General features: G+C 61.3%; 55 protein-coding genes, 2 tRNA genes, 3 pseudogenes and 1 riboswitch (1 of these 61 cut by a window edge). Of the genes and pseudogenes, 25 read left to right on the forward strand and 35 right to left on the reverse strand.

Annotated features, from left to right (window positions below):
- Window positions 1–523, forward strand: partial view of a phosphoribosylaminoimidazolesuccinocarboxamide synthase gene (locus AC1RUK_RS31280; RefSeq protein WP_481837538.1) — the 3' portion only. 419 nt of this gene lie to the left of the window's left edge; 523 of the gene's 942 nt are visible here — the last part of the coding sequence; its start codon lies off the left edge, out of view; it ends in the stop codon at window positions 521–523.
- A 266-nt stretch (window positions 524–789) separates the two neighbouring features.
- Window positions 790–1191 (forward strand): hypothetical protein, encoded by a 402-nt coding sequence (locus AC1RUK_RS31285; protein WP_481837537.1) that lies wholly within the window; start codon window positions 790–792, stop codon window positions 1189–1191.
- A 19-nt stretch (window positions 1192–1210) separates the two neighbouring features.
- Here the strand turns inward: AC1RUK_RS31285 and AC1RUK_RS31290 are convergent, their stop codons facing one another.
- The 3 genes from AC1RUK_RS31290 to AC1RUK_RS31300 all read right to left on the reverse strand — a co-directional run bounded on the left by AC1RUK_RS31290 (window position 1211) and on the right by AC1RUK_RS31300 (window position 2668).
- Window positions 1211–1642: a GlcG/HbpS family heme-binding protein gene (locus AC1RUK_RS31290; RefSeq protein WP_481837536.1), complete on the reverse strand. Its 432-nt coding sequence runs from the start codon at window positions 1640–1642 to the stop codon at window positions 1211–1213.
- A gap of 191 nt (window positions 1643–1833) precedes the next feature.
- Window positions 1834–2067, reverse strand: a complete 234-nt coding sequence (locus AC1RUK_RS31295) for a hypothetical protein (RefSeq protein ID WP_436169538.1) — start codon at window positions 2065–2067, stop codon at window positions 1834–1836.
- A 79-nt stretch (window positions 2068–2146) separates the two neighbouring features.
- Window positions 2147–2668, reverse strand: a complete 522-nt coding sequence (locus tag AC1RUK_RS31300; protein ID WP_481837535.1) for a winged helix-turn-helix transcriptional regulator — start codon at window positions 2666–2668, stop codon at window positions 2147–2149.
- Window positions 2669–2766: 98 nt separating this feature from the next.
- On the opposite strand from AC1RUK_RS31300, the pseudogene AC1RUK_RS31305 reads away from it, so the two are divergent.
- Both AC1RUK_RS31305 and AC1RUK_RS31310 read left to right on the forward strand, forming a co-directional pair.
- Window positions 2767–3527 (forward strand): annotated as a pseudogene (locus AC1RUK_RS31305) (alpha/beta fold hydrolase).
- 51 nt (window positions 3528–3578) lie between these two features.
- On the forward strand, window positions 3579–4235 hold the full coding sequence (locus AC1RUK_RS31310; protein ID WP_481837534.1) for a glutathione S-transferase family protein: 657 nt from the start codon (window positions 3579–3581) through the stop codon (window positions 4233–4235).
- A gap of 39 nt (window positions 4236–4274) precedes the next feature.
- Here the strand turns inward: AC1RUK_RS31310 and AC1RUK_RS31315 are convergent, their stop codons facing one another.
- From AC1RUK_RS31315 to AC1RUK_RS31325, 3 genes are all read right to left on the reverse strand, one after another.
- Window positions 4275–4562, reverse strand: a complete 288-nt coding sequence (locus tag AC1RUK_RS31315) for an ArsR/SmtB family transcription factor (protein WP_436169534.1) — start codon at window positions 4560–4562, stop codon at window positions 4275–4277.
- A gap of 31 nt (window positions 4563–4593) precedes the next feature.
- The gene (locus tag AC1RUK_RS31320) at window positions 4594–5841 is read right to left on the reverse strand and encodes an MFS transporter (protein ID WP_481837533.1); all 1248 of its coding nucleotides are present in this window, start codon (window positions 5839–5841) and stop codon (window positions 4594–4596) included.
- Between the two features lie 99 nt (window positions 5842–5940).
- On the reverse strand, window positions 5941–6135 hold the full coding sequence (locus tag AC1RUK_RS31325) for a DUF1192 domain-containing protein (protein ID WP_436169532.1): 195 nt from the start codon (window positions 6133–6135) through the stop codon (window positions 5941–5943).
- A gap of 113 nt (window positions 6136–6248) precedes the next feature.
- Between AC1RUK_RS31325 and AC1RUK_RS31330 the strand changes: the two genes are divergently transcribed.
- From AC1RUK_RS31330 to AC1RUK_RS31340, 3 genes are all read left to right on the forward strand, one after another.
- Entirely contained in the window at window positions 6249–7259 is a 1011-nt protein-coding gene (locus AC1RUK_RS31330; RefSeq protein WP_481837532.1) for an NAD(P)H-quinone oxidoreductase, read from the forward strand.
- 294 nt (window positions 7260–7553) lie between these two features.
- Entirely contained in the window at window positions 7554–7694 is a 141-nt protein-coding gene (locus tag AC1RUK_RS31335; protein ID WP_404283076.1) for a DUF1127 domain-containing protein, read from the forward strand.
- A 318-nt stretch (window positions 7695–8012) separates the two neighbouring features.
- On the forward strand, window positions 8013–8711 hold the full coding sequence (locus AC1RUK_RS31340; RefSeq protein WP_006203788.1) for a DUF1013 domain-containing protein: 699 nt from the start codon (window positions 8013–8015) through the stop codon (window positions 8709–8711).
- A gap of 83 nt (window positions 8712–8794) precedes the next feature.
- Here AC1RUK_RS31340 and AC1RUK_RS31345 read toward each other — a convergent pair whose 3' ends face one another.
- The 4 genes from AC1RUK_RS31345 to AC1RUK_RS31360 form a co-directional block, all read right to left on the reverse strand.
- Window positions 8795–9514: a helix-turn-helix transcriptional regulator gene (locus AC1RUK_RS31345; RefSeq protein ID WP_065518138.1), complete on the reverse strand. Its 720-nt coding sequence runs from the start codon at window positions 9512–9514 to the stop codon at window positions 8795–8797.
- 73 nt (window positions 9515–9587) lie between these two features.
- A complete protein-coding gene (locus tag AC1RUK_RS31350; RefSeq protein WP_481837531.1) occupies window positions 9588–9998 on the reverse strand; it encodes a hypothetical protein in 411 nt (136 codons plus the stop codon).
- Between the two features lie 8 nt (window positions 9999–10006).
- The gene (locus AC1RUK_RS31355; RefSeq protein WP_481837530.1) at window positions 10007–10372 is read right to left on the reverse strand and encodes a VOC family protein; all 366 of its coding nucleotides are present in this window, start codon (window positions 10370–10372) and stop codon (window positions 10007–10009) included.
- A 130-nt stretch (window positions 10373–10502) separates the two neighbouring features.
- Complete coding sequence (locus AC1RUK_RS31360; RefSeq protein ID WP_481837529.1) at window positions 10503–10670, reverse strand: hypothetical protein; 168 nt, start codon at window positions 10668–10670, stop codon at window positions 10503–10505.
- A gap of 185 nt (window positions 10671–10855) precedes the next feature.
- Between AC1RUK_RS31360 and AC1RUK_RS31365 the strand changes: the two genes are divergently transcribed.
- On the forward strand, window positions 10856–11035 hold the full coding sequence (locus AC1RUK_RS31365) for a hypothetical protein (protein WP_436171918.1): 180 nt from the start codon (window positions 10856–10858) through the stop codon (window positions 11033–11035).
- A gap of 10 nt (window positions 11036–11045) precedes the next feature.
- Here AC1RUK_RS31365 and AC1RUK_RS31370 read toward each other — a convergent pair whose 3' ends face one another.
- The 7 genes from AC1RUK_RS31370 to tkt form a co-directional block, all read right to left on the reverse strand.
- Complete coding sequence (locus AC1RUK_RS31370) at window positions 11046–11777, reverse strand: SGNH/GDSL hydrolase family protein (protein ID WP_481837528.1); 732 nt, start codon at window positions 11775–11777, stop codon at window positions 11046–11048.
- Between the two features lie 84 nt (window positions 11778–11861).
- Entirely contained in the window at window positions 11862–12602 is a 741-nt protein-coding gene (locus AC1RUK_RS31375) for a DUF899 domain-containing protein (protein WP_481837527.1), read from the reverse strand.
- 167 nt (window positions 12603–12769) lie between these two features.
- Entirely contained in the window at window positions 12770–13795 is a 1026-nt protein-coding gene (locus tag AC1RUK_RS31380; protein ID WP_481837526.1) for a class I fructose-bisphosphate aldolase, read from the reverse strand.
- 125 nt (window positions 13796–13920) lie between these two features.
- The gene (locus AC1RUK_RS31385; protein WP_481837525.1) at window positions 13921–15117 is read right to left on the reverse strand and encodes a phosphoglycerate kinase; all 1197 of its coding nucleotides are present in this window, start codon (window positions 15115–15117) and stop codon (window positions 13921–13923) included.
- A gap of 104 nt (window positions 15118–15221) precedes the next feature.
- Window positions 15222–17105 (reverse strand): potassium/proton antiporter, encoded by a 1884-nt coding sequence (locus AC1RUK_RS31390; protein ID WP_481837524.1) that lies wholly within the window; start codon window positions 17103–17105, stop codon window positions 15222–15224.
- 261 nt (window positions 17106–17366) lie between these two features.
- On the reverse strand, window positions 17367–18377 hold the full coding sequence (gene gap, locus AC1RUK_RS31395; RefSeq protein ID WP_481837523.1) for a type I glyceraldehyde-3-phosphate dehydrogenase: 1011 nt from the start codon (window positions 18375–18377) through the stop codon (window positions 17367–17369).
- 149 nt (window positions 18378–18526) lie between these two features.
- Window positions 18527–20518, reverse strand: coding sequence for a transketolase (gene tkt, locus AC1RUK_RS31400; protein ID WP_481837522.1), 1992 nt, complete (start codon window positions 20516–20518; stop codon window positions 18527–18529).
- Between the two features lie 258 nt (window positions 20519–20776).
- On the opposite strand from tkt, the gene AC1RUK_RS31405 reads away from it, so the two are divergent.
- From AC1RUK_RS31405 to AC1RUK_RS31415, 3 genes are all read left to right on the forward strand, one after another.
- Window positions 20777–21049 carry a DUF4164 domain-containing protein gene (locus tag AC1RUK_RS31405; RefSeq protein ID WP_006200774.1) on the forward strand — a complete coding sequence of 91 codons (273 nt, stop codon included), beginning with the start codon at window positions 20777–20779 and terminating at the stop codon, window positions 21047–21049.
- Between the two features lie 4 nt (window positions 21050–21053).
- A complete protein-coding gene (locus AC1RUK_RS31410) occupies window positions 21054–21419 on the forward strand; it encodes a cell division protein ZapA (RefSeq protein ID WP_120013473.1) in 366 nt (121 codons plus the stop codon).
- Between the two features lie 188 nt (window positions 21420–21607).
- Window positions 21608–22267: a peroxiredoxin gene (locus tag AC1RUK_RS31415; RefSeq protein ID WP_120013472.1), complete on the forward strand. Its 660-nt coding sequence runs from the start codon at window positions 21608–21610 to the stop codon at window positions 22265–22267.
- Window positions 22268–22358: 91 nt separating this feature from the next.
- On the opposite strand, the gene rpoH is transcribed toward AC1RUK_RS31415, so the two are convergent.
- The gene (gene rpoH / locus AC1RUK_RS31420) at window positions 22359–23270 is read right to left on the reverse strand and encodes an RNA polymerase sigma factor RpoH (RefSeq protein ID WP_436169518.1); all 912 of its coding nucleotides are present in this window, start codon (window positions 23268–23270) and stop codon (window positions 22359–22361) included.
- Window positions 23271–23481: 211 nt separating this feature from the next.
- Window positions 23482–24522 carry an RluA family pseudouridine synthase gene (locus AC1RUK_RS31425; RefSeq protein WP_481840163.1) on the reverse strand — a complete coding sequence of 347 codons (1041 nt, stop codon included), beginning with the start codon at window positions 24520–24522 and terminating at the stop codon, window positions 23482–23484.
- A gap of 26 nt (window positions 24523–24548) precedes the next feature.
- Between AC1RUK_RS31425 and AC1RUK_RS31430 the strand changes: the two genes are divergently transcribed.
- The 5 genes from AC1RUK_RS31430 to AC1RUK_RS31450 all read left to right on the forward strand — a co-directional run bounded on the left by AC1RUK_RS31430 (window position 24549) and on the right by AC1RUK_RS31450 (window position 26432).
- A complete protein-coding gene (locus AC1RUK_RS31430; protein ID WP_481837520.1) occupies window positions 24549–24932 on the forward strand; it encodes a fimbrial protein in 384 nt (127 codons plus the stop codon).
- Between the two features lie 31 nt (window positions 24933–24963).
- Window positions 24964–25371, forward strand: a complete 408-nt coding sequence (locus AC1RUK_RS31435; protein WP_481837519.1) for a VOC family protein — start codon at window positions 24964–24966, stop codon at window positions 25369–25371.
- Window positions 25372–25461: 90 nt separating this feature from the next.
- Window positions 25462–25536 (forward strand) — tRNA-Glu (locus AC1RUK_RS31440).
- A gap of 212 nt (window positions 25537–25748) precedes the next feature.
- On the forward strand, window positions 25749–26273 hold the full coding sequence (locus AC1RUK_RS31445; protein WP_481837518.1) for a hypothetical protein: 525 nt from the start codon (window positions 25749–25751) through the stop codon (window positions 26271–26273).
- Between the two features lie 71 nt (window positions 26274–26344).
- A tRNA-Ser gene (locus AC1RUK_RS31450) sits at window positions 26345–26432 on the forward strand.
- 247 nt (window positions 26433–26679) lie between these two features.
- Here AC1RUK_RS31450 and AC1RUK_RS31455 read toward each other — a convergent pair.
- On the reverse strand, window positions 26680–26943 hold the full coding sequence (locus AC1RUK_RS31455) for a hypothetical protein (protein WP_481837517.1): 264 nt from the start codon (window positions 26941–26943) through the stop codon (window positions 26680–26682).
- Between the two features lie 152 nt (window positions 26944–27095).
- A complete protein-coding gene (locus tag AC1RUK_RS31460) occupies window positions 27096–27485 on the reverse strand; it encodes a sodium/glutamate symporter (RefSeq protein WP_481837516.1) in 390 nt (129 codons plus the stop codon).
- A gap of 493 nt (window positions 27486–27978) precedes the next feature.
- On the opposite strand from AC1RUK_RS31460, the gene AC1RUK_RS31465 reads away from it, so the two are divergent.
- Together AC1RUK_RS31465 and AC1RUK_RS31470 are read left to right on the forward strand one after the other, a co-directional pair.
- Window positions 27979–28911: an L-lactate dehydrogenase gene (locus AC1RUK_RS31465; protein ID WP_419696773.1), complete on the forward strand. Its 933-nt coding sequence runs from the start codon at window positions 27979–27981 to the stop codon at window positions 28909–28911.
- A 376-nt stretch (window positions 28912–29287) separates the two neighbouring features.
- The gene (locus AC1RUK_RS31470; RefSeq protein ID WP_481837515.1) at window positions 29288–29638 is read left to right on the forward strand and encodes a hypothetical protein; all 351 of its coding nucleotides are present in this window, start codon (window positions 29288–29290) and stop codon (window positions 29636–29638) included.
- Here the strand turns inward: AC1RUK_RS31470 and AC1RUK_RS31475 are convergent.
- The 8 genes and pseudogenes from AC1RUK_RS31475 to AC1RUK_RS31510 form a co-directional block, all read right to left on the reverse strand.
- Window positions 29622–33515 carry a GH36-type glycosyl hydrolase domain-containing protein gene (locus tag AC1RUK_RS31475; RefSeq protein ID WP_481837514.1) on the reverse strand — a complete coding sequence of 1298 codons (3894 nt, stop codon included), beginning with the start codon at window positions 33513–33515 and terminating at the stop codon, window positions 29622–29624. The genes AC1RUK_RS31470 and AC1RUK_RS31475 overlap by 17 nt on opposite strands.
- Before the next feature lie 61 nt (window positions 33516–33576).
- Entirely contained in the window at window positions 33577–34248 is a 672-nt protein-coding gene (locus tag AC1RUK_RS31480; protein ID WP_481837513.1) for a CBS domain-containing protein, read from the reverse strand.
- A gap of 38 nt (window positions 34249–34286) precedes the next feature.
- The gene (locus AC1RUK_RS31485; protein WP_481837512.1) at window positions 34287–35636 is read right to left on the reverse strand and encodes a glucoamylase family protein; all 1350 of its coding nucleotides are present in this window, start codon (window positions 35634–35636) and stop codon (window positions 34287–34289) included.
- 76 nt (window positions 35637–35712) lie between these two features.
- Window positions 35713–38187, reverse strand: a complete 2475-nt coding sequence (locus AC1RUK_RS31490) for a phosphoketolase family protein (RefSeq protein WP_436169389.1) — start codon at window positions 38185–38187, stop codon at window positions 35713–35715.
- Window positions 38188–38618: 431 nt separating this feature from the next.
- Window positions 38619–39397: pseudogene (gene fabI / locus AC1RUK_RS31495) on the reverse strand (enoyl-ACP reductase FabI).
- Window positions 39398–39413: 16 nt separating this feature from the next.
- Window positions 39414–40595 carry an acetate/propionate family kinase gene (locus AC1RUK_RS31500; RefSeq protein ID WP_436169390.1) on the reverse strand — a complete coding sequence of 394 codons (1182 nt, stop codon included), beginning with the start codon at window positions 40593–40595 and terminating at the stop codon, window positions 39414–39416.
- 5 nt (window positions 40596–40600) lie between these two features.
- Window positions 40601–40952 (reverse strand): annotated as a pseudogene (locus tag AC1RUK_RS31505) (phosphate acyltransferase); the annotation flags it as partial.
- A 32-nt stretch (window positions 40953–40984) separates the two neighbouring features.
- Window positions 40985–41221 carry a hypothetical protein gene (locus AC1RUK_RS31510; RefSeq protein WP_481837511.1) on the reverse strand — a complete coding sequence of 79 codons (237 nt, stop codon included), beginning with the start codon at window positions 41219–41221 and terminating at the stop codon, window positions 40985–40987.
- A gap of 319 nt (window positions 41222–41540) precedes the next feature.
- Between AC1RUK_RS31510 and AC1RUK_RS31515 the strand changes: the two genes are divergently transcribed.
- Window positions 41541–41879, forward strand: coding sequence for a hypothetical protein (locus AC1RUK_RS31515; RefSeq protein ID WP_481837510.1), 339 nt, complete (start codon window positions 41541–41543; stop codon window positions 41877–41879).
- Window positions 41880–42005: 126 nt separating this feature from the next.
- Here AC1RUK_RS31515 and AC1RUK_RS31520 read toward each other — a convergent pair whose 3' ends face one another.
- Both AC1RUK_RS31520 and AC1RUK_RS31525 read right to left on the reverse strand, forming a co-directional pair.
- On the reverse strand, window positions 42006–42233 hold the full coding sequence (locus AC1RUK_RS31520; RefSeq protein WP_481837509.1) for a hypothetical protein: 228 nt from the start codon (window positions 42231–42233) through the stop codon (window positions 42006–42008).
- Complete coding sequence (locus AC1RUK_RS31525; protein ID WP_481837508.1) at window positions 42223–42579, reverse strand: hypothetical protein; 357 nt, start codon at window positions 42577–42579, stop codon at window positions 42223–42225. Before AC1RUK_RS31525 ends, AC1RUK_RS31520 begins: the two co-directional genes overlap by 11 nt.
- 54 nt (window positions 42580–42633) lie before the next feature.
- Window positions 42634–42732: riboswitch (SAM-I-IV-variant riboswitch) on the reverse strand.
- Window positions 42733–43262: 530 nt separating this feature from the next.
- On the opposite strand from AC1RUK_RS31525, the gene AC1RUK_RS31530 reads away from it, so the two are divergent.
- Both AC1RUK_RS31530 and AC1RUK_RS31535 read left to right on the forward strand, forming a co-directional pair.
- Complete coding sequence (locus AC1RUK_RS31530; protein ID WP_481837507.1) at window positions 43263–44639, forward strand: M20/M25/M40 family metallo-hydrolase; 1377 nt, start codon at window positions 43263–43265, stop codon at window positions 44637–44639.
- Between the two features lie 841 nt (window positions 44640–45480).
- A complete protein-coding gene (locus AC1RUK_RS31535) occupies window positions 45481–46407 on the forward strand; it encodes an adenylate/guanylate cyclase domain-containing protein (protein WP_481837506.1) in 927 nt (308 codons plus the stop codon).
- A 559-nt stretch (window positions 46408–46966) separates the two neighbouring features.
- Here the strand turns inward: AC1RUK_RS31535 and AC1RUK_RS31540 are convergent.
- On the reverse strand, window positions 46967–48013 hold the full coding sequence (locus AC1RUK_RS31540; protein WP_481837505.1) for a MipA/OmpV family protein: 1047 nt from the start codon (window positions 48011–48013) through the stop codon (window positions 46967–46969).
- Between the two features lie 613 nt (window positions 48014–48626).
- The gene (locus AC1RUK_RS31545) at window positions 48627–49742 is read right to left on the reverse strand and encodes a winged helix-turn-helix domain-containing protein (protein WP_481840164.1); all 1116 of its coding nucleotides are present in this window, start codon (window positions 49740–49742) and stop codon (window positions 48627–48629) included.
- A 138-nt stretch (window positions 49743–49880) separates the two neighbouring features.
- Between AC1RUK_RS31545 and AC1RUK_RS31550 the strand changes: the two genes are divergently transcribed.
- From AC1RUK_RS31550 to AC1RUK_RS31560, 3 genes are all read left to right on the forward strand, one after another.
- A complete protein-coding gene (locus tag AC1RUK_RS31550) occupies window positions 49881–50159 on the forward strand; it encodes a hypothetical protein (RefSeq protein ID WP_481837503.1) in 279 nt (92 codons plus the stop codon).
- Window positions 50160–50282: 123 nt separating this feature from the next.
- A complete protein-coding gene (locus tag AC1RUK_RS31555; protein WP_481839342.1) occupies window positions 50283–50951 on the forward strand; it encodes a sulfatase-like hydrolase/transferase in 669 nt (222 codons plus the stop codon).
- Window positions 50952–51507: 556 nt separating this feature from the next.
- Window positions 51508–52431: a hypothetical protein gene (locus AC1RUK_RS31560; RefSeq protein ID WP_481837502.1), complete on the forward strand. Its 924-nt coding sequence runs from the start codon at window positions 51508–51510 to the stop codon at window positions 52429–52431.
- Between the two features lie 92 nt (window positions 52432–52523).
- Here AC1RUK_RS31560 and AC1RUK_RS31565 read toward each other — a convergent pair whose 3' ends face one another.
- Window positions 52524–53318, reverse strand: a complete 795-nt coding sequence (locus AC1RUK_RS31565; protein WP_481837501.1) for a recombinase family protein — start codon at window positions 53316–53318, stop codon at window positions 52524–52526.
- 272 nt (window positions 53319–53590) lie between these two features.
- Between AC1RUK_RS31565 and AC1RUK_RS31570 the strand changes: the two genes are divergently transcribed.
- Window positions 53591–54265, forward strand: coding sequence for a peroxiredoxin-like family protein (locus AC1RUK_RS31570; protein WP_481837500.1), 675 nt, complete (start codon window positions 53591–53593; stop codon window positions 54263–54265).
- A 51-nt stretch (window positions 54266–54316) separates the two neighbouring features.
- On the opposite strand, the gene AC1RUK_RS31575 is transcribed toward AC1RUK_RS31570, so the two are convergent.
- Window positions 54317–54769 carry a terminase small subunit gene (locus AC1RUK_RS31575; RefSeq protein ID WP_481837499.1) on the reverse strand — a complete coding sequence of 151 codons (453 nt, stop codon included), beginning with the start codon at window positions 54767–54769 and terminating at the stop codon, window positions 54317–54319.
- Window positions 54770–54963: the final 194 nt, after the last annotated feature.

Genomic DNA, 54963 nt, shown 5'->3' on the forward strand with positions numbered 1-54963 from the left:
CATCACGCCGACGAGCAAGGCTTTGGACGGTGCTCATGATGAGCCTCTGTCCAAAGCCGAGATCATCGAACAGGGCCTTCTCACAGAGGCGCAGTGGGATACCGTATCGAACTACGCCTTGCAGCTGTTCGCCAGAGGCCAGGCGCGTGCCGCCGAACGCGGCCTGATCCTCGCCGATACGAAATACGAATTCGGCACCGACAAGAACGGCACCATAATCCTTGCCGACGAAATCCATACGCCGGACAGCAGCCGGTACTGGATCGCGGCGAGCTACGAAGAGGCCTTCGAAAGCGGCAGGCGGCCGGAGAGCTTCGACAAGGATTTCATCAGGTCGTGGGTCTCGGCGCGGTGCGATCCTTACAGGGATCCGATACCGACGATACCGGACGAGGTGGTCGACCAGGCTTCGCGCGTCTATGCGCAGGCCTATGAGGCAATCACGGGCAAGAAATTCCTTCCCGACACTTCCGGCCACACCGTGTTGGATCGCATCCGCTCGAACCTTGAGCGTTATTTCTAACGACCAAGTGAGCCCCCTTCAGGTCCCGCTCCTCGAACCGCAACGTGGTAGCCCAGTTGCTGCTGACGCCGTTGTTTCGAACGGTCTTTGTCCGTGTTCGCTGCGCGCGCGAAAAATCTTGACGACAATGGCCCGGGCGCTGCTAGTGAGAGACTAGAGCGCGTCGTATCTGAGCGGCACTGTGCGGCGCACCTCGACTGTTGTTTCCGTGCGTATCGTTGTCCGAAGCCCGCCTTTGGGCGACACGCACCAACCGGAGACCCGTAATGTTCGGTGCCATTCCGCTGCTGATCGTGCCCTTCGTGCTCTACAATCTCGGGCTTCTCGGGATCTTCGGCAGCGGCGACGACCCGTGGGCAACCGAGATGTTCTCGATCGGCATGATGTCGGGCGGGGTATTCTCGATGACGCTTGGCGACCTGATGGTGATGATCGCGCTGGTCTTCCTGTTCGCCGAAATGGTGAAATCGGTTCGCACGACGAATGCCTCGATCCTGGATCATCTCTTGTCCACGCTGGTCTTCGTGGCGTTCCTGGTCGAGTTCCTGCTGGTGAAGGGCGCGGCGCACTCCGTCTTCTTCACGCTGATGGTGATTGCGCTGTTCGACGTGCTGGCCGGCTTCTCTGTGTCGATGCGCTCGGCAAGCCGGGACATCAATCTCAACTAGAAGCAGGCTCCGGCGCGCCTCAGCCCGGATCGGCGGTGAAGCCGGCCGCTTCGATGCCGGCGATTGCGGTTGCCTCATCGTTGTCCGACGTGTCGCCGGAAATGCCGACCGCGCCGATGACGGTGCCTGAATTGTCGCGGATCAGCACGCCGCCGACGACAGGCAGCACGCGACCGCCCGATACGTCGGAGATGCCGGCGACGAGATGCGGCCGTTCCTTGGCGAAGGCCTCGACGCGGCGCGAGCCCATGCCGATCGCCAGTGCGCCATAGGCCTTGCCCGCCGACATTTGCGGACGCAGGAACGAGGCGCCGTCCTGGCGCTGGAAGGCGACTAGATGGGCACCGGCATCGAGGACCGACACACCCAGCGGCTTGAGCTTGAGCTCGGCACCCTTGGCGAAGGCGGCGTCGATGATCTCAATGGCTTTGGCGAGCGGCAGTGCGGTCATGGCAGTCTCCTGTTGAAACGCGTCAATCATCGACCGGCCGCAGGAGATGCGAAATCCCGATTGCGGTTGAAATTGCTTCGCGTGAAAAGGCGAAATGGAAGGCGAGGGCCACTATAGAACGAGCCAGCGACCCGGCACCGGCGCGATATGGCGTTGCCGTGCGGTCGCTTCCAGACTGCTGATGAAAAGGGCTATTTTTTCTTTGCCCGCGCCGGCTTCTTCGCGGGAGCAGCGGCCGCATTAGCAAGGTCTTCGGCCTCCTTGGCGAGACGCAGCGCCCTCAGCTTGTTGGTCTTGGCCTGGCGGGCGTCGCTTTCTGCGACATACTCAGCCATCGCCTTCTGGCGCACCGAGGCTGCCTCTTCCTGCTTCTTGAAACGCAAATCTGCCCGCGCGCGGGCAGTATCCTTAGAGTTCTCGACCAAGAGCGCTGTCCAATCCCATAAATTATTGTTTTCAGGCCCTTGATAGCAGAGCCGGCCCGTAATTGGGAAAATAAGTTGGTCAGGCCGGGTTGCGCACGGCACCGAGCGCCTTGCGCGCGACCACCGCCTCGTAGCCGGCCTGCAGGATTGCGCGGACGGTGGGGCCCGATGCGCGGGCGCGCGCGCCCAGATGCTCGTGGCGCAAATCGTCCATGAACTGCTCCCACATTGGCGGACCGCCCTTTTCCAGAAGTTCGGCGCGAATCGAGAGTTCCTCGCTGACCGGCAGCCAGACACGACCCCAGGCGCCGAGATGCGCCAGGATCGGCACCAGCGAGATCGCCATTTCGGTCAGGCTGTAGATCGCCTTCTGCTTGTGAGACGGATCGTCGGCCTTGGTCAGCATGCCCAATTCCATCAGCCGCTTCAGCCTATCGGCAAGGATGTTGGAGGCGATGCCCTCGATCGACCCGTTGAGCAGTTCGCGAAAATGGCGCCTGCCACCGAAGATCATGTCGCGCAGGACGATCAGGCTCCAGCGGTCACCGAACACTTCGAGCGACAGGTTGATCGGGCATCCGGACCGATGATTGGTGTTCATGCGATTCTCCAGATAAAACTGGTTGCATTATCTTATCAGTTTTATTATCGTGCAACTGATTGCAAAATGCAATCAGATTTGAATGCGAGGAGGAGAACATGAGCAGGAACGAGCAACCCGAAATCGTCTCCCAGACATTTGGCGATCCCGCGCATCCTGCGGTGCTGTTGATCATGGGCGCCATGGCCTCGATGTTATGGTGGCCGGAGGCGTTCTGCCGGAAGCTGGCCGGCGAGGGCCGCTTCGTGATCCGCTTCGATAATCGCGACACCGGCCGGTCGACCAAATATGCGCAGGGCGAGCCGCCCTACACATTCGACGACATGGCCGACGACGCCATCCGCGTGCTCGACGATCATGGTGTCGAGAGAGCGCATGTAGTCGGCATGTCGATGGGCGGCATGATCGCGCAGCTTGTGGCGCTGAGGCACCCATCGCGCGTCGCGACGCTCACGATCATCAGCAGTTCGCCGATGGGAGTGGACACGTCCCATCTGCCGGGGATGACCGATGCCTATCGGGAGCACTCGGCCGAAGGCGCGAAGGTCGATTGGGCCGACCGCGACCAGGTGGTCGGCTTCGTGGTCAGCGATGCGCGCGCCATCGCCGGCATTGCGCATCCGTTCGACGAGAAGTGGACAAGGGCGTTCGTCGAGCAGGACTACGACCGCTCCGGCGGCCTTTTGAGCGCGACCAATCACTTCATGCTCAAAGGTGCGCAAAGCTGCTGCGGATCGAAGGCGGTGGCCACGAGTTGCATCCCGACGACTGGCCGGAGATCGTCGCCGCCATCGCAGCGCATAGCCAGGCAGGCAGGCTGAGTGCGGCCCTGTCAGGTTGGACTTGCGGCAATAGATAAGCACGTGGCTCACTGTTGAAATCGATGACCGAAGAAAGAAGCGAGCAGTCAATGTCCTTGACCATGCACCTCCACCCGCTGGCGTCCTTCTGCTGGAAGCCGCTCATCGCGCTTTACGAGAACGGCACGCCGTTCGGCTCCGTCATCGTCGATCTCGGCAACGAGCAGTCGCGTGCCGCCTTCCTGAAGCTGTCGCCGGCCGGCAAGATGCCGGTGCTGCTCGACGCGGCGCTTGGCCATACGGTGCCGGAATCGACCATCGTCATCGAATATCTCGATGCATATTACCCTGGGCCGGTCGAGCTGATCCCGGCCGACATCGATCTTGCCCGTCAGGTTCGCTTGGCCGACCGCTTCTACGATTTCTACGTGCAGGAGCCGATGCAGAAGATCGTCGGCGACCGCCTGCGGCCGGAAGGCAAGACCGATCCGTTCGGCGTCGAGCAGGCACGTGCCCAGCTGCGCGGCTCCTACGCCATCATCGAAGGGGAGATGCAATCGCGGACCTGGGCGGTGGGCGAAGCCTTCACCATGGCCGACTGCGCCGCGGCGCCGGCCTTGTTCTACGCCAACAAGGTCGAGCCGCTCGGCGACAACTACCCGGCGGTGAGGCGCTACCACGACCGCCTGCTGGCGCGCCCGTCGGTCGCCCGCGTGATTGAGGAAGCGCAGCCCTATTTCAAGCTGTTTCCCTACAACAACGGCTAGCGCCGATCGCCGGCCGCCGAAACCTGGCCGGCGATGCAATCAGCTTCCAGGCGACCCAAGCTCCCCGGCTTCCCAGAACTGGTCGAGCCAGACGTTCAATTTGAGGAAGCCGGCACTGCTCACCGCATAGACGCGTCTGGTGCCTTCGGCCTTGGCATTGACCAGGCCGGCGTCGAGCAGCACCTTCAAATGCTGGGAAACCGCCGGGCGCGACACTGGCAGCCCGGCAGCGAGTTCGTTGACGGTCTTCGGGCCGCGCCGGAGCTCTTCGAGAAGGTAGCGCCGGTTCGGATCGGCGATCGCCATGAAGGCATCGGAAAAGATCATGCCTCATTTGTGGGGCAAAGTTGCCGGAATCTCAACCGTTGGTTTCATTCTTTCTGCGTGGATCGAGCCGCAGGGCTTCCGGCGTGACCGAGCGGTCGGCCGGCTGCGTCGTGAACGCGTCGCGATCTTCGATCGGCACCGGGGCGCGGCGGCTGATGCGCAGCAGGGTGTAGGCGGCCAGGCAAAGATGCGCGAATGCGGTTGCAAGAAACAATCCCTCGGGACGCATCCAGCCCATCAGGCCGGCCGCCAGCAATGGTCCGATCATTGTGCCGAAGCCATAGAGCAACAGCAGACCGCCGGAGACCTTGACGAAATCCTCGGCGCGCGCGTGGTCGTTGGCATGCGCCACGGCGATCGAATAGAGCGTGTAGGCGAATGCGCCATAGGCGGCGGTGAAGACAATGACGAACACGCTGGAGCGCGGTTCGAACAGGAAGATCAGGATGGCGAACAATGCCGCCCCGAAGGCGGCACCGGCCAGCACGAAACGGCGGTCGGTCTTGTCGGACAGACGCCCGGCCGGAAGCTGCATGGCGGCGCCGGCAACGACCACGAGACTCATCATCAGCGCGATCTCGGCCGTGGAAATGCCGATGCGGGCGCCGTAGACGGCGCCGAGCGTGCCCCAGGCGCCATTGGCGATGCCGATCAAAAGGCAAGCGATCGCCGATACCGGCGAATTGGCATAGAGCCCCTTGACGTCGAGCTTGACGTCCTGCAGCGGCTTGGGGTGCGAAGCCGACGAGACGGCGGTCGGGATCAGCGACAGGCAGAACAATATGCCGGTGATCATGAACAGCGAGGCCGACTTCACGTCGCCGCCTGCAACGATCATCTGGCCGCCCATGATCGAGGCATAGGTGACCATCATATAGAGACCGAAAACGGTGCCGCGGTTCTCGTTGGTGGCCTTCTCGTTCAGCCAGCTTTCGATGACCATGAAGGCGCCGGCCATGGTAAAGCCGGTGAAGGCGCGCAGCAGGATCCAGATATATTCGTCGATGACGAGGCCGGTGAGCAGGGCGACGATGGCGCCCGACGCGGCAAAGGCGCCGAAGGCCCTGACATGGCCGGCGCGGCGCACGATGCGCGGCGCAAAGAAACAGCCGGTGACGAAGCCACCTGCCCAGGCCGTTCCCATCAGGCCGAGCGATGCCGTTGAAAACCCTTCCACCTGGCCGCGCAGCGGCAGAAGCAGCCCGTGCAGTCCGGAGGCCGCGAGCAGGAAGGCGGTGCCGCGAAGCAGCGAAAGGATCGGCCTGTAGGTTGCGAACATGTTTTGATCCGGCTGGAATTGCGGGGCGCAGCTCTGAAGACAGTGGCATTCGGGCTTTTCAGCGGCGCGCGCGGCGCCCCGAAGGCCTATCGGTGGAAATCATCCACGACGAAACAGCGCCTCGGCGGCGGATTTGGTCGTGCCCTTGCTCTTGAGCTCGGCTTCCAGCCGGGCGATCTCGTCGCGCAGGATGCCGATCCGCTCGGTGAGTTCGCCGACCGAAAGCAGCACCAGATCCTGTCCGATCTCGTGCGGACGGGCTTTCTTTTTGGGTTCGTCGTCGAAGATCGCCATCGTCGCTCCTCCCTGATTCAGCATTTGCCTGATTTGGCAATCAGCATACATAGGGCAGGGGTGCTGATGCAAACAGCCGGCGACAGAGCGGCATAGACAAGATGGGACAGTTCATGGCGAGCGGACAGAAAATTCCGGCGAAGATGACGGCCATCGCAATTTCCGAACCCGGCGGCCCACGGGTGCTGAAGCCGGAAACGCGCGACGTACCCATGCCCGCTCCGGGCGAGATCCTGATCCGGGTTCGCGCCGCCGGCGTCAACCGGCCCGATGTGCAGCAGCGCAAGGGCGCCTATCCGCCGCCGCCCGGCGCGTCCGACCTGCCAGGCCTCGAAGCGTCGGGCGAAGTGGCGGCCCTTGGCGACGAGATATCGCGCTGGCGCATCGGCGACCGGGTCTGCGCGCTGACGCCCGGCGGCGGCTATGCCGAATATGTCAAAGTGCATGCCGGCAGCGTGCTGCCGCTGCCGGCCGGCTTCACCCACACCGAGGCGGCAGCGGTGCCGGAGAACTATTTCACCGTCTGGCACAATGTCTTCGAGCGCGGTGGCCTGAAAAGCGGCGAGACGTTGCTCGTCCATGGTGGCTCGTCAGGCATCGGCACCACGGCGATCCAACTGGCATCCGCCTTCGGCGCCTATGTCATCACCACCGCCGGAGCCAAGGAAAAATGTGACGCCTGTCTGAAGCTCGGAGCCGACCGGGCGATCAATTACCGCGAGGAGGATTTCGTCGCTGCGGTCAAGGACGCGACCGCCGGCAAGGGCGCCAATGTCATTCTCGACATGGTCGGCGGCGACTACATTGCGCGCAATTACGAGGCGGCGGCGATAGAAGGCCGTATCGTGCAGATCGCCCTGCAAAGCGGCGCCGTGGCGAGCGCCGATTTCTCCAAGATCATGGTCAAGCGGCTCACCCATACCGGCTCGACTCTGCGGCCACGCACCGTCGAATTCAAGGCGGCAATTGCGGCCGCACTCGAAGCGCAGGTGTGGCCGCTGCTTGGCACCCGCAAGGTCGCACCCGTCATGGATATGATCTACCCGCTCACGGATGCCTGGCGGGCGCATGAGCGGATGGAGGAGGGCGAGCATATCGGCAAGATCGTGCTCGACGTAGCCTAGGATGCATCGATATTCAGGTGATGCCGGCCTGCGAATGGCGGCTTCCTGCGCTTCCGGTGCTCACGTACCTAAGTACGCTCCGCTCCGGTTCTCGCAAGCCACCATTCTCGGCTCGGCCTGACCTGATCTCGACACATCCTGGGTGCGCGCGTCGCCTGCTGCATCCTGAACAAAGGCTTAATGCTGCAATGCACAATTGCATTGCGGCCATGCAAAAGCGTCCGTTCATTTCTTGGGCAACGATGCCTATCTAAGCGGCATCGAAACAATTGATCCAACAAATGGAGGACTACTATGAACCCGATCCGCGCTTACCGTAACTGGCGCATGTACAACGAGACCGTGCGCGAGCTGAACAAGCTCAACGCCCGTCAGCTGCACGACCTCGGCATCAACCGCGGCGACATCGAGAGGATCGCGCGCCAGGCGATTTGATTTCCGGCAGGTCCGGCCCGAAAGGCCGGACCCCGCCGCAAGAAGCCAGAGCCGCCGCTGACAGTTTTGCGTCGCCGGTTCCGAGCCCGCTGGACCATGTCCGGCGGGTTTTGTCTTTGTGGCCCGTCTGTTGCGGCGGCACCGCCCGCCGATCGCTGATCGGCCGTTCCCATACTCTGTCGCCGCTCTTGCCGCGACTTTCCCAAAAACATTGCGAAATGGCAGCGGAGCGGTTATACAGGCCGCGAATTTCCCATTTTGGTGGCTCTAAAACCACCGCCCGCGCGGGAACGCGGGCGAACGAGAAGGATTTTTGAAATGGCCAATACGCTGCTGATGCCCAAGGCGACCGCCGTCTGGCTGGTCGACAACACCGCGCTCTCCTTCGAGCAGATCGCGCAGTTCTGCGGGCTGCACCCGCTCGAGGTCAAGGCGATTGCCGATGGCGAATCGGCGCAAGGCATCAAGGGCATGGACCCGATCATGACCGGCCAGCTGACCCGCGACGAGATCGCGCGCGCCGAGAAGGATCCGAACCATCGGCTGAAGCTCTCCGACCCCAAGGTGCGGGTGCCGGAATCCAAGCGCAAGGGTCCGCGCTACACGCCGCTGTCGAAACGCCAAGACCGGCCGAATGCCATCCTCTGGCTGGTGCGCAACCATCCGGAGCTGAAGGATGCGCAGATCTCGCGCCTCGTCGGCACCACCAAGTCGACGATCGACCAGATCCGCGAGCGCAAGCATTGGAATTCGGCCAATCTGCAGCCGATGGACCCGGTGACGCTGGGGCTGGCCTCGCAGATCGACCTCGACATGGAAGTCAATCGCGCCTCGCGCGGCCGCGAGCAGGCGCAGCCTGTCGGCGATACGCTGCTGCCGGCGGCGCTGACCGAGCGGCTGGTGCCGGCGCCGGAGAAGCCGAAGGACGAGGATGCCGAGCTCGACGCCAACGCCGTCTTCGCCAAGCTTTCCGCCTTGAAGTCGAAAGACAAGGACGAGGAAGCGGACGAGGAATAAGCCAACGTCCGCCATGGGGCAGCGGCCCGCAACTTTCATCAAAAAAACCCGCTTTCGAGCGGGCTTTTTTGTTTCTTATGGCCTCAGCTTCGCGCCGCCCGGTCCGGGGTCATGCCGTAATCCTCGCTGCGCTCCACGGCGCGGTAGAAATCGGCGAGCTGCTTGCCGCGCTCCGGCTTGAAGATGCGGCCGGCGATCACCACCGAAGCGATACGGTCGATGCGGAAGGCGCGGAAATCGTCGCGCATCTCGCACCAGGCGACCAGCGTCCAGACCTTGCCCCAGAACCACAGGCCGAGCGGCCGGATGTCGCGTGCGGTGCCGCGGCCGGCCTCGTCCGAGTAGTCGATGGTCAGCACCTGGCGTTTCTCGACGGCACGCTCGATCAGGTCGATCGCCTCGCGTGCGGCATCGCTCACCACCCACATCGGCGTGTGGATCTCGGTGCGGGCGATGCGGTCCTTCTCGGCGTCGGGCAGCACGGCGCCGATCTTGACCAGCGCCTCGTCGGCGGCCCTGGCCATGGCGGCGCCGCCAAAGGCGCGCACCATGCGGGCGCCGGCGACCAGCGCCACGATCTCGTCACGGGTGAACATCAGCGGCGGAAGGTCGAAACCCTCCCTCATCATGTAGCCAACGCCCGCCTCGCCGTCGATCGGCACCCCGGTCGACTGCAAATCGGCGATGTCGCGGTAGATGGTTCGCTCGGAAACCTCGAGCCACGTGCCCAACTTCTGGGCGGTGACCAAACGGCCACCGCGCAGATGCTGCACGATCTGGAAGAGCCTGTCGGCACGGCGCATCGTATGGACCCTCGGCGTTGTCTTTATGCATGTCGTGGTCCCAAAACCGGTTCCCACTTTTGGGCGACATGCATTATGGTTTCAGCTCTTCGCGCTTGCGCTGCGCGGCGACGAACTCCGCGCCGACGGACAATTTCCTCACTGTCGGCGTCCTGGCGTCGATCACCCGCCAGAAGGGTGCGACGTCGCTCAGCGACATGCCGCGCTGCAGATCTTCATTGGCGGCCTCGGCCACGGTGCGCAGATGATAGCCGATGGTGACGGGACATGTCACTTCGGCACCGTGCTCGATGGCTAAAGCGGTGCGCAAGGCGCGGACATCCATTTCGACGCCCTTGGGGATGGAGCGGATGAAATCGTCGACCTGGCGCGCCGTCGGTACCAGCATCGACTGGCCTTCGACGACGTCGGCCACAGTGCGCGGCGACGGCTTGATGCCGTTGATGCCCGCTGTGTTCAGCCTATCGTTCCAGCTTTTCACCATGCGCGTACCTAGACGAAAAGACCGAAGCTGTTGCCGTCGGGGTCGAGGCAATAGGCGAATGTGCCAGCCGGAATGGAGATGGCCGGTGAAACCACCTTGCCGCCATTTTGCGTCACCCGCTCCATGGCGTCCTCGATCGGCGCGGCCACCGACAAATGGATGGTCGGGCCGGTTCCCGGTGCTGCTGGTTTTCCCGGATAGACGTGCCCAGACGCCATCCGTTCCTGTGCGCTGAACATGGCGATCGGGTTCGGGCCGCTCTCCTCGAGCACCAGATCGTTCTGCAGCACCGACGCATAGAATGCGCGGGCGCTGTCCATGTTGGTGACGGGAATCTCGAACCAGGCCGAGGCTTTTGCAGGGATGAATGCCATGTCTTTCTCCTGAACTTGCCGCTTTATCGCACGTCGCTCCTGACAACATGCTGTCAGGAGCCTTCAGCAGTCGCGCCACTTACATCTGAGCGCCACAGCCTCGGCATCCAAGCGCGGCGCGTAAAAATATTCAGCTATCGATGTGGCGGCCGTTGGCATACATGTCCGGCCAGCCGATGTCCTTGCGGATGTCCGCCGGCAACCCGTTCATGAAACGCTGGGTGCGGATCTCGTTGCGCAGCGTGCGGATCTTGCCGACATAGCGCTGCATGCTGTGCAAAATCGTAAAACCGTTCATGACGACTCTCCTCTGTTTCGATGAGAGCATCATCGCACACCCCTGCTGACAGCAGTCTGTCAGGAGGATGTCAGGCCGCTGAAGAAGGTCTTGGGTTAGCGTGCGGTTGCCCGGGAAACGGGCCTTTGTCAGGAACGGCTCAGCCGGCTGAGATGACGGGAGAACTGCTTTGACAGCCGAGCGCGATGCTGGTCAAAGGCAGCATGTCGAAACTCCTCGCCCTCGTCATCATTGGCATGATGGTCATCCAGCTGATCAAGCCGCTCGGCTGGCCGGGGCTGAGGCGGCGCAGCGATTTCTGGAAGCTGGCGGTGCTGGCCATGGCGGCGATCTCGATAACGGCGCTGCTCGGCCATTGGGGGTAGGGTGCAGCCGCTACAGCGCCTCGCCTTGCCCATCCGCCAACACCAGGCCGACCAGATGCTCGGCCCAGGCGCGATAACCGGCCTCCGAGGCATGAAATCCGTCGGAGGCAAAGCCGGCCTCAGGGTTTGTGATCGGCAGCCGCGGCGCCGGCACTGCACCGCGCTCGAGACAAAGGCGCTCGCCCATCCGGTTCATCTCGGTGGCGCGGATTTCGAGGATCTTGCCGAGCAGTGGCGGCATGGCCGGCGCGCGGGTGAATTCCAGCACCGGCGACCACACCACGCGCGCCTCCGGCCATTTGGCGCGCAGCGCATAGAGCAGGCCGCCGAATTCTTTCTTGAAGCGCGGCACCGAATGAAAGTTCTTGGTGTCGTTGGTGCCGATGGCCAACACGATATGCGTCCACGAATCGGCCGACAGATTGGGCAGGACATGATCGCGGATCTGGCCTGACGTTGCCGAATTGAAGCCGGCTGCCCGCCAGCGCACGACACGGCCGGTGCCTTGCGAGATCAGAGCGGCCAGTTGCGCGGCAAGCCCGTCCTCGGAATTGCCGATGCCGACCGAAGCGGCCGAGGAATCGCCCAGCACCAGCAGCGAGATCGGAGGCGCCCTGCCTGATATTTCGTGCATGACCGGGCCTTGCGCCGGCAGCATGCGCGTGGTGCGGCGGCGCACGCCGAGCCCCTGCCAGATATAGACCGGGAAGGCGAGCCAGGTGAGGAGGGCTGGAAAACGCATGGCGATACCATTCGAGCGGACGACAACCAGCCTTTATCGCATGCGGCGCCGCAGGTGAACGGGCTTGCGCGGCTGCCGCTCTCGTCAGCGGCAGCAATCGCACTCAGCCTGCGGCCTCTCCTGGTATTCGTCATGCAGCCGCACCCAGTCCATCAGCCCGTTATAGGGGCCAGTCTCGTTGCGGCCCTTGGGCGTCATATCGAGATAGTGGTAGGCGCCGATCAGCGGGTCGCCGCCGCGGGCGCGTGTCATGAAGGTCAGGAAGATGTCGCCGGCCGCATCGCGGTAGAACACGCTGGCGCCGGGAAGATCCTTCGATTTCCGGGGACGCGTCTCGAAATTGTAGGTGGTGTCGCCGGCCGCGATCTGCTTGTCGGTGAAGGAGACCTGCATGTCGAAATTGAAGTCCGAGGCGTAGGACGAAACCCAGTCGAACTTCCAGCCCATGCGCTGCTTGTAGGGCAGCAGCTCGGCCAGCGGCGCCCGCGACACCACGATCAGCGACACGTCGTGATGTTTGAGATGCAGGTTGGCGCCGTCGATGTGGTCGGCGAGGAACGAGCAGCCTTCGCAGCGGTAATCGGCGCCCGGCCCGAACATGAAATGATACACGATCAACTGGCTGTTGCCCGCGAACAGGTCGGCCAGTTTCTTCGGGCCCTGTTCGGTCTCGAAGACGTAGTCCTTCCTGAGCTTCAGCCAAGGCAATTGCCGCCGCTCAGCAACGATGCGGTCGCGAAAGCGCGTCAGTTCCTTTTCGCGCGCCAGATGCGCCTTGTGCGCCTCGAACCAGTCTTCCCGCGAAACGATCTTGTTGTTTGGCATGAACCACTCCCTGTCTTCCCTCCAAGGACGTTCGGCACCGGCGCAAACCGACATGACCGCCAATTTTTTCCAAGAGGACATAGGCGTGCGGGCGGTTCGGCCAAACCATCGGGCAAACAAAACCCGGGCACGCGGCCCGGGTCCGGATCAAGACAGGAGAGGTGTGGTCAGGCGGCCTTTTCCAGCGCGGGCTGCCATTGTCCGAGCGCTGCCAGATGGTTCATGCGCGCGCGATGGGCAAAGGCGGCCTGGCCGGCGGCAACATTTTCCGCCTTGCCGCTCCAGGCCTTCTGCGGGGCGGCCTGCAAGGCGCGGCCGTAGGAGAAGGTCAGTTTCCACGGGTGCGGACCGATGGCGTTTATGGCGTTTAGGTTGGCGGTGGCCTCCTCGTCCGATTGTCCGCCGGAGAGGAAGGCGATGCCCGGCACCGCCGACGGTACCGTCTCGCGGAACAGCTTTATGGTCCGTTCGGCGACTTCCTCGGGGCTGCTTACCTTGCCCGACTTCTTGCCGGCCAGAACCATGTTGGGCTTGAGGATGGTGCCTTCGAGGACGACGCGGGCCGCATAGAGCTCGGTGTAAAGTTTTGTCAGCGTCGCCTTGCTGATCTCGTAGCAGGTGTCGATGTCGTGGGCGCCGTCCATCAGCACCTCCGGCTCAACGATCGGCACGATGCCGGCCTCCTGGCAAAGTGCCGCGTAGCGGGCCAGCGCATGGGCGTTGGAGTCGATCGAGGTGGCGGAAGGCACGCCCTTGCCGACGTCGATGTCGATCACCGCGCGCCATTTGGCGAAGCGCGCGCCCATCTTGTAGTAGTCGGCGAGCCGCTCGCGCAGGCCGTCGAGGCCTTCGGTGATGGTGTCGCCGGGAAAGCCGGCCAGCGGCTTGGCGCCAGCATCGACCTTGATGCCGGGGATGGCGCCCGAGGCCTTGATGATGTCGACCAGCGGCGTGCCGTCGGCCGCCTTCTGGCGGATGGTCTCGTCATAGAGGATGACGCCGGAAATGTAGTTCGTCATCGCGTCCTTGGCGCGGAACATCATCTCGCGGTAATCGCGGCGGCTGTCGGCGGTCGATTCGACGCCGATGACGTCGAAACGCTTCTTGATGGTGCCGGAGCTTTCATCGGCGGCCAAGAGGCCCTTGCCGTCGGCGACGATCGCGGCGGCAATGTCTTCGAGACGTTTGCTCATTCTTGCTTCCTCCTGACGGTGGTTTCCGCGTTCACGGAACACTACCGCCAAAGGAATGATGCCGGAAAGCGCAAAAATCGATTGAAAGTCGCGCTGCCGGACTGGCTCGCCGAGTGTTGATCGGCTTAGCGCTTCAGAACCTCAACGCCGGGCAGCGGCTTGCCTTCCATCCATTCGAGGAAGGCGCCTCCGGCGGTCGAGACATAGGTGAAGTCGTCGGCGACGCCGGCATGGTTCAACGCGGCCACCGTGTCGCCGCCACCGGCGACAGAGACCAGCTTGCCGGCCTTGGTGCGGGCCGCCGCGTGCTTGGCCGCCGCCACCGTCGCATGATCGAAAGGCGCGATCTCGAAGGCGCCGAGCGGACCGTTCCAGACCAGCGTCGCGGCGCGGTCGATCCAGTCGGCGACGGCTTTCACGGTCTTTTCGCCGACATCGAGGATCATGCCGTCGGCCGGCACCTCCGATATGGCGACGGTCTCGCTGGCGGCGCCTGCCTTGAATTCCCGGGCGATAACGCCGTCAACCGGCAGGATGATGGCGCAGCCTGCTTCGGCAGCCTCGATCATGATCTGCTTGGCGGTGGTGGCGAGGTCATGCTCGCACAGCGATTTTCCGACCGCCGTGCCGCGCGCGGCAAGGAAGGTGTTGGCCATGCCGCCGCCGATGACCAGCGCGTCGACCCTCTTCACCAAATTCATCAGAAGGTCGATCTTGGTCGAGACCTTGGCGCCGCCGACGATAGCGACCACCGGGCGGACCGGATTGCCGAGGCCCTTTTCCAGCGCGTCGAGCTCGGCCTGCATGGTGCGGCCGGCATGGGCCGGCAACAGGTGCGCCAGTCCTTCGGTCGATGAATGGGCACGGTGCGCGGCGGAGAAGGCGTCGTTGACGAAGATGTCGCCATTGGCGGCAAGCTTTTCGGTGAATTCCGGGTCGTTCTTCTCCTCGGCCTTGTAGAAGCGGGTGTTTTCCAAGAGCAGCACGTCGCCCTTGTTCATGGCGGCAACGGCGCTTGCCGCGGTGTCGCCGACGCAGTCGGACGCAAAGCCGACCGGCCGGCCGAGCACATCCGCCGTCGCCTTGGCGATCGGCTCCAGCGAAAATTCCGGGGTCGGGCCGTCCTTGGGACGGCCGAAATGGGCAAGCAGGATGACCTTGGCGCCCTTGCCGGACAATTCGGCCAGGGTCGGCGCAATGCGCTCGATGCGGGTGACGTCGGTGACCTTACCGTCGGCGACAGGCACGTTGAGGTCGACGCGCACCAGCACGCGTTTGCCGGAGATGTTGCCGATGTCGTCCAGTGTCTTGAAGCCGGCCATGCTGATCCCTTTTCGCGAAAAATCGCCGGGACCATACCCCGCACCGACGACGATGCAAGGCCCGCGTGAAGGCGCGCGCGCAAAAATGATGTCGCCGCGAAAGATCAGCTTTCGCTCGCTGCTTTCTCATCCGCCGGCCCCGGTGCTTCCTCCGCCTGAAGCTCGGCAGCAGGCACTTCGGCCGGCTTGCGCCATTTGCGGACGATGGCGGCGAGGCGGTCGCGGATTTCGCCGGCGCTCAGGAACACCGGCACGCGCGCCACCGGTGCGGTCGGTTCGAAGGACAGGCCGAGGCCTGTGATCTTGCCCTTGTCGTCGACGTCGCGCACGATCAACTCAATCGGACCGAGCAGGACACGGTCGGCATATTCGGCATGGCTGCCAAGGCGCTCCGTAACCAGGGCGCCGATGGTCAGCTTGCTCTCGGCCTCGGTCAGGCCCGGCGCATAGGCGGCTTCCAGTTCCGCGGCCGAACGCGTCGGGTCGACGGCGAAGGCGCCGAAGAAGTCGGCATCCTCGGGGTCGACCACGGCGCGGCTGGCGAACAGCTTGTCGAGCAGGCGCGGGTAGCGGTCCGGCACGAAGATGTAGACGTGGTCGCCGGCAGCCAGCCGGCCCATGTCCTGAAAGCGCATCGAGCGACCGTCGCGCAGCACCAGCGAGGGCCGCGCCCAGCGTGGGATGCGCTCGCCGCGCGCCACCGGACTGCCCGGCGCGACGCGATAGGCCAGAAGTTCGTGATGGGCCGAGCCCGGCAGTTCGAGTTCGACCTTGTCCAGCGGCCCGAGCCGGGCCGGCACGATCAGGCCGAGGCGGCGCGCCAGCGGTCCGACGGTCCAGCCCTGGATGACAAGCGACACCAGCACGATGATGAAGGCGGTGTTGAAGATGGCGCGGCCGTTTTCCAGGCCGCCGAGCAGCGGGGTGATGGCTAAAAGGATCGACACCGCGCCACGCAGGCCGACCCAGGAGACGAAGGCCACTTCCGGGCGTGGCAGGCGGAACGGGATCAGGCAGAGCCATACGGCGATCGGCCTGGCGACGAACATCAGGAACAGGCCGAGCAGCACCGCCGGAACCATGATCGCCGGAAATTGCGACGGCGTGGCGAACAGGCCGAGGATCAGGAACATGATGATCTGCGCCAGCCACGACATGCCGTCCTGGAAGCGTTTCAGGATGGTGACGGCGCGAATGTCGGAATTGCCGGCGACCAGCCCGGCGAGATAGACCGCCAGGAAGCCGGAGCCGCCGATGGCACCGGCGGCGGCGAACACCATCAGCGACAGGGTCAGCACGAAGATCGGCAACAGGCCATGGTCGAGGTTGAGCCGGTCGACCAGACGCACGATGGCGAGACCGCCGAGCACGCCGACGACGGCGCCAAGGCCCATATTGAGCAGGAAGCCGAGGACCAGGTTGGTGACCAGGACATTGGCCTCCGGATTGGCGTGGGCGGCGATGATCTCGACCAAGGTGATGGTCAGGAAGATGGCGATCGGGTCGTTGGTGCCGGATTCGACTTCGAGCGTTGCACGCACGCGTTCGCGCAGATTGATCTCGCCGGCGCGCAGCAGGAAGAACACCGCAGCCGCATCGGTCGAGGCGACAGCGGCGCCGAGCAGGAAGGATTCCAGCCAGGTGAGGTCGAGCAAATAATGGGCGGCCGCGCCGAACAGGCCGGTGGTCAGGATGACGCCAACCGTCGCCAGCGACAGCGCTGGCCCGGCGGCCTGGCGCAAGGCGTTGAGCGGCGTGCCGAAACCGGAATCGAACAGGATGACGGCGAGCGCCAGTGAGCCGGCAAAATAAGCCAGCCGCGCATTGTCGAATTCGATGCCAAGGCCATCGGTTCCGGTGGCCAGGCCGATGCAGAGGAACAGCAGCAGGAGGGGGGCGCCGAAGCGGAAGGCGATCAGGCTCGAAAACGCGGCGGCAACGACAAGCGCGGTGCCGATCAGCGTCGCGAGATAGATCGCATGCTCCATCCGAATTTGCCCCTCACATTCGCGTCCTTACCGAATTACGGGAGAGTGAGGCGAAGACGTGACCAGTGCAAGGCGGGAGGGTGGCTTTTTGGCCTATGCCGCTGATTTCCGGATGGTTTGGCGCCTCGACCACAATCCAGGGAAAGCCAAACCCTGCCCGATATCCGCCGGCGTCCGGGATGCCGGAGCGATCATGTCGTGCATAACGAAAAACGCCCGGGCAAAGCCGGGCGTTTCGGGTCTCGAAAAGAAAGGCTGCGATTAGGCGATGGTCTTGCCGAAGGCGACGGCGGTGTCGCCCATGCGGTTGGAGAAGCCCCATTCATTGTCGTACCAGGACAGCACCGAAACGAAGTTGCCGTCCATGACCTTGGTCTGGTCGAGCGCCATGACCGAGGAATGCGGGTCGTGGTTGAAGTCGATCGAGACGTTCGGGTGATGGGTGACGCCGAGAATACCCTTCAGCTTGCCGTTGGAGGCGGCGATCACCGCATCGTTGATCTCCTGCACCGTGGTCGAGCGCTTGGCGATGAACTTGAGGTCGACGACCGAGACGTTCGGGGTCGGTACGCGGATCGAGATGCCGTCGAGCTTGCCCTTGAGGTCGGGTAGCACCAGGCCGATCGCCTTGGCGGCACCGGTCGAGGTCGGGATCTGCGAGAGGGCCGCGGCGCGGGCGCGGTAGAGATCCTTGTGCATGGTGTCCAGCGTCGGCTGGTCGCCAGTGTAGGAGTGGATCGTCGTCATCATGCCCTTTTCGATGCCGACCGCGTCGTGCAGCACTGCGGCCAGCGGTGCCAGGCAGTTGGTGGTGCAGGAGGCGTTGGAGATGACGATGTGGTCCTTGGTCAGCTTGTCGTGGTTGATGCCGTAAACGACCGTGAGGTCGGCGCCTTCGGCCGGTGCCGAGACGAGGACGCGCTTGGCGCCGGCGGTCAGGTGCGCGGCGGCCTTGTCGCGGGCGGTGAAGATGCCGGTGCATTCGAGCGCGATGTCGATACCGAGTTCCTTCCACGGCAGCTGCGTCGGATCCTTGATCGCCGTGACCTTGAAGGTCTCCTTGCCGACGGTGATCTGGTCGCCGGACACCGACACTTCATGCGGGAAGCGGCCATGCACGCTGTCGTAGCGCAGCAGATGCGCGTTGGTCTCGACCGGGCCGAGGTCGTTGACGGCGACGACGTCGATGTCCTTGCGGCCGGATTCATGGATGGCGCGCAGGATGTTGCGGCCGATGCGGCCAAATCCGTTGATGGCAACTCTGACGGTCATTTTTCTCTCCCTGGGGGGCAATTGGGTCCGCTGCTTCATAGCGGCGGACGGGCGAAGAATCCAGCCATGCAAGGCGTGGATTTAAATCGATTAGGTTGAGCCAGCCCGCGAAATCGCTTGAAGCAATTCGCGGGCCGGCCCTCAAGGCCTTACTTGCTGTGCAGGCGGGCTTCCGCCGCCTTCGCGGCCGCATCGGCGGTGATGCCAAAATGCGGATAGAGCTGCTCGATCGTGCCGGAAGCGCCGAAGCCGGTCATGCCGATGAAGATGCCGTCGGTGCCGATGAGATGATCCCAGCCCTGGCGGATGCCGGCCTCGATGGCGATCTTCACCGGCGCGTTGCCGATCGTCTTGTTGCGGTAGTCCTCGCTCTGCTGGTCGAACAGTTCGAAGCAGGGCACCGAGACGACGCGGGTCGGATGACCGTGCCTTTCCAGCAAGTCACGCGCCCCAAGCGCGATCTCGACCTCGGAACCTGTGGCGAAGATCGTCACCGCCGCTTCGCCGCTGGCTGCGGCCAGTTCGTAGGCGCCCTGGCTGCTGAGGTTCCTGGCGGCGTATTCGGTACGCACCGTCGGCAGGTTCTGGCGGGTCAGCGCCAGCGTCGAAGGCGTCTTATTCGACTCGATCGCCAGCTGCCAGCATTCGGCGGTTTCGACCGCGTCGGCCGGGCGGAACACATTGTGGTTCGGAATGGCGCGCAGTGCCGCCAGATGCTCGACCGGCTGGTGGGTCGGGCCGTCTTCGCCCAGACCAATGGAATCATGGGTCATGACGAAGATCGAGCCGATGCCCATCAGCGAGGCAAGGCGCATCGACGGACGGGCGTAGTCGGAAAAGCACATGAATGTGCCGCCATAGGCGATCAAGCCGCCATGCAGCGTCAGGCCGTTGAGCGCCGCCGCCATGCCATGCTCGCGGATGCCGTAGTGGACATAGCGCTGGCCGTAATCGTCCGGGGTGAGGTTCTTGGTCTGGCTGGTCTTGGTGTTGTTGGAGCCGGTCAGGTCGGCGGAGCCGCCGATGGTCTCCGGCACCGCGCCGTTGATGACTTCGAGCGCCATTTCCGACGATTTACGGGTAGCGACCTTCGGCTTGTCGGCCGAGAGCTTCTTCTTGTAGTCGGCAATGACGGCATCGAAATTCGACGGCAGCTTGCCGGCGATGCGGCGCTCGAACTCGGCCTGCAGCGTGGCGTCGGCCTTGACGAGACGGCCTTCCCAGTCGCTGCGCGCCTTGGCGCCGGCCTTGCCGGCGGCGCGCCATGCGTCGAGGATGTCGGCCGGAATCTCGAAAGGCGCCGCATCCCAGCCGAAGAATTTCCTGGCGCCGGCGATTTCCTCGGCGCCGAGCGGCGAGCCATGCGCCTTGTTGGTGCCGGCCTTGGTCGGGGCGCCGAAGCCGATGGTGGTCTTGCAGGCGATCATCGTCGGCTTGTCGGAATGGCGCGCCGCCTCGATGGCATAGGCGATCGCTTCCGGATCCTGGCCGTCGATGTGGCTGGCGTTCCAGCCGGAGGCCTGGAAGCGCGCGACCTGGTCGGTGTTGTCGGCCAGCGAAACCGGGCCATCGATGGAGATGTTGTTGTTGTCCCAGAACACGATCAGCTTGTTGAGCTTGAGATGGCCTGCCAGCGTGATGGCCTCCTGGGAGACGCCTTCCATCAGGCAGCCGTCACCGGCCAGCACATAGGTGTAGTGGTCGACGAGGTCGTTGCCGAAGGCGGCGTTCATGATGCGCTCGCCGAGCGCGAAGCCCACCGAATTGGCGAGGCCCTGGCCGAGCGGGCCGGTGGTCGTCTCGATGCCGGCGGCGTGGCCGTATTCAGGGTGGCCCGCGGTCTTCGAGCCGAGCTGGCGGAAATTCTTGATCTGGTCGAGGGTCATGTCCTCGTAGCCGGTCAGATGGAGCAGCGAATAGAGCAGCATCGAGCCGTGGCCGGCCGACAGGATGAAGCGGTCGCGGTCGGCCCAATGCGGAGCCTTGGCGTCGAATTTCAGGAAGCGGGTGAACAGCACGGTGGCGATGTCGGCGCAGCCCATCGGCAGGCCGGGGTGGCCGGAATTTGCCTTCTCGACGGCGTCCATGGAGAGAAAACGGATCGCGTTGGCCATCCGATCATGTTGTTCACGCGAGGTCATGCTTCCTCCGGGGTGGGGGTTTGGGGCCTTGGGAGAGGCCTGGAAAGGGTGCGCGACACATAGCAGGCGCGGCCCTTGAGTCAACAAATCGGTGCGTTTTTGCCGGGCTTGTGATGCCGCAACCCCTCTACATTAGCGTTAGCAGGGGACAGTCGCGAGAGCTTTGTTGACGTCGCCTTCACACGGCGCCTAATGTTTCCGACATAACGCGTTCTGAACGCGAACAATTCGGTGATGGGCAGGGTACAGGACAAAGCCATGACCGGGGAAACGACGCTCAAGGAAGTCATAGCCCGGCTGGGTAAAGCCATCGAGGGCCTTGAAAACGCCGTCGCGGCCAAGCTCGAGCACGAGCGCGACTATTCGGAAGCCGAGGCCGAGGTGCAGCGCATGAACGCCGACCGCTCCAGGCTGGCGCAGGAACTCGACAATTCCGAAGCGCGCGCCGAACGGCTGGAAGATGCCAACAAGGAAGTGTCGCGCCGGCTGGTGACCGCGATGGAAACCATCCGCGCGGTACTGGACAGGTAGGCCCATGGCACAGGTTACGGTTTCCATCGACGGCAAGCAGTATCGCATGGCCTGCGACGAGGGCCAGGAAGAGCACCTGATCGACCTTGCCGAGCGCTTCGACCGCTATGTTTCGCATCTGAAGGATTCTTTTGGCGAGATCGGCGACCAGCGGCTGACCGTCATGGCCGGTATCATGGTCATGGACGAGCTTTCGGAACTGCAAAAACGCGTCAAGGGCATGGAGAGTGAAGTGCTGACCCTGCGCAAGACGCGCGACGAGGCGCTGACGAAGGCCGACAAGAGCGATTCCGTGCTGACCAGCGCGCTTGGCGCGCTCGCCCAGCGCATGGAGGATCTGGCCACTACCCTGGCGGTGAAGAAGGCCTGAGAACTGCCCGGCTGCGGGTGTCCCGGAAGAATTGCTGCATTTCCACGAAAAGGGCGAAAATTATTCGCCATAGGTCTCGGCGCCGGTGTCCGCCAGCGTTTTAAGGATGCTCCTACAGTGCTAAGAAGACCAGGCGGCGCCGGCGGGCTGACTGTGCCGGCGGCAAAGTCAAAGGGTAGGGACACGTCATGAGTCTTCGTATCAACGATATCGCGCCGGATTTCACGGCCGAAACCACGCAAGGCACAATCAGCTTCCACGAATGGATCGGCGACGGCTGGGCGGTGCTTTTCAGCCATCCGAAGAATTTCACGCCGGTCTGCACGACCGAGCTCGGCACCATGGCCGGGCTGGAGGGCGAATTCAAAAAACGCAACGTCAAGATCATCGGCATTTCGGTCGACCCGGTCTCGAGCCACGACAAATGGCAGGACGACATCAAGACCGCGACCGGCCAGGTGGTGAAATACCCGCTGATCGGCGACAAGGAACTCAAGGTCGCCAAGCTTTACGAGATGCTGCCGGCGGGCGCCGGCGAAACCTCGGAAGGGCGCACGCCGGCCGACAACGCCACGGTGCGTTCGGTCTACGTCATCGGCCCGGACAAGAAGATCAAGCTGGTGCTCACCTATCCGATGACCACGGGCCGCAACTTCGACGAGATCCTGCGCGTCATCGACTCCATCCAGCTGACGGCCAAGCATCAGGTGGCGACGCCGGCCAACTGGAAGCAGGGCGAGGACGTCATCATCACCGCCGCGGTCTCCAACGAGGACGCGATCAAGCGCTTCGGCGCCTTCGACACCATTTTGCCTTATCTGAGAAAGACCAAGCAGCCCACTGCTTGAGGCGCAGGGCCAATTCGTTCGGCCATCAAAGGCCATAAAAAAGGCGGCGCCGGTTTCCCGGCGCCGCCTTTTGTTCTCGTGCCGGAGGGCTTTACGCCGCCGGCTGTGCCTCGATGGTGCGCAGCGCCTGCATCTGGCGCTTGGCGGCGGCCTTGACCGCGTCCTGCACCTTCTCGAAGGCGCGCACCTCGATCTGGCGCACGCGTTCGCGGCTGATGTCGAACTCGGTCGACAGCTCTTCAAGCGTCAGCGGCTCCTCGGCCAAGCGGCGCGCCTCGAAGATGCGCCGCTCGCGTTCGTTGAGCACGGCAAGAGCGCCCGATAGCATGGTGCGCCGGTTTTCCAGCTCATCCTGCTCGATCAGCATCTCTTCCTGGCTTTCGTGGTCGTCGACCAGCCAGTCCTGCCATTCGCCGGACTCGCCTTCGCTCGCCCGGATGGGCGCATTGAGCGAGGCGTCGCCCGACAGGCGGCGGTTCATCGACACCACTTCCGCTTCGGAGACGTTGAGCCTTGTGGCGATCTCGGCGATCTGGTCGGGCTTCAAGTCGCCATCGTCGAGCGCCTGGATCTTGCCCTTCACCTTGCGCAGGTTGAAGAACAGGCGCTTCTGGTTGGCGGTGGTGCCCATCTTGACCAGGCTCCACGAGCGCAGGATGTACTCCTGGATCGAGGCCTTGATCCACCACATGGCATAGGTGGCGAGCCGGAAGCCGCGCTCCGGTTCGAATTTCTTGACGGCCTGCATCAGGCCGACATTGCCTTCCGAGATCACCTCGCCGATCGGCAGGCCGTAGCCGCGATAGCCCATGGCGATCTTGGCGACGAGCCTCAAATGGCTGGTGACGAGCTTGTGCGCAGCCGTTGTGTCCTCATGCTCGGCGTAGCGCTTGGCGAGCATGTACTCTTCCTGCGGCTGAAGCATCGGAAAGCGGCGGATTTCTTCCAGGTAGCGGCTGAGGCCGCCTTCGCCGGAAACGATACTGGGTAGTGACTGGGCCATGGTAGCGCCCCCTCTCTATTGGAGTGATGCCCCCGAAACGCGGCGGGCATGTGACGCGAGCACCAAAAGGCTCGCTCGCGGCAACTGGTGTATATAGGAACAAAACCAGAAAAGACAGGCATTTGTTCAACACGAAACAGTGTGTCACGCCAAAGTGAACAACGCCAGTCAGGTTTTTTGATGGTTGGTTTGAAGCGCCTTGATGACGGGTTCAGAGCTTGCGGAAGCCGCCGCCGAGTGCCTCCATGTCCCTCGGTATCGGCGCCTCGAACCGCATCGTCAGATGGGTGGCGGGGTGGCGAAATTCAAGTAGGCGCGCGTGCAGTGCCTGTCGCGGAAATGCCTTGACTTCGCTTCGCAGCGGCTCGGGCAGCCGGTTGGCCTTGGTGCGGAAGGCCTGGCCGTAATCGGGGTCGCCAACCACCGGATGACCGGTATGGGCCATGTGGACGCGGATCTGGTGGGTGCGGCCGGTTTCCAGCCGGCACTCGACCAGGCTGGCGGTGGCGAACTCCTGCTGCCGCTCGCCGAAGCGCTCGACCACGGTAAAATGGGTGATCGCGTGGCGGGCATCGTCGCGGCCCACCGGCACCACGGCGCGGCGCACGCGGTCGGCGGCGCGGCCGAGCGGCGCGTCGACCGTGCCGGTCGGCCTTGGCGGAATGCCCCAGACCAAAGCCAGATAGGCGCGCTGGAGGTCGCCGGTCCGCCCATGGTCGGCAAAGGCCTCCGACAGCGCCTTGTGGGCGCGGTCGGTCTTGGCGACGACCATGACGCCGCTGGTCTCCTTGTCGAGGCGGTGGACGATGCCGGGCCGCTTGACGCCGCCAATGCCGGAAAGGCTGTCGCCGCAATGGTGGATCAGCGCATTGACCAGCGTCCCGGTCCAGTTGCCGGCGCCGGGATGGACGACCAGCCCGGCCGGCTTGTTGATGACGATCAGCTCGGCGTCCTCATAGAGGATATCGAGCACAATCGCCTCGCCTTGCGGCGTGGCCGGCTCCGGCTCCGGCATGACGACCGACACCACGTCGCCGGCGGCCAGCTTGCGCTTGGCCTCGTCGACTGGCTTGCCGCCGATGCTGACGGCACCCTGCTTGATCAGCATCTGCACCCGATTGCGCGACATATCCGGCCCGAGCATTCCGGCCAGCCACTGGTCGAGGCGCTGGCCGGCCGCCTCGGTGCCGGCCTCCAGCACGGTCGGCGCGGCCTCTATGAATTGCTGGGTGTCTTCGCTATGAGCGCTCATCGAAAGAAAGTTCCGGAATATTTGTCATGGCCAGGCCAATTGCCGACGAAGACCAAGAAAAGCCGCTCGACCCCGAAGTCGAAGGCGTGCGGAAGAAACTCTTGCGCTTCATGGCCATCAATCTCGGCCTGCTGCTGCTCGCCCTTATGGTGGTGATCGGAGCGCTTGTCTACAAAGCCCGCAAGGCGCCGCCCGCCAGCCCGCCACTGGCCAGCGACATCCAGGTGCCGGCTGGCGAGCCGGTCAGCGGCGACATCGTGCTGCCCGTCGGCGCCAGGGTGGTCAGCCAGTCGCTGTCCGGCAACCGGATTTCGATCGATGCCGAACTCGCCGACGGCAGCCGCACCATCTTCGTCTACGACATCGCCGAGCGCCGCATCATTGGCCGCTTTGCGATCCGGAACAAATGACTTGGTCGCAGCAAATAACCGGGCCGCAACAATGACCGGGTTCGCTGAACATCGTCGCGTGGCGACCGTCGCGCTGGTGATCAAAAGCTACGACGAGGCGATCGCCTGGTATGTCGAGCGTCTCGGTTTTGTGCTGATCGAGGATGTCGATCTCGGCGGCGGCAAGCGCTGGGTCACGGTGACACCGGCTGACGGCCAGGGCGCGCGGCTGCTGCTGGCCGAAGCGTCCGACGAGGAGCAGGAAAGCCGCATCGGCAACCAGACCGGCGGCCGCGTCTTCCTGTTCCTCGAAACGTCCGACTTTGCCAGGGATCATCAGGCAATGCTGGAAAAGGGCGTCGAATTCCGCGAAGCGCCGCGCCATGAGGCTTACGGCACGGTGGCAGTGTTTGCCGATCTCTACGGAAATCTGTGGGACCTGATCGAGCCGAAACGATAGGCTTGCGCCGGACATTTCGAGGCTTTCACCAAACGTCGGAAGCCCAGTTGCTTTTTCCCAACCGTCAGCCTATATCGCCGGTTCTTGAACGCGCCCATCGTCTAGCGGTCAGGACACCGCCCTCTCACGGCGGGAACAGGGGTTCGATTCCCCTTGGGCGTACCAACAAAATCAATAATTTAGCTTTTCCACCCAAACTTCGGTCCCGATAAGAGACCCGAAAAACAGTGCTGCCGCGGCCGATTCAGTGCCGCCCGAGTCCAGCAGCAGTCGCGGGCAAACGGCAACGTGTCGCGAGATCCGAACTATGATGCGAGAGGGTTTGGGATGACTCCTCAAGCCATCATCAATCGATAGATCGTTAGACGGAGGATCTGATGCCCCGCAAGACGAAGCGCCAGAAAGGGCACGAAGACGAACATACGCATCTCGCCATCAGAGTAGAACACTGCGAAGCGAGCGTCGAAGCTGCCGTCAACTACAACGTCTACACGCCGCAGTCCGCTTGGGACTCAGATGATGACGACCCACTGTATCGGTTCACTACGCGACTGACCGTCGCCGGAATATCCACCTACCCGGAGGAACGGGCGGGCGACACCTATGAGGTCACAATCTATGGCGACAATTTGGGCTCAGGCGACATTCGTGCGACGCTCAAGGATGTGCAGGAGCGGGATGAGCACGGCTCGCCCAAATATCGTCAATACCGCGGTAGGCAGATCCCGATTTACAAGCCACCCCCGGGCATGGGGCTCATCGACAAGATCCGCGGCGAGCCCCGCTGGACAGCGTGGCTTCACGTTTCCCCACGCCTTACGAGCGACGCACTCGCCCTGCTGAGCAACGGACGATCACTGTTCCTGGCGATACACGAGCGCAAAACGAACCGTGCGCGCTGAGTTCAGAGTGTGAGCTTGCAAACGATCGGCCCTTCAGAAGAATAGACCCTAGGACGGGAGCCTGCGCTCTGGGAGCGATGGCCGAGTTTTAAGGCAGAAGCCTTGAAAACTTCCGTACCGGGAACGGTACCGTGGGTTCGAATCCCACTCCCTCCGCCATAGGCTATTGATTTACTTGCATAATCTTCCGCTTTACTGTTCTTACGTACAAATAACGAACAAGCATTAGTGGCGCCCCAACAGGGGTGGTGTCGCTTGGACGGCAGTCGATAGCCTTTTAGCTTTTTCGATATCGCCAACTCTCAGCAGGGGCGAGATGAACTTGAAGATGGCAGACACCTTCCTAAGCAACTCCACTGGGTTGTCGAAGTCGCGGGGCTCCGCAAAAGGGTCAAAACCCATTTGCTCAAGCTTCGTCGTAGCGATTTCGATTTCGGAAAAAAAGGGCTGGGAAATGACCGGTGGAGATGTGGGGCGCTCTGGTTGCCGAATCGATCCGATATGCCAAGGTCTCCAGATCGGCCGCGAGCAATTTGGCCTTGGCCGTTCGGCCGACAGGATAGCGTCCATCTAGGCGGCGCATAACCGTGTCCAGCCATACGCCTGCTGCCAAACCGAGCGTGCCGCCCGCAAACCAGGGAAAAGCCGTCACTCCAATCAGCTTTTCCAACCAGTTCAATCACGACGTAGGTGGTGGGCGGCTTGTCGGTCATGCTCCACCTAGATCATTTGGGTATGTTCCGATTATATTAGCAGTAGCGTATATATTAACCGGCCGGTGCCGCCACTGAGCCCCACCGGTCAGGCCCGGTATTTGCTGGCCTACCCCGCTCGCGAGTGCCGGGCCGCGCTTGGTTCAGCGCCGCTGCTCCGGCTACGATGGCGCTTGCCTTGTTCGCTTTGCCGCAAGGCATGGCGCATTTTGCTTACTTCGACGAGGAGACGGTTCTCCAACTCACCACCAATGGCCCGTGGGGCATCAAGTACATCAATCCGGCGGACGATCCTCGAAAGCAATAGCCACGACGGCTTAAATCGAACTGCCACGTCGCGCTCGGCGGCGACAAAGCCGCCAGTGACCGGTTCGGGAATGTTGTAAGTGCGGAGGAACGACACGCGCTGCGTGATCAGTACGCCTACGAAGAAGACGACGATGCCAATTGTAAGGGCCAGGAAGTCTGGCGCGACGAAGTTCGCCGTGGTCTCCGGCATGCCATCCTCTTGCACTCCGCAGTGAAGCCACTGTATCCGATCGCCAACGTCTTGTTAGCGCCCTCGGACAAAACCCCTCAGACAGGCCAGTAAGCTGTAGTTACCGAGGGCTGTCGCAACGAAGCACCATCCGTCTGCCCGACGATGATCTATCCCGCTTGAGAACGGCTAAAGATCCGGATCTCGTTCTGTGGCTGATTGGCACGATCCGCACACGGATCCGGGTTATGGTGAGACATGGCAGACGTACCATGGCCCACTACGGGATTTGGGCTTCGCCCGCGTGGAGGCGATCCTGCGGCTGGCGGACCATCGCGCTTCGGAGGTGGCTATAGCATGAACCCGTCACACAAGAGCCGGCTTGCGTGCCACTGGGCCCTATCTTGGTTCCAAGCCAAGGGAACCTTCCGTACAATGTCACTATCGCTACGACCATTTGGCGTCTTCTAGCGATGGTCTAGAATAGGCCGGGTTCCGCACAGGAGGAAAAAAGATGAAAGTCGGCATTGTCGGAGCTGGGATGGTGGGCAGTGCGGCTGCATATGCTCTTGGCCTTCGCGGGGTGGCTAGTGAGGTTGTGCTGGTTGATTTGGATGCGGCTTTGGCCGAGGCACACGCTCTGGATATCGCCCATGCCCTTCCGTTTGCCTCGGGCATGTCGATTACGAGCGGCGACTACGACCGGCTTCGAAATGCTGGAATAGTCATCATTGCAGCGGGGTCCGCGCAGCGCCCCGGCGAGACAAGGACTGACCTTCTCGGGCGGAACGCGGCAATCTTCCGCGATATCATCGGCGAAATCATGCGCGTTTGTCCCGATGTGATCCTTTTGATCGCATCGAACCCGGTCGACATAATGACCCAGATCGCCCAGGTGATTTCAGGCCTGCCGGCAGGCCGCGTGATTGGATCAGGCACCATCCTTGATTCAGCTCGGTTTCGCAGTTTGCTGGGAGCGCATCTCCACGTCTCGCCTCGCTCCATCCACGCATATGTGCTGGGAGAACATGGCGACAGCCAGGTACTGGCTTGGTCCAGCGCCCGCGCAGGAGCGGTTCCGATTGCGACCTTCGCTACACAGGTCGGAGCCCCGATCACAGACTTAGTCCGAGCGGAGATCGACGACAGGACCAGAAATGCTGCCTATACAATTATCCGGGGAAAGGGATCCACCTACTACGGCATCGCAGCCGGCCTCGCTCGGCTCATCGGCGCGATAAGGCAAGATGAGCAGGCGGTCTTCTCTGTTTCGATCGTTACCGAGTACACGGAGGGGGTTCAGGGTGTTGCGCTGTCAATTCCTCGGGTCGTGGGGCGCGAAGGGGTGACCGCAGATCTTTATCCTGAACTCGATGCACAGGAGCGCGCGGCGCTCCACCGAAGCGCTTCGATTTTGCGGGGACTGTTCGATTCGGTTCCCCTCTAGCCTAGAAATCGGAGGCCGGCCTGATTTGCCATCGGAGCCGATCGAATTTGAGGGTTGACGCCGAAGGCGCTCGGCGCCGAGTTGTAGGCAGGACCGATCTTTCCCGGCTAGTCGGTCCTCAACGATATCGGCTGGAGTTTCTCCGCCCTCCGTATCGATCCCATTTGGGGCCTGCGTGTTAGTTACCGGAGCCACTCACGCGCCGGGCGCGGCGCTGTTCAGAGCGACCGCTGGCATTCCCACACATGACGCCGGACGCATCATTCGTCCTGATGAGGTCATGTTTCTGCCGCAACGGGTCCTATCTGCCATCGGGTACTGCGCGAGATGCTCGTACATTCAGAAGTAAAAGCGGCTGGATGATCGGATTGTCCGAGTGCTCGACGAGCTTGGCCTTGACCAGGTTATCAATCAGGCCGGCGGGCTGGCTGGTGAGCAAAATTGGGAGAAAGTTATGTCGCTCAGCGAGCAGCAGTTCCTGGCACTTGCGAAGTGCTTTTGGAACACCAAGGTTCGTCCTGCTGGATCGGGTCGAGATGACGTTGGGTTCCGAACAGCTCCAGAAAATACTGGGGCTATTGTCCGGGCGTTCGAACACTTGCATCAACATCGGAAAAAGGCGGAAACGAGCGCAATATTTATCAAGCGATTGTTGAATGCGGTAAAGATGGTCGGTGGACCTGGACGGATGACCCACCGATCAATCGTGATCACTGACCGATTGTGACGCGCACATCGTGTGTCAGGTCTTCGTCCCTGAGAGGAACATTTCCGTCTGGCAAAAGGACCCCATCCATCATGACCGAGCGCACCCCTCGGCCAGCGCCGGAAGAATTGTCGAAGCGGATCTCATAAGTCGCACGACGGTGCCGATAGGTGATCTGGTAGCCCGACCAGCTTGCGGGAACGCAGGGCTGAAATAGGAGGAACTGACCTTGGCGGCGGAGACCGAGGATTGCCTCCAGCGCCACTCTGTACATCCACCCGGCTGAACCCGTGTACCAAGTCCACCCACCGCGTCCCGTATGGGGAGGAGCGCCGTAGACGTCGGCGCTGACCACGTAGGGCTCTACCTTGTAACGCACGACCTGATCTTTGGTCGTTCCGTGGCTAATGGGATTAAGCAGGTTCCAAAGCCTCACGGCGCGCTCACCGTCACCCAATAGTGCAGTTGCCCAGACAACCCACGCGGCAGCATGGGTATATTGACCGCCGTTCTCCCGGATACCGGGGACGTAGCCCTTGATGTAGCCCGGCTGCAACGTGCCGGCGTCAAATGGTGGGTCAAAAAGGGCTATCAGCCCTTCAGCCTCGCGCACAAGCCTTTCGTAGACCGCGTCCATCGCCCGCGAGGCCCGTTTGCGATCAGCTTTGCCGGAAATGACGGACCATGCCTGCGGGATGGCATCGATCTGGCATTCGTCGTTCTGAGACGACCCGAGGGGGGTGCCATCGTCGAAATAGGCTCGGCGATACCAAGCGCCGTCCCAGGCGGTAGCTTCGAGAGCTACTCGCAAAGTCTCGGCTCGCTCAAAGCACCATTCGGCAAGGCTTGCGTCATCTCGTGAGGTGCAAATTGGGGCGAATGATCTTAGGACAGTTAGGAAGAACCAGCCGTTCCAGACGCTCTCGCCCATGCCTTCAGCACCAACTTTGTTCATACCGTCGTTCCAGTCGCCCGTTCCCATCAGGGGCAAGCCATGAGAGCCCAGACGCAAACCATGCTCTAGCGCGCGTATGCAATGTTCGTAGACGGTGACTGTCTCCTCGCTGATTTCGGGTTTATTGAAATCCTCCTCCTGATCATCCCTCAGTACGGGCGAATTGATGAACGGAACCTTCTCCTCGAGCAACCCGAAGTCGCCCGTCGCCAAGACATAGTGCTGGACGACATAGGGCAGGAAATACAAGTCGTCGGTCATGCGCGTGCGCACTCCGACACCCGAAGGAGGGTGCCACCAGTGCTGGACATCACCCTCCCTGAATTGACGGCCTGCCGATCGCAGTATGTGTGAGCGGGTCTCGTCAGGAGCGCAGTAAACCAGCGCCATCACGTCCTGAAGCTGATCTCTGAACCCGTACGCCCCGCCAGATTGATAGTTTGAAGTGCGTGCCCAAACGCGGCAAGCCAACACCTGGTACAGCAGCCAGCGGTTCATCATCAAATTCAGGCCGGTATCCGGTGTCGAGATCTGTATCGTGTTCAGGATGTCGTCCCACTGGCTGCAAGTCGCGGCGAGGCTTTCGCGAGCACGCTGGGGATTGGCATATTTCCGAACAAGTTTGCGGAGATCATCCTGTCCATCAGCTTGTCCAAGAACAAAAACAATTTCCGTGCTCTCGCCGGGCGGCAAGGAGATGTCTACCATCAGCGCAGCACAGGGGTCTTGCAGGGAATCGAAACGTCCTGCGAGCTTAGTCCGTTTCAACCCCAATGGGTTGAATACGGACCCGTATTTCCCGAGAAACTCGGTCCGGTCGGAAGTGGCCGAATTCGCCACTGGGCTGGCGGCAACAAAGGCCAGTTTTCCGGCGAAATCGTCGGACCATAGATTCTTTGCCGCAATGGCTCCAGAAACAGCATCGCGTTTGCAGACCACCTGCATTGCAGCATTCTCACGATGGGCCCCCAGCACCCATTCGACGAAATACGTCGCTGATAGGTGGCGCGTTCGTCTCCCGGTATTGTCCAATCTCAGATTTAGAACCTTGATCCCATCGTGCCGCGGAACATGAACAGTGAGCATTTGATGCAATTGTCTGCTCTGGGCTTCGTAGCGGGTGTAACCTTGGCCGTGTTGAACGGAGACGGTCGTAGGATTTCCAAGCGGCAACGGCGTCGGGGTCCAGATCGCGCCGGTTTCTTCGTCTCTCAGGTACACTACTTCGCCGGGCGAATCTGAAACCGGGTCATTCGACCAAGGCGTCAGCCGGTTCATTTGACTGTTGCCCGCCCAGCTGTATCCAAAACCGGCTTCGGTTGCGAGGCAGCCAAAGTTTTCGTTCGCTAGGACGTTGCTCCAGGGTGCCGGAGGTAGGACAGGTCCCTGCGATCCAAACTCAACCGAGATGGTGTATTCCCGTCCGTCTGCCGAGAACCCGCCCATGCCGTTCCAAAAAAGCAAATCATCGACCCGACCGGAAGTCGGCGGCTTGGTTGGCTCGTCCTTTCGAGACACCACCAATTTTGGCGGAAGCGAGGAAGCCACGTTTTGCCGATCAAGCTGAGCTGCGAGTGAACCCCTATTGCTAAGGAGAACGACGCGCGCGGCGGCAGAAATCGTTGCTATATCGTCGTCTGAAGCGGTGGCTGGAGACAGGACAAAGATGCCTCCCGGTTTGTCCACGAACTCCGCTCTGGGACTCGCCTTCAGTTCCTTAACCAGGTGACCGGCGCTACTGGAACCGCGCTCGTCAAACAGGACCAGGTCATATCGCAACCCTCGGCCACGGCTGAATTCATGCCCCAGAAGGATTTCGCGAATAAGAGTTTCGTCTCCAGCTCCGACGCGAGCCAGGAGTATTGGAAGGTCACCCGAAATTCCGCGCGACCAGAGAACTGACCGATTAAACCCCTTGCTCTTGAAATCCACCGCCTGACGGGTATTCGGATTGGTGAATGCAATACTTCCGATCATGCGGTAAAACAGTAGAACGTCGTCCGGATCCAGCTGAATGTCTTGAAGCTCCGCGCGGCACCTTTCCGAAGTTTGGGAGAACGTCGAATCAACCGATTCGATGCTGGAGAATTGCTCCGCGATTGCCTGGACCACCTCTCTATCGTCGCCGGCACCCGTCACGAAGGCAAGGCGAGCGGACTCGCCGGGCTCCAGTTGGATTCTCCTTCGAAGGGAGAAGATTGGATCCAGTACGGGGCCGGTCGTGCCTGAAAGTGCGGCGTCCGTATCAAATATTGAAGGGTTTGCCGGCGTGCGCCCTCGTCCGAGAAACTTCACGCGATCAGTCTCGCATTCGACGTTCCGTATGGATTGCTGACTTGATGCCGAAGCATGGACGCCCCAGATCGGCTTCTCCTTTGCGTCGCGTGGTCTCCGACGCGCGAACAGGGCGCTCGTTTTCCCGTCATATTCCGTTTCGACGAACAGCTTGGCGAACGCTGGATGTGCCATGTCCGCGCGCCGGTTGTTCAGACAAATTTCGGAATAGCTTGTGAATTCGAGAGTGCGTTTCCCCGCGCCGCGGTTTTCAACATTAAGCGCGCGAACCTCCGCATCGGCATGTGGTGCCACACATACGGCCCAAGAAATCTCGATGTCCCCGGCGCGATTAGAGAATTCGGCCCTGTCACTATGAAAACTGTGCTTATGGATGTTCTGCGGTGAGGAAACTGGCTGATTTCCGATGGACCAAAGCGTGTTGCTCGCTAGATCTCGAACATAGCAAAACCCGCCCCAGCAGTCCCGTGTGGCATCCTCGCGCCAGCGAGTAACATCAAAGTCCTGCCAGCTCGACCAACCGGCGCCCGAGGGAGTGAGTAAGACGCTATAGCGACCGTTAGAGAGGATGGCGGCGGCGGCGGAAGTATCTGTCACGTTTGCCGGGCCATCGTCCTTTGACCGCACTCCTCTAACCAGCTTCGCCATTGTGCGACTACCTCATTGTTGCGGCGGGATCACCGATCCCGATCCAGTCAGCCTCCCACGATTAGGCCGATCGACCTCCAGCGTCGGGGAAATGCTCAATCACGCCTTTGACGCCCCTCACGCCCTCGGCAACAACACAGGCTGCCTTCCGGCTCGCTGCAGAGGCGGTTCCCCAGAGATGGACCAGGCCGTCCACTACGGTGACCGTCACGTTGGCGGACTTCAGGCCGATATCCTCGTTGAGGCGCGTCACGATGCTGCGGCGTATTGCTTCGTCGCCGGCGGCCGTATCATCAAACCTGGCGGTAGCGATCGCGTGCAGGAGGTCGGCACGGCTTACAATGCTCACCAGCTTCCCGTTCCGGATCACCGGCAGCCGCTTGACGCCGTTTTCCGCCATCAGCGTCGCCACATGGGACAGATCCGCTTCCTCGTCGACTGTGATCACGTTGCGGCTCATGACATCTCCCACTTTCCAGGCATGGCTCTTCACATAGGCGTTAGCCCTTTCCTCCGAAGATGCGAGGTGTTCGGATGCAGCAATGGTGGGGAGCCCGAGTTCGGATCTTCGGAGGAGATCGCCTTCGCTGATCAGCCCGACCAGCATGCCCTTATCGTCGACCACGGGGAGACCGCTCACATGCTTGTCCAACATGATACCGGCGGCGCGCCTGACGCTGTTGTCCGGCGACACAGTGACGACTGTCGTCGCCATCACATCCTTGACCTTCATCGCTTCTCGTCCTTCTTGAGCCGCGCAACCGCGAGGCTTCATGGCCTCCGATCTGGATCACTGGCCTGATGCAGCCAACCCCCTGAAAAGCCTGCTCGTCGTAAACCGGCCACTATCGGCGTACAGCGACGCATGATGTTCCAGAGCAGGCCCGTTCGATAGTTTTCGATCATTAGCACGACGGGTCCTTGGTCGATGCCGAAGTGACAGGGCGTTACCCACCAACCGGTGGGACCATCGTCCATGGCATACGACTGGTTGAACGATGGTTTGAACCCGTAGAGGCGTGTCATGCCGAGGTTCATCCGGGCAAAGTTACGGATCGTGGGGACGACGATTTCCGGCGCGAATGGCAGCGAGGCTATGACCACCCATGGTGCGACGGTTCCGTCGTCGGGGCCGAACGGAGCGCCGCGCGCCGTATAATCGAAGAACTGCCGCTCTACGCCAGCGACGGTTCGCGTGATCCATCCGGGTCCATCGCACGCGGTGAATCCCCAACAATATTTCCCGTAGCCAGCGAACCCCATCGGGTTTCTAATCGCATACTCTTGCTGGACGAACGTTGCCTGCCGGCTGTTCTGGAAATAGTCGCTGTCACGCTGCCGCATGAAGTCGTCGCGAATGCCTCGGAAGTCCACCCACATGTGTGACAGCTGATGGGTAAAAAGCGGCCCGGAATAGAGCAGCTCGCGGCCGTAGATATTCTTCCATTCGTAGGTTGCGGTGTAGGCGGAATAGCTCTCGCGCTGCAACGGGTGCGTCGGCGAGCCCAGACCGAGGATATAGAGTAGCAAAGCCTCGTCATAGCCGTGCCATCGATGGGGGATGAACCCGGTTTCCGGGCGCCAGCCGTGTGTCAGGGATACATCTCCATTGCAGGCCCATTGCCAATCGGCACGCTCGTAAAGCGTCGTGGCGAGATCACGGATTTCGGCTTCTTCCGGGCTGTCCAGATCGAAATAGGTGGCAACCGTGAGAGCACCTGCGAAGAGAAACGCCGAGTCGATGGTGGACAATTCGCATTGCCAGACCCGGCGACCAGTTTCGATGTCCAGGAAATGGTAGAAGAAGCCTTTGTAGCCGGATGCGTCCGCTTCTGGCCCCTGAGGACATTCCAGCAGGTATCGCAGTCGCTTGCGGGCGATCTTTGCCGCGAATTTGCGTATGACAACGCTCCGCTCCACGATGACGGGAAGCGTGGCCAGGGCCATGCCGATGGCCGCGATGCTCGCCGGGGCGTTGGGCTCCGTCTTGTCGCGGACCAGACCGTTGTCCGGGTTCGTTTCATGCAGGTAGTACAACAGTGTCGTAAGTTGCAGGCGGGCCAGGTCCTGATCGGTCGGCGGCCGGTCCAGGTCTGCGTCGGTTGACGGCAATTCGGGCATAGCGCAAACGTGCCCTGTTAAGCGCGGTTCACTCGGACATCGTGTAAATGCGGCAGGCCTGCGGTTGTACCACAATTCAAATGTTGTCCCCTTCCGTCGAGGTCTTTTGCGACTTAGCGGACTTGGCGGACTTGCCGCTCAGGCCCCATTTCCAGCCGCTGATTGCCGGCATGTCATCGCCGTACCGTTCAATGTGCTGTCGGTGTTCTATCAGCCTTTCGTGAATTGCCTGTTTGAAGTAGGCAGCGCGAGCGCCCAACTGCGGCAGGCGGTCGATCACGTCCTCCGCCAGATGGAACCGGTCGAGGTCATTCAGCACCACCATGTCGAACGGCGTGCTCGTCGTGCCCTCTTCCTTGTAGCCGCGTACGTGCAGGTTATCGTGGTTCGTCCGGCGATAGGTCAAACGATGGATCAGCCACGGGTAGCCGTGGAACGCGAATATGATCGGCTTGTCCTTGGTGAACAGCGCATCGAAATCGCGGTCCGACAAACCGTGCGGATGTTCGCTCTGTGGCTGCAGTTTCATCAGGTTCACCACGTTGACCACACGCACTTTTAGGTCCGGCAGGTGCTTGCGGATAAGCTCGACGGCGGCCAAAGTCTCCAAAGTCGGTACATCGCCGCAACAGGCCATGACTACGTCGGGCTCGTAACCCTCGTCGTTGCTTGCCCACTTCCAGATGCCAAGGCCCTCGGCGCAGTGCTTGATGGCCTCGTCCATGCTAAGCCACTGTGGCGCCGGTTGCTTACCGGCGACCACGACGTTGACGTAGTTGCGGCTGCGCAGGCAGTGGTCGGTCACCGACAGCAGCGTGTTGGCGTCCGGCGGCAGGTAGATCCGGATGACCTCCGCCTTCTTGTTCACGACATGATCGATAAAGCCGGGATCCTGGTGACTGAAGCCATTGTGGTCCTGACGCCAGACATGCGAGCTCAGGAAGTAGTTCAGAGAGGCGATCGGCCGGCGCCAAGGGATATGGTTGCACACCTTCAGCCACTTGGCGTGCTGGTTGAACATCGAATCGATGATGTGGATGAACGCCTCGTAACAGGAGAAGAAACCGTGGCGGCCTGTTAGCAAATATCCTTCCAGCCAACCCTGGCACTGATGTTCGCTGAGCACCTCCATCACACGCCCGTCAGGCGAGAGGTGGTCGTCTTCGGGGTAGATCTCGGCCATGTAGCAGCGGTCAGTGACCTCGAGCACATCCTGCCAGCGATTGGAGTTGTTTTCGTCCGGGCTGAACAAGCGGAAGTTCTTGTTTTCCAAATTCAATTTCATCACGTCGCGGAGAAACTTGCCCATCGCGCGCGCGGACTCGGCCGTGGTTGCGCCAGGGCTGGGAACAGTCACCGCATAGTCGCGGAAATCCGGCATCTTGAGGTCGCGGAGGAGCAGTCCGCCATTAGCGTGCGGATTATCGCTCATTCGGCCATGGCCCGTGGGGGCCAGCGCCGCCAGTTCGGATTTGAGCCGGCCATCGTCGTCGAACAACTCTTCCGGCCTGTAGCTCTTCATCCACCGTTCGAGAATTCGAATGTGTTCCGGCTTGTCCATTTCGCCCATGGGAACCTGGTGTGAACGCCAATAATCTTCACACTTCTTGCCATCGATCTCTTCCGGGCACGTCCACCCCTTCGGAGTGCGAAAGACGATCATCGGCCACGCAGGCCGCTTCAGGTTGCCCTTGTTGCGCGCCTCAGCCCAGATCCGCCTGATCTCGGCCACTGCAGTGTCGAGCACGCCTGCCAACTGCTGATGGACGTCGGCCGGATCGCGCCCCTCGACGAAGTAGGGCGCGTAGCCCATGCCCTCAAAGAACTTCCGCAGTTCCTCTTTGGGGATGCGCGCAAGAAAGCAAGGGTTGGCGATCTTGTAGCCGTTGAGATGGAGGATCGGAAGCACACAACCGTCGCGGGCCGGGTTAAGGAATTTGTTGCCATGCCAACCAGTCGCGAGTGGGCCGGTTTCCGCCTCGCCATCGCCGACGATGCAGGCGACGATCAGATCCGGGTTGTCGAAAGTTGCGCCATATGCATGGCTCAAGGCGTATCCTAGCTCACCGCCTTCGTGAATACTGCCAGGCGTCTCTGGCGCAACGTGGCTCGGAATACCGCCGGGGAAGCTGAACTGCTTGAATAGCCTCTTCATGCCCTCCGCGTCTTGGCTGATGTTTGGATAGAACTCGCTGTAGGTTCCTTCCAGATAGCCGTGCGCAACCAGGGACGGGCCACCGTGCCCGGGCCCTATGACGTAGATCATGTTGAGTTCGTCGCGTTTGATGATCCGGTTGAGGTGAACATAAAGCATGTTCAATCCTGGAGACGTTCCCCAGTGGCCGAGAAGTCGTGGTTTGATGTGCTCGCGCTTCAATGGTTCCCGCAGCAGGGGATTGTCGAGAAGATAGATTTGGCCGACCGAAAGATAGTTTGATGCTCGCCAATACGCATCCAACAGGCGAAGCTCCTCCGCGGTTAGATGTTCTCCTTCCGTCCGTTTATTGTCCGTTCTCTTGTTTTCTTTTTTTGCAGCCAGAACCTCAGACATCGAAACCTCCTATCGAAGTCTACACTGACGCCGCCCGACCAAACTTTAGGCTAGGGCGATAGCCAACAAAATTTGCAGCGATACATGCGCTGCTCGGAACCTGTCGATCCGAAAATTGCTACGGGCAGGGTCAGCAGATCGGGAAGCCATCCCCGCATCTCTAAAGCCTGTCGCAGTGTCGCATAAAAAGCGCTTTAGGCACAGAACAATTCAGGACGAGATTAGCGCGACGGGGTGCCGTTTGAAGTCGGGGCAGCTTGTTCCGACCGACTGGAAGCCGGCCGTCGGCTCTCCAGAAACGCGTTCGCACGCCAGGCCGGCAAGGGGCGCTGTCATCGGCACTGCCTCCGGTCAAAAAGCTGGTGGGGTCATTCCGGACGCCTACTTCACCGAAGGTGCCAACCGGATTGGCCCGTGCGATAGTTCCTGCTTCAGTCGACGATGTGATAGCCACCATCCACATAGATCACCTGCCCGGTCATCGATTGCGCGACATCCAGCGCGAGGAAGGCGCAGGTCGCGCCCACCTCGTCGATTGTCACTAGCTTACGTGCGGGCGACCTGGTGCGGGCCTTGTCCAGCAGCAAGTCGAAGTCGGCGATACCCGAGGCTGCGCGGGTGGCTAATGGGCCTGGCGATACCGCATGGACGCGGATGCCCTTAGGACCCAGTTCCGCCGCCACGTATCGTACTGCACTTTCCAGAGCTGCCTTGGCCACCCCCATGATGTTGTAATTCTCGACCACCATCTGTGCGCCATAATAGGTCATGGTGAAAAGCGTACCGCCATCCTCCATTAGGGGCTCGGCCAGATGGGCCATGCGCAGGAATGACCAGCAGGAGACGTCCATGGTCCTCAGGAACCCGTCGCGCGGGGCATCGGTAACCCGGCCCTGCAGTGTATCCTTCGGCGAAAATGCGATTGAGTGGATTACAAAATCGAGCTTTCCCCAATCCTGCGGTCAAAGACCGTCTCCATCTGCCCGTCCTGCATGACGTCCAGCGGCAGGAACAGCTTGGCCTCGACCTCGCGCGCAAGCGGCTCGACATGAGGCTTAGCCTTGTCGGACAGATAGGTGATCGCTAGCTCGGCCCCAAGAGCACGGAAGGCACGGGCACAGCCCCAGGCGATAGACTGGTCGTTGGCGATACCGACGATCAGGCCGCGCTTGCCTTCGAGCAGCCTTGCCTTGGCGATGGGAAGGGTCATGTGTATCTCCGGTTGATCAAATGCTGGAGGGCAGCAGCGCCAGGGTCTGCCGCGCGATCATCAGTTCCTCATCGGTGGGGACCACCATCAGGCGCAGCGCCGAACCGGGGGCAGATATCACCGTGGCAGCGGCGGCATTGGCCTGCGGATCGAGAGCCGCTCCCAGCCAGCCTAGCCTGGACGCGATACGAGCGCGGATCTCGGGCGCGTTCTCGCCGATGCCCGCAGTAAAAACCAGCGCGTCCACGCCATCCATAGCAGCCGCAAGCCCGCCGATGTTCATCACACAGCGCTGGACGAAGTAGTCAATGGCGAAAGCCGCACGGGGATCGTCGCAGGCCAGAAGCTCGCGCATGTCGTTCGACACGCCCGAGAGTCCCCTCAAGCCAGAGTCCTGGTAGAGAAGGCTCGACACTTCGGCCGCCGTCATTCCCTTCTGATCGATCAGATACAGCACCACTCCGGGGTCGATCTGCCCCGGCCGCGTGCCCATTGGCAGGCCGTCCAGCGCGGTGAAGCCCATGGTGCTGTCCACGCTCCGTCGGGCCTTCAACGCGCACATCGACGCGCCGCTGCCCAAATGTGCCACGATCACGCGGCCATTCGCAATCTCGGGGGCCACCTCGCTCAGACGCTGCGAGACATATTCGTAGGAGAGGCCATGAAAGCCATAGCGCCGCACGCCTTCGTCGTGCAAGGCTCGGGGGATTGCATAGCAATCGGCCACCGCCGGATGGTTGCGGTGAAAGGCGGTGTCGAAACAGGCGACCTGCGGCAAATCGGGGGCAAGCTCGCGCACGAGACGGATCGGGGCCAGGTTGTTGGGCTGGTGCAGCGGCGCCAGCGCCTCGAGGGCTCGCAACCGCTCCAGCACGATGTCGTCGATGCACACGGGCGCGGAATAATCCGGTCCGCCATGTACTACGCGATGGCCGACCGCCTGCAGCGAATAACCTGAAAGCGCACGCAGCCAGTCCTTTAGCGCGCGGGTCGCGGCGGGCAGATCAGGGATTGCCTTCACCTCGGCCCGCTCGTCAATCAGCACCGCGCCTGCGGCATTTGCGGCGCGAAAGCGAGGGTGCACGCCGATGCCGTCGATTTGACCTTTTACCTGCCGCTCGGGCCCTTTGGAGCCCACGGCGAAAATCTGGAACTTCAGGCTCGACGAACCGGCATTTAGAACAAGGATCACATCCATGTGCGTCACACCTTGAGCAGGGGCCCGCTCGCACGCCGCACGGCGGCGAGAATCGTTCCCACTGCAGCCGAGGCCAGCCGCGTCCGTACCGAATCCGCTCGGCTGGTCAGGACGATCGGAACACGCGCTCCCAGAACGATGCCCGCCGCATCGGCCTTGGCCATGAAGATCAGGTTCTTGGCCAGCATGTTCCCTGACTCAAGATCCGGCACCAAAAACCTGTGCTTGGCCCGCAACCGGTCCGCCGATGCCCTTGATCCGCGCGGCCTCTGGGTCGATAGCATTGTCGAAGGCGAGCGGCCCGTCCAGCACGCCGCCGGTGATTTGGCCGCGGTCGGCCATCTTGCATAGCGCCGCCGGCAATCGTTGGACCCAAAAGGGGCGTGACCTCAATGGGCTTTGCTGCCAACGCGCTCGGCTTCGGCGATTGCCTTTAGGTTCTTTGTCCTTCCGTGGTCTTCTTCGGCATTGGCGATGAATGAAAAGAAGGCCGCCCACACGATGTCCTTTTTCGAGGCCTTCGGATGCTCTTTCCTTGCGGCTTTCAGCAGCTGCTTGGGGTTCATACCTGGCGTCACGACACGCATGAGGGTGTCAGCAATCGCCTGCATCTCTTCCGCTTCCATGACTGGAACTCCATACCTATCACGATGAGGCTAGCATACCAGCGAGGCTAGGTGACCGCCATCAGATCATGGTCGGGCCTGTCAAATATATTCGCCGGCAAAAAAACCTGGTGCCAGACGCTTGGGGCCGTGCGAGCGGGAGGCCAAGGCCGCGCTTCAGGCCTGAAAACCGTGAGGACGATGCCACTGCGATGCGGTCGGGCAGACCGGCGCGAGGTGAGATCTGCTCGTTCTGGCAGGTGAGCCCAACGGCAACTTTCCGCCCAACTGAGACGCTCCATCTCGGCCCAGGTATGACCGGTTAGGGTCAGATCGCGTCATGCAACGCTCGCAACTGAAGGACCGCAACCGGTTGAACTCGGTCGTTCAGAGTGATTTGGGTTTTGAGGCGAGAACGGCCGGCCGCGAGGAGGCCCCGAACCTGGACGAGGGTGTCGGCCGCGTGCGCCTGATCGGGGCCCCACAAAGCCAGCCTACCCGCGACTGCCGACAAGGCCGGGCGGGTGGTGCACCGGGGCTTCGCACTTCTCTTCGGTACGCGAGATTTAATCTCGACGGCCTTGTTGCCATGATAGCTTTGGCGGAGCTTGGGATATCTATCCGGGTGCTGACTATGGCGCTCGTCACGCCGAACGGCCGCGACGATGACTTCGGCTAATATACCGCGATAGACGCCTGCATGCAGCTGCGATTCGAGAAGGCGACGACCGGCACGTTTCATCGTCTTGCAAATCCGAAGTCGTCGTGACCTCGCTTCGAGCCGGCTGAATCGATCTCGCCACGGTCATTCATCATAACATGCCAAAATCTGGCGCAGCCACTCATTGCCGCGCTCGGATTTGACGATATCGCGAGATAGGAGAACCGCGCTGGCAATAGTGTTCTCTCCACCAGCTGCCACCTCAGCGATGGCTCGCCGCTGCTCCTCCCGCAAACCCCGCAGTAGGTCGAGATGATAGGCGAGTGCGTCCGTCACCTCTTTGCGCGCCTTCTTCGACCGGTTAATCTTCATCGTCCGGAGCCTCCGAACCAAGCTGGCCCATGATTTTTGCGTTGTGCACCGCAATGCGGGCATTCGTAACGGCAGGGTGCACGTCATCCCTGAAGCGCGCCATCGGATCATCGAATTCCGGCAACAAGCGCCCGATGCGCTTGCTGATGGTGGCATGATCACCGGAGAGCGCCCTTGCTGCCTCTCTCAGCCCCAGCCCAAGCCGTTCGATGCGGTCGTCGCGACGAGCGATGAGATCAAGCACGGCGACCGCCTGGTCGTTTTCATCCGCCATCCGCATCAGCGAGGCGATAAGCCCAGCGTCGTCGATCAGTTCCCAAGTGACGGGTGGATGTTTGTTGGTCATACGTTCTCCATGGGTTTCGGACCTTGCCGGTCGTCAATGCACACATCGTGGAGAGCTCTGACCTACTGTTGCCCCGTTCAGGGCCACATCGTCTTCACCACCGTTGCCGGTCAGGCTGGTTGGCGGGGCCGAAGCCCTCTCTGGATGCACAGATCAGTTTAACAAAACGATTGCACTTCGGCAAGTTTTCTCCTCGTGGTTGAAGTTTGGGGGGGTGTGAAATCGAGCAGATTTGAGGCTCCACAAACCACCCCCACCCCGCTACAGACAAACCCCGGAGGCGGGTGCCGGCGACCGGCCGTCCCGGCGGCGGCGATCTCACCCGCTGGCGTTCTAGTCTAGGGTCAAACTCTACCAACTGGCTGCCGCCGATGGCCGAGGTGAATGGGAAGTTGCCGTTCGGCTCAACTGCCAGAACGGGCACGTTGCGCCAACTACCAAGCCACTACTCGGACGTCGCGTTCGGGCCGAGAACAGACCGGCAGCTTCGGTCTGCGGATCGTCCAGAGCGGACATTTAGGTTGGGCGCGGGCATCGTCGTGACCTGACCCAGAGAGGACGTTCGATTGGGCAAATCGCAACGTCCGGAAAACGGGCATTTCTATATCTCTGCGGATCACCAGAATAAGTTTTGCTATTCACGAGACTGGCGTCATCATCCGGCCACATAGCGGGAGCCGCCAATGAGCGTTGTCGATGCCGATCTCCAGAAGCTGTTTGATCATGTGGAGGCCCACCGCGAGGCATTCATCGCGCGCGTGATGGATTATGTACGCCACCCCAGCATAAGCGCGCACAATGTCGGCATTAGCGAACTCGCGGCCCTGCTTGTGGATATGCTGAAGGCCCTCGGCATGGAGGCAGAAATTGTGCCGACAAGGAACCATCCAATGGTGCTCGGCCGGCGCAACGTATCGCCAGATAAGGCGACCGTCCTGCTCTACGGCCACTACGATGTGCAGCCGCCGGACCCGCTCGAACTTTGGGAGAGTCCGCCCTTCGAACCGACCATCCGCAACGGCCGCATCTATGCGCGAGGAATTGGCGACAATAAGGGTCAGCACTTCGCGCAGCTGCTGGCGCTCGAAACGCATCTTGCGGTCAATGGCGATTTGCCCTGCAACGTGATCTTCCTACTTGAAGGCGAGGAAGAGATCGGCAGTCCGCACATAGCCGAGTTCGTGCGCGAGCACGCTGACAGGCTCAAAACCGATTTGGTCGTGACGTCCGACGGCCCGCTCCATGAATCCGGGCTTCCAGTCATTACCTTCGGGGCACGCGGCGTGGCAGGTTTCGAACTGCGCGCCAAGACGGCGAGCCGCGACGTGCATTCCGGCAATTTCGGTGGGGTTGTGCCGAATGCCATTTGGAAGCTGGTCCATCTCCTCTCGACTATGAAGAACCCTGCTGGCGAGATCACGATCGAGGGGCTGATCGAACCAGTGATCCCCGCGACCAACGCCGAGCGCGAGGCGGTGTCAAAACTCCCGCTCGACCTCGACCAGCTAAAATCGGAGTTGGGGTTTCGCGAGCTCGACGCGCCGAGGGACCGCGGCTATTTCGACCGGCTGATGTTCCACCCGACCTTGACCATCAACGGCTTTCATGGCGGCTACGGCGGGCCCGGGGGAAAGACAGTGCTTCCCTGCGAGGCCTTCGTCAAATGCGATATCCGCCTCGTGGAGCCGCTGACGCCTGAATACGTCCTGGAGAAAGTAGCCTTGCATGTCGCCCGCCACGCGCCCGATGTCGAGTTTGTGCCGCTGAGTCGCATGCTGCCGTCGAAGACGCCGATGGACTCACCCTATGCCGAGCCGATCCGAAGGGCGTTGGTGGCCGCGCGTGGCGTCGAGCCCTTGCTCTATCCGACACTCGGAGCCAGCCTGCCAGACTATGTCTTCACCAAGATCCTCGGAGTGCCGGCTTTCATCGTTCCTTACGCCAATGCCGACGAAGCCAATCATGCGCCCAACGAGAATCTCAAGATCGAGTGCTTCATCGCCGGCATCAAGTCGGGTTCGGCGATCCTCGCTGAACTGGGGAAGTTGAGCCGTCGATAGTCTCGCGCGCCACTCTGCCCGTTTCGGCACGAGTCCGCCCAGTCTTGGTTTGGCATCGCGGGTAGTGTCCGATGCTGGTGCGCACACGTGACCATCTCGAACGGGTGGGGACTGTCCACTTGTGGCGCAAGGCCGACCTTAATGACCTTAATGCACGCAGGTAAAAATCCCTGAAACTGGCGGGCGACCACGCCCTCAGGCGACATCCTGCACCCTGCCCGATCGGAGGCGCTACTCAGGTTGCACGCCTGATAGTCCAGTTCTCATCTTCATCCCCCTTTGGCGTACCAATCTTTTCAATGGTTTACGGGAAACTTCCACTCCCAATCGAATTCTGAGCCTAAAACGAGCCCAAAATCCGGATCGCATTTTCAGGCTTTCAAATGGCATCCAGTGCGGATCAGGCCATGACGGTGCCGGGGATCGGTTCGCTTCACGCGGTGGTCTACTTGCACGACATCGCACGGCATGCCGTGCGATCCTCCGGTACAATCACCCACGGGGATCTCGACGGCGGCCTGCCGGGCTCCATCGGGGCTCCGGGCTTGGCTGCTGGCGCTCCGGCTCGCAAATAAGAAGAACGCGAAACGTCAACGATGCAGCTTCCGCAGGACGCGACGGACGCGGTCACCGTCCATGACTTCGGGACCCTCCCCCGCAGGGCGGCTTTTCGAGCCCTCCGGTCGACCCAACGCGTCTTCCTGTTCACTGCGGCCAGAACCGCCATCCCCGCGCCAAGAAAGAGTGTTTTCAGTATCTTCATGCGACGCGGGAATGCGACGTAGACTCAGCCACCGGAGCACGGCAAGCTTCGGCTGCTCACATCGAGCAGGACAGTTCAATGTCGGCGACACAACGCAAACTGACGACCATCTTCTCGGCGGACGTTCAGGGCTATACGCGCCTGATGGAAGCCGACGAAGAAGGAACGCTGGCGACTCTGAAACAGTACAGGGACGCAATGGTGTGCCTAATCGAGGCCCGTGGCGGGCGTGTCGTCAACACCTGGGGCGACGGGTTGATCGCCGAATTCCCGAGCGTGGTCGAGTCCGTCCGGACGGCCATCGACGTTCAGAACGAGTTGGCCGGGCACAATGCCGTTCGCCCGGCCGAAACGCAGATGCGCTTTCGGATTGGAATCAACCTTGGCGACGTCATGGTCGAGGGAGATGACATTTATGGAGACGGCGTCAACATTGCCGCCCGCCTTCAGACCGCCGCCCCGGCAGGCGGGATCGTGATCTCAAATACGGTGTACGATCAGGTCCGCAACAAAATGGCGGTCGGGTTCGAGTTCCTGGGCGACCTCGCCGTCAAGAACATCGAAGAAGGTGTGCCGAGCTACGTTGTCCGGATCGGCGGTGAGAAGAGCGGGGCCGAAGCGGTGGCGCGCCGCGCCGAACCGGCCGCTGACGGGCGGTCGCGCGACGCCGCCCGGTCTGGCGCTTTCCTCGGGCGCAGGATCAGCCGGAATTTCCTTCTGCTTGCCTTGATCGCGCTGGGGTTGGTGGCCATCAATGTGCTTTCGTGGAATGGGATTTTCTGGGCTGAGTGGCCGATGCTCGTCGTGGCGGTTCTGGCGGGCCTCCGCTGGGCAAGCATGACGAGCCTCATCAATCGGGGCGTCGCCATGCTGAGTGTCGTCGCATTGGGGATCGTCGGTGTAAACCTGCTGACCTGGAACGGGATTTTCTGGGCGAAATGGCCGCTACTCGGCATCGTGCTTGCGGGAGGCATCGGCTGGATCATCCGGAAACGGGCGTCATGAGCAGGCTACATGCCTGATCGTCCAGTTCTCAGTTTCATCCTCTTTGGCGTGCCAAAATTCCAACCCATTGAGTAGAAACCGTTTCCGAAGAGGCGCGCGAACAAAAGAGAGAACTGTTCGGGAAGGACATTCGGCACCAGGCCACAAGGTAACGCGGCGTTGCCGTTTTGAACGCGAAGGTTTGACCCAATCCTGCCCTCCCTGTTTCCCCGGAGAACGTCTCGAAAGCGTGGTTCCCTGCCGTACATCTCGCCGACCGGAAACGAGTGCCAAAAGTTGTCGTGAGCAGGTGCAGTAGGGCCGCCACTTCCTTCCGATCAGGTTCGGTTCAACGTGAAGCGCTGCTCCGAGCCGAAAGCGCAAGCTGACCGAGCTCGAGGACGCTGGATGACCCAGCGGAAAATCCTGCGACGGGTGAGGACGTGCCCACCTTCGCCATCCTCACCTGCGAGCCCAAAGACAAGGAGGCCAAAATATCCGAGCACGAAGAACAACCCCCAATGTCCACGCAATCACGCGGCCGGCCCAGGCGCGCCATTACGCACAGCTGCGACACGCGTCAAAACAGGTCGAGCGAGAACCTCTTTGAGATACTCAAGCCGAAAGAGAATTGATCTTCGGCGCCAAATTTAACAATCGGCGAATCGGCGGCGTCGCCCACAAGCTTACTGTACGATGCCTTTGCGTTCAAAAACCACGTCGGCCGAAATTCATATCTCGCGAGGCCTTTGATGCCCACGCTCTTAAAGCCACCCTCTGGATCAAAGGCGTCAACTCTGAAGCCTGTGTTAGCGGATTCTTGAGCCGAAACTCCGAAATAGCTGCCCATATAGTCGGCTGAAGCAGCTGTCGCGAAAGGTCCCAATTTAAGCTCGAGCTCAGGCGTAGGCCGGGCCACCGCGTTCAAGCCGAATTCACCCACGACACCATCAGCACCGCCGAAAGCATAGCGAGCCTCTCCCCAAACCTCCGCGTTGGTCCACTCATAGCTGGCCCGTAAACCAGCCTCAAATGTGGCGTCGACTTCATCAAGCCCGAACAGGTCGGGATCATCGTTGAAGTCCCGATCAGAGGTGTAGTTGAAGGAGGGGCCGACCGCGAATCCGCCAACCTGAGCTTCTGGGCTGCCGATTGCAAACAAGCCGGGGATGGCGAGATAGCCGAAGCCGATCACTGGCCACGGCCAAACCTCATAGTCCTCTGAGCCTTCGTATTTAGGCTGAATTATTCCGCCAAGGCCGAGTTCAATGATAACGTCGACATCAGTCGGCGGCGCCTGATCCACCCCTGAATTGTCGGCTGACCAGGCGCGCGTCGCAAGGAGTACGGTTGCAGCAGCCAAACTGACGCCAATTTTGACCAAGCTTCCAGTACCTTCGGACGCCAGATACGATCCACTGCACTGTGAAGTATGAACCAAGATGCTGCAAGCGATATTGACGCAGTGAATATCAGCAACCGCGCCGTGTGGCCGAATTGTCACCACCTGCTCGTCCAACCGAAGAGCCCTTCCCGCGCAACATAAATCGTCTGTCAGCGGTTCGCTGACGTTCGCCCTTAGCGCGCGAAGGTCGGCAAATGGCGGCGCAACCGCGTCGTTGCTCAACGCGAAATCATGACCCAACTCGGACGTAGCAGTGCTCGAGGCGAATGTCCTCTACATGGGGTCAAGCGGTCGTCGGCCGCCTCCCTGAAGGACAGTATGCGGGGTTCGGCTTTGGGCCGACTATTCGGGCCCACTGCTGGAGCATGCCAGCTGTCGCTTCCAGTAAGCAAATAGCTTGGGAAGAGCCTGAAGCCATCATGCATGGTAGCGGTCGTGGAAGACGACGCCAGCATCAGCCGAGGGAAATGTAGTCGGCGGCCAAGCCGTGTGCATTCAGAACGCGCTGGACGTTCCCCAGCAGGAATTCGTCGTCGATCGCCGTGATGAAGATGATGGCTGGGGTCCGCCGCGGTGTAAGCGGTGTTCTCAGGTCACGGCCTTGAGCTCGGGGGCGCGCACGTAGGCCGCAGCCGCATCGGGAGCGTTCCGAGATTGCCCAGCTTCGTCCCGCGCTCCTTGCGAGCGGCAAGGGCAGCTCGCGTACGCTCAGAGGTTTGCCTGCGCTCCTTCTCCGCCAGCGCTGCGTCAAGGTGAGCAGTTAGCGGCGCGAGCACCGGAGTCGGTCAGAAGGTTGTCGCTGGGGAATCAGCCCCAGCGCTGGACTCCTCGCCGACTATCCGCACCGATCGCCACGACCGTTTCGAACGAGCCAATCGACGTTCCCGGAAGAAACACCAACATCCTTGAACATGCTGTCGTCAGCCCCGAGCAGCCGGCGTTTCACTAGCCACAACTCCACCTCGCGCCGGATGGTCCGCATTGTTGCCTCGGCCCGATGCCCGGCTTGTTCAGTGGCGCGAAGCTGCAGGTCGTCCGCAAAACCCGGATCCAGTTCGATAGATCTCTCGATCAGCAAACGAGCGGGCCGATTCCCTTTGACCGACTGGTTGACCAGCGCCCGCCCGCGCACGAAAAGGTCGTAGGCTTCAAGATTCGCTGGCCTTTGACCTGCAATGGAAGGCACCGGCGGCAGCAGATCAGAAAGGCTGTTCACGATCCTTGCCACTATCTCATCCTGCAGCGCAAAGATATCTGCGAGATCCCGATCGAACCGTTCGGCCCACAGTGGGCGATTGTCGAGCGCATCGATGATCTGGGCGCTGATCCGGACCCGATCCGCGGCACGGCGTACGCTCCCTTCGATCACGTAGCGCACGTTGAGATCCGTGGCGATTGATCGGATATCGGCCTGCTTGCCTTTGTAAACGAAAGAGGAATGGCGTGCGATCACCAGGAGACCGGCGACCTTCGACAGGTCCGTGATCAAATCCTCGGCCAGTCCGTCGCCGAAATACTCTTGCTCTGGATCGCTGCTCATATTGGTGAACGGCATTACGGCAATCGAAGGCGTTGACCCAGTCGCTTGCGGCACCGGCGCATCGATGTCGCGATTTCGTAACGGCGTGGAATGGACCAGCCTGTACCCCACGCGCGGAACAGTTGCTATCCACTCTTCGCCGTCAGCCGACCGGCCGAGGACCTTGCGAAGCGCGGCGATCTGAACGGTAAGATTGCTCTCCTCGACGTTCGTGCATGGCCACGCCGCATCCATTAATGCTGACTTCGTCACGACCTCGCCATTTGCTTCCAATAGGGCCTTCAGTAGCGCCCGGCCTCTGGTTCCGATGGCAACCGGCGACCCACGTCGCAACAAGGTCCCGCGTCGCAACAAGGTCCCGCGTCCGCAATCGAATGCGAACGAACCGAACGTGATGAGCTGAAGCGACATATCCAATCATATCGTCTTTCCGAAGATTTCGGAATAGTTCGGAATGGCTTTCAGGACCGGAAGTCGTCGAACGCCGATGATCCGGCCGTGATGCCCACGACGCACCACGACGCACTATCAAGACGATGGGAGGAGTTCATGAGCAAGCGAACTCGTGTTGGGCTTGGCTGCGGCTTGGCGTTCTATGTAGCAGTTGGCGTTTCAGAAACCTTCGCGGCCAACATGCCGAGTGACCCCGACATCGACCTGGCCGGAGGCAGCAAAATCGAACCCGGCAACAATCCGCGAGACGATTTGGTTGGCGTAACAACTATCCGAATAATAGGTCCGGACCACGATCAGGAACTCGGGACGATAATGTATGACGTTCCGGATAACGGACTGGCACCCGCCCATCGATGGGGTGGCCCGCGCTGAGTCGCGATATCATGTCATCGATGGCTTTGGTGCCAGCGGTGCATGTCGCAGAGCCCATCGACACGCCGGCGCGGACGACGCTTTCAGTGGAGCCCATTGGAGGGCGATTATCACGTGGGGCAGATGCTCGATGCCCTAGAGGAACTTGGTCTCGACGACAACACGCTTGTCGTCTTCGCGTCGGACAACGGGCCGCAAGGCGAGACCGCCCGAGAGATGGGCAACCAGGGAACGCCGGATATGGGCAACTCCGGTCCTTTCCGCGGAGAACTTGGCGAAGCGACCGAGGGATCGATCCGGACCTTCTGTTTTATCCGCTGGCCGGGCCACGTCGCCCCGAACAGCACTTCGTCCGCCATGTTCTCGGAAATGGACTTCTTCCCAACCTTTGCCAAGCTGATCGACGGCAGGATCCCCACGGACCGGCCGATCGATGGCGTCGATCAGACCGAAGTTTTGTTTGGCAAGAGCGCGACCGGTGGCAGAGACGGCTTGCTGACCTTTATCGGCGCCGATCTGGTGGCCGCGCGTTGGAAGCAATGGCGTTTCTACTTCACCGACGTGCATCCGACCGGCGACGGACCGCAGCGTCAGCCGGGCATGTTCTCCGCCAGCGCACCCATGGCAGGGTATCCCAAGGTCTATAACATCCAAATGGACCCTCACGAGGATCTTCAGGTTGGGGCGTTCTTCGGATGGACAGTCGGGCCAGCGCTCAAATTGGTCGAGAAATACGAAGAGACGCTCAAGAAGCATCCAAACCCGCCAGCAGCCAACATCACGAAGTTCTGAGAAGGACCCAGAAAAAAGCTCGGGATGTGCGCCTTAGCCCGCATGCGAACGTCCGCTACGGAAGGAACACGACGTTCCCCACGATACGAGCGATGGTCCGCAGATGGCGCAACCACGACCTCCACCGTGGTCGCCGGCAACGTCTGCTATCGGGCAACAGCGAAGAGCACCTCAACGGCCGACATGAGGCGCACTACTGCCATTCGCAACGCGGACAATGAAGGTCACCGTTGGGTTCGAAATTCCGTCTTTCGGAGCTATTTGGGTTTAGGGGCGAGAGAGGCGGCTATGATGAACCTGAACGAGGCGGGCACGCCTGATAGGGGCCCCACAAGCCCCGCCCCTACCCCCGCCGCCGACAAACCCCGGCGGGTGCTACACCGGGCTTTGCACTTCAGCAAATCCCCAATTCCGCCGTCTCGCCTCGATCATTCATCATAGCGCGGCAAAATCTCGTGTAGCCACTCATTGCCGCGATGGCTGTGGCGTGAGTTGCGAGATCACGTTACGAAGTACTTCCCGAAGGCACTATGTGGAACATGCTGGATACCTGAAAATGGGCTCGGCTAAAGAATATTGGATGATGACGCGGCCAGACCATGAGGTCTCGTTCAGGTGCCCGGATTGCGGCCGTCTAGCCGCAGCGTATGTCCGCGTTCCTTCTGTCGATGAGGGCTCTAGAGACGACATATCCGATGAGCGTGTGGAGGAGATTGAGTGCCTGACCTGCGACAGCTCTTGGATCTTGGAAATGTGCGCAGACAACAAGGGCCTAAGGCTTGAACTGTCCGGATATCCAGATGTCGACGTAAGTGCATCGCCCGTCAATTTAGGTGACGACTGGGACGATGACCCACCGCCTGAGCCGGGTGCCCATTCGATTTTCGAGAATGCGCTGCAGGAGTGGCGTGTGCTGTTGGGGACCTTTTCGGACGAAAAGGACGGTGCTGCCAGCGAAAACCGCATGCTCTTTACCCGCCTCTTTTCCATCGTCGAGGCCTACCTGTCAGATGCCATCATCAGCTTGGCCATGGCAGACATCAAGGTCCAGGCCAGGATGATCAAGGTCCTACCGATCCTGAAAGATAAAACCGTGTCGCTCGAGACCACAGCGGGGAACCCGAATATCGTGCGGGATATGGTCAGGTCGGCATTGCAGGACGTGTCGTTCCACAATCTCATCAATGTCAATAAGATATGCGGTGTTGCCTTGGGAAAGCCGCTGCTTCCAGACTTGAAGGAGGACCGAGACCTATTGGTTGCGTCTATTCAGATGCGCCACGACTGCGTTCATCGGAACGGCCGCGACAATGATGGGAAGCGTCACGACACCATCACCCACACTTACCTAGCCAAGCTCGGCAAGCTGTTCAAACAGATGGCCATGGATCTCGATGCACGCATCCTGCATATAAACGTCGAGCGCAACTTCGAAGACCCCGATCAGCGCGTGGAGCTTTTCCCGACTAGCCCTATATAGATCAGCCCTGGTGTCGGATGAAGGCGCGCTTGACAGGGGCCCCCCAGGCCACCCCCACCCCCCGCCGCCGACAAAGCCGGCAGGGGACGGGGCTACCAGCGAGAGCCGAGCGGTGTCCGCATTGCGGGCTCGGTCACCTCTTGTTGCAACTCTGCAGCGGCTGGTTCGAGCGCCGAAGGCGATGAATCGGCCTTGACCTTTCGTTGCCTCTCCCGCGCACCTACCCTTGATGCCAGCATTCGCGAGACTGCAGTCGGCGTGTAAGGCTTCCCAGCACTCGACAGATATCCCGCCCCGGCGAGTGCCTTCGCAACGTCGGCCAACGTGCGCTGGCGACCATTCACTGGGTACCGGTGAAGCTTCTTCGCCAGCGCTATCAGCTCAAGTCCGCCCTCAATCTCGGCATAGTTCCGGCGCCCGCCGACCTTCTTGCCGGTCTCGCGGCGCTTGCGCTCTCGGGCTCCCCTGAGCTTCTCCACCAGCATCGCCTTCTCAAACTCCGAAACAGCGCCGAGCACTTGGCGGATCAGGTTCGCTGTCGGGGTGTTGCCGACAAAACTGTCGGGACTGTCGACAGCGATCAACTCGATTCCACGTGATTTCAGCATCTCGTAGCCAGTCTCCTGAACGATCAAATCGCGGGCGAAGCGGGATGCGGTCTCGACGAGAATGGTGCGCACGCCATTTGACAGAAGGCGCTCGAGCATTGCGGAAAAACCAGGGCGCGCCGTGACCGCATCGGCACCGCTCACCGCCGCGTCGTAGTAGCTCTCGATAATTTCGTACCCAGTCGAACGGGCAAACGCCTCAACGGCCTCGCCCTGGCGCCTCTCGCTGTCTTTGTCGGCGCCAACGTTGGCTGCGGATGAGGTACGAAGATAGGCCACGGCCTGCCTCAAAGCCTTACCAGTCATAGTCTACCGCCCGTCCGTCATATCGTTTGCTTCAGCATTTGATAAATCTTGGCGTGAAAATGGCCGGAAATCAAGCACGGAAAGTGCCGTCATAAGGTAGCGCCCTAAGGTAGCGCCCCAACGTCCGCCATCTCTGTGCTACAGTGCAATTTCAACACGCACAGGAAGTATGTGCCGAACACGGGCTGGAGCCGGAAGTACCGCCGCGCTTCCGTTACTGGATTGACCCGCGAGGAGGATCAAGCATGTCTGACCGAACCGACGTAGGCCCTCTGCAACTGGGCGAACGTGCGCCCAATTTCGTGCTCGACACGATTACCCGCGAGGGCACAATCGCTATCGACGATTTCCGTGGCGAGAAACCAGTGCTGGTTGGGCTGTATCGAGGTCTCCATTGTCCTTTTTGCAGGCGTCATATCGCGACGATTTCGCTGCTCACCCCAGCCCTCAACGAGAAGGGCATCGAAAGCCTGACAGTGGTCAACACGCCCATCGAGCGGGCGCGCCTCTATCTGCGGTACCATCCGATGCTCGGCCTGCTCGCGGCATCCGATCCGGAGCGGACTTCACACCGCGCCTTTGGATTGCCGAATATGCAGATCACCGAAGACGAGAGCGCATGGCCGCAAAAGGTTTCGATGAGCGATGCGAAGGCGATGCGGGTCAACGTGCCGGGCGAGATGCCGGAGCCGATGGACCCGTTTGCGGCGCTCGAATATCTGAACAAGAAGGACAGCTACGATATCACGGAAGCGGATCAACAGATGATGGCCAACGGCATGGGGCAGCTCGTCGGCCAGTTCCTGCTCGACCGCGACGGTGTCGTTCGCTGGACCTCCACCGAGGTTCTCGATGGCGGCCTGTTCGGCGCTCCGAATACGCTGGAGCTAATGTCGGTCGCGTCGCATATTGGTCAGTAGCGGCGCAGTTGCGGACATCGGCTGCACGGATAGCAGGTGTTATGCAAACCGTTAGTTCGAGCCGGGGTCGACGCGCTTCGGCGCGAAGCGTTTCACCCACTCGTCGATGCTGATTTGGCTATCGGTGGTGGGTGTCCGGAATGGCTTCCTGATCGTGCTGTTGATCTCTGCCTTGTCAACGACAAGGCCCAGCAGTCGGGCCTTGGCCATGATTGACGCAACACCGGCACCGGGATTTTTCGTAGCGACAGCTAGGCCGAGCATGTCGTCAAGCTCCTCGACGAGGCTGTCAACCGTCACTCCCGATCGCCCTGCAGCCTTGGTCTGAAGCTCGGCGACGCGGGCGGCCACCTTAGGCAACCTGACCATCTTGGAAGCCTCCACCTCGGCGGCATTGCCGCGCGCCGTGTAGCCAGCCTCGATATAGGCTCGAGATTGGGGAAGGCCTTCGGCGAGGCCAAGGCAGAACCGCTCCTGCCGTATGTTCAATTTGGCGTGCAGCATGGTGGTGTCAGGATACCGCAGTCGCTTTCCTGACGCCACAGCAAGTAAACGCAATCAGCTGGCTGCCGCCAATGGCGGAGATGCGTGCGGTGATAACCCCGGGCGAGACGCCGACCTGCCCCAATTACCGGAGGCCAACAGGTTCCGGGAACAAAATGCGGATCGTCTCCTTTTGTAGGTATGCTGAAAAGCAG

It is taken from the genome of Mesorhizobium monacense, from assembly GCF_056781675.1.

Bases quoted from the DNA above. Each gene is read 5' to 3' on its own strand.
- AC1RUK_RS31285 (WP_481837537.1), top strand. From the start codon at position 790: ATGTTCGGTGCCATTCCGCTGCTGATCGTGCCCTTCGTGCTCTACAAT.
- AC1RUK_RS31290 (WP_481837536.1), bottom strand. From the start codon at position 1,642: ATGACCGCACTGCCGCTCGCCAAAGCCATTGAGATCATCGACGCCGCC.
- AC1RUK_RS31300 (WP_481837535.1), bottom strand. From the start codon at position 2,668: ATGAACACCAATCATCGGTCCGGATGCCCGATCAACCTGTCGCTCGAA.
- AC1RUK_RS31310 (WP_481837534.1), top strand. From the start codon at position 3,579: ATGTCCTTGACCATGCACCTCCACCCGCTGGCGTCCTTCTGCTGGAAG.
- AC1RUK_RS31315 (WP_436169534.1), bottom strand. From the start codon at position 4,562: ATGATCTTTTCCGATGCCTTCATGGCGATCGCCGATCCGAACCGGCGC.
- AC1RUK_RS31320 (WP_481837533.1), bottom strand. From the start codon at position 5,841: ATGTTCGCAACCTACAGGCCGATCCTTTCGCTGCTTCGCGGCACCGCC.
- AC1RUK_RS31325 (WP_436169532.1), bottom strand. From the start codon at position 6,135: ATGGCGATCTTCGACGACGAACCCAAAAAGAAAGCCCGTCCGCACGAG.
- AC1RUK_RS31330 (WP_481837532.1), top strand. From the start codon at position 6,249: ATGGCGAGCGGACAGAAAATTCCGGCGAAGATGACGGCCATCGCAATT.
- AC1RUK_RS31335 (WP_404283076.1), top strand. From the start codon at position 7,554: ATGAACCCGATCCGCGCTTACCGTAACTGGCGCATGTACAACGAGACC.
- AC1RUK_RS31340 (WP_006203788.1), top strand. From the start codon at position 8,013: ATGGCCAATACGCTGCTGATGCCCAAGGCGACCGCCGTCTGGCTGGTC.
- AC1RUK_RS31345 (WP_065518138.1), bottom strand. From the start codon at position 9,514: ATGCGCCGTGCCGACAGGCTCTTCCAGATCGTGCAGCATCTGCGCGGT.
- AC1RUK_RS31350 (WP_481837531.1), bottom strand. From the start codon at position 9,998: ATGGTGAAAAGCTGGAACGATAGGCTGAACACAGCGGGCATCAACGGC.
- AC1RUK_RS31355 (WP_481837530.1), bottom strand. From the start codon at position 10,372: ATGGCATTCATCCCTGCAAAAGCCTCGGCCTGGTTCGAGATTCCCGTC.
- AC1RUK_RS31360 (WP_481837529.1), bottom strand. From the start codon at position 10,670: ATGAACGGTTTTACGATTTTGCACAGCATGCAGCGCTATGTCGGCAAG.
- AC1RUK_RS31365 (WP_436171918.1), top strand. From the start codon at position 10,856: ATGCTGGTCAAAGGCAGCATGTCGAAACTCCTCGCCCTCGTCATCATT.
- AC1RUK_RS31370 (WP_481837528.1), bottom strand. From the start codon at position 11,777: ATGCGTTTTCCAGCCCTCCTCACCTGGCTCGCCTTCCCGGTCTATATC.
- AC1RUK_RS31375 (WP_481837527.1), bottom strand. From the start codon at position 12,602: ATGCCAAACAACAAGATCGTTTCGCGGGAAGACTGGTTCGAGGCGCAC.
- AC1RUK_RS31380 (WP_481837526.1), bottom strand. From the start codon at position 13,795: ATGAGCAAACGTCTCGAAGACATTGCCGCCGCGATCGTCGCCGACGGC.
- AC1RUK_RS31385 (WP_481837525.1), bottom strand. From the start codon at position 15,117: ATGGCCGGCTTCAAGACACTGGACGACATCGGCAACATCTCCGGCAAA.
- AC1RUK_RS31390 (WP_481837524.1), bottom strand. From the start codon at position 17,105: ATGGAGCATGCGATCTATCTCGCGACGCTGATCGGCACCGCGCTTGTC.
- gap (WP_481837523.1), bottom strand. From the start codon at position 18,377: ATGACCGTCAGAGTTGCCATCAACGGATTTGGCCGCATCGGCCGCAAC.
- tkt (WP_481837522.1), bottom strand. From the start codon at position 20,518: ATGACCTCGCGTGAACAACATGATCGGATGGCCAACGCGATCCGTTTT.
- AC1RUK_RS31405 (WP_006200774.1), top strand. From the start codon at position 20,777: ATGACCGGGGAAACGACGCTCAAGGAAGTCATAGCCCGGCTGGGTAAA.
- AC1RUK_RS31410 (WP_120013473.1), top strand. From the start codon at position 21,054: ATGGCACAGGTTACGGTTTCCATCGACGGCAAGCAGTATCGCATGGCC.
- AC1RUK_RS31415 (WP_120013472.1), top strand. From the start codon at position 21,608: ATGAGTCTTCGTATCAACGATATCGCGCCGGATTTCACGGCCGAAACC.
- rpoH (WP_436169518.1), bottom strand. From the start codon at position 23,270: ATGGCCCAGTCACTACCCAGTATCGTTTCCGGCGAAGGCGGCCTCAGC.
- AC1RUK_RS31425 (WP_481840163.1), bottom strand. From the start codon at position 24,522: ATGAGCGCTCATAGCGAAGACACCCAGCAATTCATAGAGGCCGCGCCG.
- AC1RUK_RS31430 (WP_481837520.1), top strand. From the start codon at position 24,549: ATGGCCAGGCCAATTGCCGACGAAGACCAAGAAAAGCCGCTCGACCCC.
- AC1RUK_RS31435 (WP_481837519.1), top strand. From the start codon at position 24,964: ATGACCGGGTTCGCTGAACATCGTCGCGTGGCGACCGTCGCGCTGGTG.
- AC1RUK_RS31445 (WP_481837518.1), top strand. From the start codon at position 25,749: ATGCCCCGCAAGACGAAGCGCCAGAAAGGGCACGAAGACGAACATACG.
- AC1RUK_RS31460 (WP_481837516.1), bottom strand. From the start codon at position 27,485: ATGCCGGAGACCACGGCGAACTTCGTCGCGCCAGACTTCCTGGCCCTT.
- AC1RUK_RS31465 (WP_419696773.1), top strand. From the start codon at position 27,979: ATGAAAGTCGGCATTGTCGGAGCTGGGATGGTGGGCAGTGCGGCTGCA.
- AC1RUK_RS31475 (WP_481837514.1), bottom strand. From the start codon at position 33,515: ATGGCGAAGCTGGTTAGAGGAGTGCGGTCAAAGGACGATGGCCCGGCA.
- AC1RUK_RS31480 (WP_481837513.1), bottom strand. From the start codon at position 34,248: ATGAAGGTCAAGGATGTGATGGCGACGACAGTCGTCACTGTGTCGCCG.
- AC1RUK_RS31485 (WP_481837512.1), bottom strand. From the start codon at position 35,636: ATGCCCGAATTGCCGTCAACCGACGCAGACCTGGACCGGCCGCCGACC.
- AC1RUK_RS31490 (WP_436169389.1), bottom strand. From the start codon at position 38,187: ATGTCTGAGGTTCTGGCTGCAAAAAAAGAAAACAAGAGAACGGACAAT.
- AC1RUK_RS31500 (WP_436169390.1), bottom strand. From the start codon at position 40,595: ATGGATGTGATCCTTGTTCTAAATGCCGGTTCGTCGAGCCTGAAGTTC.
- AC1RUK_RS31510 (WP_481837511.1), bottom strand. From the start codon at position 41,221: ATGGAAGCGGAAGAGATGCAGGCGATTGCTGACACCCTCATGCGTGTC.
- AC1RUK_RS31515 (WP_481837510.1), top strand. From the start codon at position 41,541: ATGCAACGCTCGCAACTGAAGGACCGCAACCGGTTGAACTCGGTCGTT.
- AC1RUK_RS31520 (WP_481837509.1), bottom strand. From the start codon at position 42,233: ATGAAGATTAACCGGTCGAAGAAGGCGCGCAAAGAGGTGACGGACGCA.
- AC1RUK_RS31525 (WP_481837508.1), bottom strand. From the start codon at position 42,579: ATGACCAACAAACATCCACCCGTCACTTGGGAACTGATCGACGACGCT.
- AC1RUK_RS31530 (WP_481837507.1), top strand. From the start codon at position 43,263: ATGAGCGTTGTCGATGCCGATCTCCAGAAGCTGTTTGATCATGTGGAG.
- AC1RUK_RS31535 (WP_481837506.1), top strand. From the start codon at position 45,481: ATGTCGGCGACACAACGCAAACTGACGACCATCTTCTCGGCGGACGTT.
- AC1RUK_RS31545 (WP_481840164.1), bottom strand. From the start codon at position 49,742: ATGTCGCTTCAGCTCATCACGTTCGGTTCGTTCGCATTCGATTGCGGA.
- AC1RUK_RS31550 (WP_481837503.1), top strand. From the start codon at position 49,881: ATGAGCAAGCGAACTCGTGTTGGGCTTGGCTGCGGCTTGGCGTTCTAT.
- AC1RUK_RS31555 (WP_481839342.1), top strand. From the start codon at position 50,283: ATGCTCGATGCCCTAGAGGAACTTGGTCTCGACGACAACACGCTTGTC.
- AC1RUK_RS31560 (WP_481837502.1), top strand. From the start codon at position 51,508: ATGGGCTCGGCTAAAGAATATTGGATGATGACGCGGCCAGACCATGAG.
- AC1RUK_RS31570 (WP_481837500.1), top strand. From the start codon at position 53,591: ATGTCTGACCGAACCGACGTAGGCCCTCTGCAACTGGGCGAACGTGCG.
- AC1RUK_RS31575 (WP_481837499.1), bottom strand. From the start codon at position 54,769: ATGCTGCACGCCAAATTGAACATACGGCAGGAGCGGTTCTGCCTTGGC.